The sequence below is a fragment of the Massilia sp. BSC265 genome, assembly GCF_000740675.1.
GTDB lineage: Bacteria > Pseudomonadota > Gammaproteobacteria > Burkholderiales > Burkholderiaceae_D > Telluria.
Map to the genome: position 1 here is coordinate 1 of NZ_JPXI01000026.1, position 57,073 is coordinate 57,073.

Here is a 57,073-nt window from a genome sequence, read left to right on the forward strand (position 1 = left end):
GCGTGAACGCCAGCTCGTGCAGAGCATGTCACGCAAGGGCAACTGCCTCGACAACGCGGCCATGGAGAGTTTCTTCGCAGTCCTCAAGTCCGAGTTCTTCTACCTGAACAAGTTTTCCACCGTCGATGAGTTGCGCGATGGCTTGACTGACTACATCCGCTATTACAATCACGACCGCATCAAGCTCAAACTAAAAGGCCTGAGTCCCGTTCAGTACAGGACTCAGGCCTTGGCCGCTTAGCAAACTAACCGTCCAACTTTATGGGGTCAGTTCACAACGCGGCGTTTTTATTGCCCGTCCCATCCGGTTGCCGCGGCTGTCTGGACGGCAACGGCATATCCCGGTATAAGCTTGCATCCTGTTAAATCAACAATGCCGGAGGTAGCACCTTGAATCGCCCGAACGTCCTGCGCATCCACCCCCTGGTCTCGCGCATTGTCCTGTTCTGCCTGGCCGCCCTGAGCTGGTCCGCACAGGCCGCCGAGGTCACCATTACCGCCGACCGCCTGCTGGACGTGCGCACCGGCCGCATGGTCCAGAACCCCGAGATCCTGGTGCGCGACGGCCGCATCGTCAGCGTCAAGCCGGCGGCCGGCGCTCCGGCAGCCGCAGCCCCCGGCACGGCCGGTGCCCGCATCGCCCTGCCCGGGATGACGCTGGTGCCCGGCCTGATCGACATGCACGTCCACCTCGATTCCGACCCCACCTACGGCGGCTACAGCTACCTCGAGTACAACGACCGCTTCTGGTCGGCGCTGGCTGTCGCCCACGCCTCCAAAACCCTGGACGCGGGCTTCACCACCGTGCGCAACGTCGGTGCCTCCGACTGGAACGACGTCGGCCTGAGCCAGGCCATCGCCGCCGGCAAGGTGCGCGGGCCGCGCATCATTCCCGCCGGGTGGTCCTTCGGCGCGACCGGCGGACACTGCGACAGCACTTACTTCCCGCCATCGATGGAAGAGAAGAACCCGTACAACGCCGACGGCCCCGAGGAAGTGCGCAAGTCGGTGCGCGCGCTGCGCAAGTACGGCGCCCAGGTCATCAAGGTGTGCGCCACCGGCGGCGTGTTCTCGCGCAATACCGAGCCGGGCCAGCAGCAGATGAACTACGCCGAGCTGCGCGCTGCGGTGGAAGAGGCCGCCCAGTGGGGCCTGAAGGTGGCCGCCCATGCGCATGGCGCGGCCGGCATCAAGGACGCGATCCGCGCCGGCATCACCACGGTCGAGCACGCCAGCTTGATCGACGACGAAGGCATCGCGCTCGCCAAGAAGCATGGCACTTTCCTGTCGATGGACATCTACAACGGCGACTACACGGCGCTGGAAGGCAAGAAGAACGGCGTATTGGAGGATAACCTGCGCAAGGACCGCGAAGTGACCGAGATCCAGCGCCAGAATTTCAGGAAGGCCCACGCGGCCGGCGTAAAGATGGTCTACGGCACCGACGCCGGCGTCCATCCGCATGGCGGCAACGGCAGGCAGTTCGCGGTCATGGTCAAGTACGGCATGACGCCGCTGCAGGCGATCCAGGCCGCTACCATCAATTCGGCCGAAGCACTGGGCAGGGCGGACGTCGGCATCGTCGAGCCGGGCCGCTACGCCGACATGGTGGCGGTGCAGGGTGATCCACTGGAGAACGTGCAGCTGCTGGAAGCCCCGGCCGTGGTGATCCAGGGCGGCACCGTGGTCAAGCGCAACGCTCCCTGAGCAGGAAAGCCGGCAGGACCGGCGTCATCCAAAGCGGACCCATGCGTCCGCTGCAGGCCGCCATCGCGCGGCCTTTTTCACGTCCATTCACTTGCTCGAGCTTGTCTGGCGCCTGCCTGTCCAGGTGCCGTCGCTGCGCTCTCGGCGTGCAGTCGATCGACCGCCAGACCCTGAAGAACAACGGTACTGGGCAAGGACAGGCTGGAAGCCTTCAGCGACGGCGTGATCCCGATCATCATCACGATCATGGTGCTGGAACTGGAGCCGCCGCACGGCACGGCCGTAGCAAGCCTGGCGGAGGTGCTGCCGGGCTGGTTGCGCTATGCGCTCAGCTTCGTCTACGTGGGCATCTACTGGGTCAACCACCATGCGCTGCTTGACCGCGTGGCCAAGGTCGACAGCGCCGTCCTGTGGGCCAACCTGCACCTGCTGTTCTGGATGTCGCTGATTCCCTGGGTGACCGCCTGGGCCGGCGAGAACCCGATGGCGCCCGTGCCGGTGGCACTGTATGGCGTCGTGTTGCTGCTGTGCTCGGTCTCGTTCATGCTGCTGTCGTGGCGGCTGGACGTGGAAGCGGAGACGGGCCGCGTGCACTCCTGGGGCAGCCGCAAGAACCGGATGTCGATCGCGCTGTACGCGCTGGCGATCGTGTTGTCGCTCTGGTATGCGCCGCTCGGTGCGGTGATCCATGTGCTGCTGGCGATACTGTGGCTGGCGCCTGAAACGCGTTAATGCGCCGATTTGGCGGGTAATGACGGGCCTGTTCCTGCTGACCTGGCGGGCAATTTCAGGCAAGATTGCGGCAAATCCGTCAATCTATCTTCTGCATGTTTGCCCGACTCGACTCCAGCCTCAAGCTCTTCGGCGCCTTGATCGTCATCATCGTCGCTTGCCTTGCGACCTTGCCCTACATGAGCAGCCACCAGGCCAATCTCACCCTGGACGCGCTCAAGGAAGGCGCTGCCAAGGAGCGTGCCTACAATACGGTGCTGAGTCTCCTCAAGGATGCCGAAACCGGCCAGCGCGGCTACCTGATCGGCAGCGACGAAGCTTTCCTGGCACCTTATAACGCGGGCGTTGCGGGGCTACCCGCCGCCATCGACGACCTCGAACGCCATGCCACGTCGGCACAGGAACAGGCGCTGGTGGCGCGCATTGCCGAGCTGAGCCGTGCCAAGGTACGGGAGATGGACCGCGCCATCCAGGTGAAGAAGCGAGGCGACAACCAGGCGGCGCTCGACATCGTGGCAAGCCAGCGCGGCAGGCAGTTGATGGACCAGCTGCGCGAGCTGCTGGGTCGCCAGTTGCGCGTGCTGGCCGAGCATCGCAATGTGCTGCGCGAGGACATCACGATCGCCCTGCGCTACAACACGGCGCTCGGCATTGGCGCCAGCCTGGCCAGCTTTGTGCTGATCTGCTGCGCCGTCTTCGTTGTCACCAGGAGCTTGAATGAGCGGGCGGAAGCGGCCCGGCAATCCCAGGAGCTCGCCGACAGCAATGCGCGGCTGGCGCAGTTGGCGGCAACCCGGGCCGAGCGGCTGTCGATCACGGCCGACATGCTGCAGGCGCTGGACAGCGTCAAGACGCCGGCCGAACTGGCGCGCGTCCTTCCGGTGTTCCTGCGCAAGCTGATGCCTGCCACGTCCGGTGCGGTCTACATTTATCGCAACTCGCGCGACCTGCTGGAACTCAAGGCCTCATGGGGGACGGTGGGCGAGGTGCCCGACATGGTGTCGCCTGAGGACTGCTGGGGCCTGCGGCTCGGCAAGATGCATGTCGCCAGCCCGGAGCACAGCCTGTGCTGCGATCATGGCGGCGCCTGGCTGGCCGCCCACGACTCGCAAACCTGCGTTCCCATGATTTCCCAGGGAGACGTCATTGGCGTGCTGGTCATCGCGGCGGACAAGCACGACGGCAGCCTGCTCGAAAGCGCGCTGGTCACGACCCTTGCTGAACAGCTCAGCCTGGCGATCAGCAACGTCACGCTCAGGGAAACCCTGCGCCATCAATCGACCATCGATCCGTTGACGGGCCTGTACAACCGGCGCTTCTTCGACGAATCGCTCAAGCGCGAACTGGCGCGTGCACAGCGCAGCCGGAGCGCCTGTTCGGTCATCATGGTGGACCTGGACCACTTCAAGCGGATCAACGACACCTATGGACACGATGGCGGCGACCTGGTGCTGAAAGCCGCCGCGCGGACGATGGTCGACCGGGTGCGTGCGAGCGATGTCGTGTGCCGCTATGGCGGCGAAGAGCTGGTCCTGATGCTGCCGGATTGCAGCGCCGAGGAAGCGGCGAAGTGCGCCGAGTCGATCCGCGTTTCCCTGACCGAGCTCCTGATCCAGCACCAGGGCCAGGTCATCGCGGGCATCTCGGCTTCCTTCGGCATCGCCCAATGGCCGGGCAAGGCGAACGGAGACCAGGAATTGCTGCAGGCAGCCGACCGTGCGCTGTATGCGGCCAAGAAGGGTGGGCGCAACCGTGTTGTGTTGGCAGAGCGCGAACCCGAGGGATTGCCCGCATCCGCCGCCCCGGCAGCGGCATGAGACAGGCGCAGGCGAGGCTCAGCGCGGATAGGTGAAGCCGGTACGGATATCCATCGGCAGCAGCTGGCCGCCTTCGCGCACCATGGAGCGCTGGGGCGGTTCCTCACCCGCCAGCACGCGCCGCGTGATGGGCAGTCCTTCGGCCTTGCGCACCAGTTCGTCGCTGCGCTCGTACACGTTGGGGCAAGCCGTGGCTTTGATGAGCGCCTGCACGACCGGCACTTTCCACAGGTCGACCCCGGCGGCATTGAACTGGCAGACCAGATAACCGATGGCACCGCCATAGCTGTGCACCAGCAGGCCCGGCAAGCCGTCCTTCTCGCCGTCGACCAGCTGGACCAGTGCCTGCGGATCGGCGCCCTGCAGCGCACGGGCGCGCAGCAGCACGGCGGCCTGGACGCGCCGTTTGATCATGGCGTGGTCGACCGGCTCGTCCTCGCGCAAGGTCCAGACCCGGGCGGCGATCTGCGACTTGGCGTTGTAGGCCGCGCGCGCCAGGAACTGGCGCGAGGAGGACTGCACGATGGCCGTGGCGCCCGCTTTGTTGCGCTCCGCGGGCTTGCCCTCGACCCTATCGATGGCCGAGAGATAAATCCAGGGGTCTCCGGCAAGGATGGATTTTTCCTTGCCCTGCTTGATGGTAATGGTGAGCATGCGCGGCTTTCGTTTTCAGGATGCGCATCATACAGCAGCATACCGCGCCCACCGCCGTCATCCGCGCCGCAACGCGGTAAATGCCGCAAACTCCCAGGATCTGAAGCCCACCAGCAGCGTATAGCCATCGCGCTCCTGCGGCGCCAGCCGCCGGTCGTTGCGGTGCAGGCGCGCCAGTTCTCCCGCCAGCTGCTCGATCTTCTGCGCCAGCTCCTGCGCGCTGGCGCTCGACAGCCGCGCTGGCAGGCACATCAGCGCCTCGCCGGGACGGTCGAACCTGCCTGCAAAATAGTCTTCCACCACATGCTCGCGGAAGAAGCGCTGCACCGGGCCGTCCGGCAGCCAGCGGAAGGCGTTCGAAACGCGCAGGCTGTAGCGGTTCAGCGGTTTCAGCTCGATCAGGCCGAGCCGGTCGAGCTCGGCCAGCAGGGTGATGCATTCCGGCTCCGTCAGGCGGTAGGTCTCGGTCACCTGTCCCAGCGACCAGTGTCCGAGGCAGCAGATTGCCATCAGGAGCAGGCGCGGATTGGCGACCAGCGAGGTTTCCTGCGGCAGGGTGAGGAAGTCGGCCTGGGGGCGAGAGTCGGCGGCGCGGCGCAGCACGTCTTCCAGCGCGATGCCGGTCACCTGGCAGATCTGGGCGAGGCGCGACAGCGCCATGTCCTTCTGCCCGAACATGCGCTTGACGCTGGATTCGCTCACGCCGATGCGTCCGGCCAGGTCTTTATAGGTGATGCTGGCGGTGCGCAGTTCGGCGCGCAGGACGTCGAGGACCAATTCCGGTGAACTCATGGTGTTCCTGTGGTCGATATGTCATGTCGACTGAATGTACCTGTGAATGCTGAGTTGAGCAATATATAGGGTGGTGCGGCTCCACCCGGTCATGTGAGCAGCCTGAACGATGGCGCCGCCCACGCGTTCAACAACAGGATGAATGGACGCACGGTAGTTCAACCAGTGTTTGAACGCGTGGGCGGCATCCGCGGCAGCCATATGCATATTGCAAGGTGGCGCCGCGCCACCTTGCGAGAGCGGCATGCCGAGGAAGCGGGCGCAAAAAAGGCGGGCACGCTTGCGCGGCCCGCCAAGGGGAAAGAGCCTGGAAAAGGACCGGCTTACTCGTCTTCGTCCGCGACCAGCTTGGCCTTCTTCAGCATGCGCTTGGCCTCCTGCCGCTCGCTCGAGAGCGGTTTGGCATGTGGCCCGGCGGACCTGGCTTTGGCCAGCGCCGCGGTCGGGTTGCGCGGCTTGCCGAAGTTCTGGGACGGCTCCACCCGCAGCCGCATCTTCTGCCGCGTTGCCAGTGCTTTATTCGCCATCACCAAATCCTCCTCTTCAACATTACAGCACGTACCTCGACAGGTCTTCGTTGACCGACAGCGCATCTAACCGTGCGTTGACATAAGCCGCATCGATGGTGACCGTCTGGTCCTTTTCAAAGCCGGCCGTGAACGAGATTTCCTCGAGCAGCTTTTCCATCACCGTGTACAGCCGGCGCGCGCCGATGTTCTCGGTGCGCTCGTTGACCGAGAACGCGATCTCGGCCAGGCGGTGGATGCCCTCAATCGTGAAGTCGACCTTCACGCCTTCGGTCGCCAGGAGCGCTTCGTACTGCTTGGTCAGGCTGGCGTCGGTCGAGGTCAGGATGCTCTTGAAGTCTTCGATCGACAGCGATTCCAGTTCGACGCGGATCGGGAAGCGGCCCTGCAGCTCCGGGATCAGGTCCGACGGCTTCGACAGGTGGAAGGCGCCCGAAGCAATGAACAGGATGTGGTCGGTCTTGATCATGCCGTACTTGGTATTCACCGTGGTGCCCTCGACCAGCGGCAGCAGGTCGCGCTGCACGCCGGCGCGCGAGACGTCGGCGCCGCCATGCTCGGAGCGGGTGGCGATCTTGTCGATCTCGTCCAGGAACACGATGCCGTTCTGCTCGACGTTGGCGATCGCCTTCTGCTTCAGCTCGTCCTCGTTGACGAGCTTGGCGGCCTCCTCGTCGACCAGGAGCTTCATCGCATCCTTGATCTTCATCTTGCGCGGCTTCTTGCGCGCGTTGCCGACGCCGGCGAACATCGACTTGATCTGCTCGGTCATTTCTTCCATGCCAGGCGGCGCCATGATTTCCATTTGCGGCATGGCGTCGGCCACGTCGATCTCGATCTCGCGGTCGTCCAGCGCGCCTTCGCGCAGGCGCTTGCGGAAGGTCTGGCGGGTGGCGTCGCCTTCCTTGCCGTCGCTGCCATTGCTGACGTTGAAGCCGAAGTCGCGTGCCGGCGGCACCAGGATGTCGATGACGCGGTCTTCGGCCGCATCCTCGGCGCGCTGGCGCACCTTCTTCTGCTCGCTGGCGCGGGTCTGCTTGACGCCGATGTCGATCAGGTCGCGGATGATGGTGTCGACGTCGCGGCCGACATAGCCGACTTCGGTGAACTTGGTCGCTTCGATCTTGATGAAGGGCGCATCGGCCAGCTTGGCCAGGCGGCGCGCGATCTCGGTCTTGCCGACGCCGGTCGGGCCGATCATCAGGATGTTCTTGGGGGTGATCTCGTGCCGCAGCGGCTCGGCGACCTGCTGGCGGCGCCAGCGGTTACGCAGCGCGATCGCGACTGCGCGCTTGGCCTTGCCCTGGCCGACCACGTGCTTGTCCAGTTCCGAGACGATCTCGGGAGGGGTCATGTTCATGATGGGGGACTGGTTCATTCCAGGGTCTCGATGATGTGGTTCAGATTGGTGTAGATGCACAGCTCGCCCGCGATGGTGAGCGATTTCTTGACGACGTCCAGAGGCGACATGTCCGTGTTCTCGTACAGGGCCTTGGCCGCCGAGTGGGCATACACGCCGCCCGAGCCGATGGCGCCCAGGCCGTCCTCCGGTTCGAGCACGTCGCCGTTACCGGTAATGATCAGGGTCGACTCCCGGTCGGCGACCAGCAGCATGGCTTCCAGCTTGCTCAGCATGCGGTCGGTGCGCCAGTCCTTGGCCAGTTCGACCGAGGCGCGCAGCAGGTTGCCCTGGTGTTTTTCCAGCTTGGCTTCGAAGCGGTCGAGGAGGGTAAAGGCGTCGGCGGTGGCGCCGGCGAAACCGCACAGGACCTTGCCCTGGTACAGCTTGCGCACCTTGCGCGCCGAGCCCTTCATGACGACGTTGCCCAGCGTGACCTGTCCATCGCCGCCCAGCGCGACCTGGCTGCCGCGCCGCACACTGACGATGGTGGTGCCGTGAAATTGTTCCATTTTTAGCCTCGTGGTTGTCTAGCCCCCCGCAGATGGGGTGGCTGCATTAAATTGCAAGACGAGCGCGGCTAAAAACTGTCGCGCAGGAAATCAGCTTAGTAGCGGTGCGGATAAAGACGAATCTGCTTACCGCTGCCGGCATCGTCGTGCGTATAGCCAAGCAGGCGCAGCAGGGCGGCAACCAGGTGGTTCAGGTCGCGCAGCTCGACCCGCCGCTGCTGTTCCGTATGTACGCGCAAGCGGCCCTGCAGGGCGGTGGCGCAGGCATAGTCCATGCGCGCCAGGCGCGAGCAGTCCAGCACCAGCACCTCGCGGCCATCGGCATAGGCGTCGATGGCATCGAACAGCGCCGCGCAGTCTCCCAGGGCGAGCGGCGGCAGCAGGAAGCGGTCGCCCGCCACCGGGGCCGGCGCGGCGGTCGAGACATGCGTCAAGGCCTCGAAGGAGGGCGGCGACACCTCGAAGGTAACGCAATAATCCATCGCCGATTCCTCGAAATCCTTTTCGCGGTTGGACAGCAGGAGCAGCTCGAGCAGCAGCAGCCAGGGGGCTTCGCCCGAGCTCCGGTCGCCCACCGCCAGCATGGGGCGCAGGGTCGCCATCAGGGTGTCGGCGCCGGCCAGCACCAGTTGGCGTCCTTCCTTGCGCAGCGTCTGCAGCGCTTTCAATAACAGGGCGCAGCCCTCGGGAACGGCGCTGCGCACCGCGCCGACCTCGACCCGCACCAGGGGAGCCTTGGCGGTGAGCAGACGCTGCAGGCGTGGGGCGATGCCGCTGTCGAGGATGGGGCCGAAGCTTTCGGTGGCGGCCACGCCGGTCAGCTGCGCAACGTCCTGCGCCGGGGGCGGCGGCTGCCAGGCCGGCGGCGAGGTCTCGAAATGGCTGGCGTAGTCGATGGCGATGCTCTCGAACCGGCTTTCCTGGCCGGTAGCCTGGTAGAGGTCGAACAGCATCCACCATGGCAGGCGTTCGTTCCGGCCGAAGTTCGCCAGGCTGTCGCGCAGCAGGCTTTCCGCGGCGGCGGCCTGGCCGTTGGCGTAGAGGATGGCGCCTTCCTCGACGGCCGGGGCGGTGGCCGGCACGGCCGCGGCGTCGGGCAGCTCGTCGACACCGGGTTCAGGGTCGGGAAGGGCGGCGGGTGCGGCGGCCGGGCGGCGCGCCGCGCTGCCCCAGGCCGGCTCGTCGTCGAAGATGGCGGAGGTCATCTCCAGCTCGATCTCGTCGATCTTGGCGGCAGTGGCGCGTGCGATGGCGCGCTGGCGTTCGCGCTCAGCTTCGCTGTCGAGGCGCGAGGGTTCGCCGGCGCGCAGGCGCGTGTCGACGACGACGAATGAAGCAGATGCGTCCTCGGCTGGCGTGTCGCTCTTTTTCTTCAGGAAGGAGAACAGCCCCATGGTCCCCAATGGATAATTGAACAAGCCCCTGCACGAGCATGACGGTAGCACGGCTGAAGGCGGCACGTGCTGCGCGCACGCGTATGCGCCTGCGCAGCACCGCTAGTGTATCCGATGGGAAATAAAACATATGCACGGTAGCTAGCGTGCAAAAGAAAAAGCATGCCTTGCGGGCATGCTTTTTCGGTGGGGTATTGGATGAATCAGTCGCCGTACAGCTTCTGCTTCAGTTCGCGGCGCTGCTGGGCTTCCAGCGACAGGGTTGCCGTAGGACGGGCGATCAGGCGCGGGATGCCGATCGGCTCGCCGGTTTCTTCGCACCAGCCATACTCGCCGTTTTCGATGGCCTGCAGCGATTGCTGGACCTTCTTGAGCAGCTTGCGTTCGCGGTCGCGGGTGCGCAGTTCCAGCGCGTGTTCTTCTTCGATGGTCGCGCGGTCGGCCGGGTCCGGCACCAGCACGGTTTCGCGCAGGTGTTCGGTGGTCTCGCCAGCATTTTTCAGCAGTTCTTTCTCGAGCTCCTGCAGGCGGTTGCGGAAGAACGCGAGCTGTGCCGGATTCATGTAGTCATCGTCGCTCATCGCCCGAATTTCTTCTTCCGTCAGAAGGCGTTCTTCGAGCTGCGCGGCGGTATTCGGTTTCGTTGTTTTAGTCATGATGCCTTCGATACGACAGAGGTTTTCATTTTAGCAGCAAACTCAGCATTGACACCTTTGCAACGGATGCATGTCGCGCTTGCTGCCCCGGACGGCGATCGCCGTCCTTCACTGCCTGTCCCGGCCCGGCATGCAGCTGGCGTGGGACGATGCCCGGATGCGCCGGCGCGCTAGCGCTGGTGCCCGGCCTGCCAACTATCATGGCAGGTCGTCAGCGAGCCCGGACCTGCCCGCAAAACTGATGTAGTTTATACCAAACATTGTTCGAGTCCGCGGATAAATACGTCTTTTAGTAAATTTTTACCAATAAAAACCATTTTACTGCCACGGATTTCTCCTTCGCCCCACTTTGCGCCGAGGTCGCTTCCCATGATTTGATGCACGCCTTGGAACACGACTTTGCGGTCGGCGCCCGCCATCGACAGCACGCCTTTGTAGCGCAGCATCTGCGGGCCGAAGACCTGCACCATGCTGCCCAGGAACTGGTCGAGGCGCTCCGGATCGAAGGCGCGCTCGCTCTTGAAGACGAAGGCGGCGATGTCGTCGGTGTGGTGGCTGCGATGGTGATCGTGTCCATGGTCGTGGTGAGTGCAGGCCTCGCCGTGGGCATGGTCATGGCCACAATGCTCGCCGTGCTCATGATCATGATCTTCCTCCGCGCGCAGGAAGTCCGGGTCCAGTTCCAGCTTGTCGTTCAGGTTGAAGCCGCGCAGGTCCAGCACTTCCGAGATCGGCGCGCGGCCGAAGTCACTGAGCGAGATCGGGGCGCGCGGATTGATGCGGTGCAGGCGGGACGTCAAGGCATCCACGGCGGCGGCATCGACCAGATCTGTTTTCGACAGCAGGATCTTGTCGGCAAAGCCGACCTGGCGCTGGGCTTCCTCGTGGCGGTCCAGCTGGTCCATGGCGTGGCGTGCGTCGACCACGGTCACCACGGCATCGAGCATGTAGTTAGCGCCCACTTCTTCATCGACGAAGAAGGTTTGCGCCACCGGACCCGGGTTGGCCAGGCCGGTGGTCTCGATCACCACGCGATCGAAGGCGATCTCGCCGGCGGCACGCTTCTGGGCCAGGTTGGTCAGGGCCACGATCAGGTCGCCACGCACGGTGCAGCAGATGCAGCCATTGTTCATCTCGACGATCTGCTCGCCGGTATCGCGCACCAGGATCTCGTTGTCGATGTTTTCCTGGCCGAATTCGTTTTCGATGACCGCGATGCGCAGGCCGTGTTCCTCGTGCAGAATGCGGTTGAGGAGGGTGGTCTTGCCTGCGCCGAGGAAGCCGGTGAGGATCGTGCTTGGGATGGGTTCCATCATGTTCGCTTTAGTGTCGGTTGCGTCCGCATCGGGCGGGAGAATCGGGGGATTATGCCGGATTTCGTGCAACATCACCATGAATCAACTGTGCAACGTCTTGACGTAAGTCACAGTTTTGCCAGGTTTTGCTTATTTCGACTTTGCCCGCGGATGGGCCTTGTCATAGACGGCAGCCAGGTGCTGGAAGTCGAGCGCCGTGTAAACCTGGGTCGAGGTGATGCTCGCGTGCCCGAGCAGCTCCTGCACCGCGCGCAGGTCGCCCGATGACTGCAGCACGTGCGAGGCAAAGGAGTGGCGCAGCACGTGCGGATGGACGTGCACCGGCGTTCCGGCGCGCAGCGCGTGCGCTTTCAGGCGGGTCTGCACGACGCGCGGCGTGATGCGCGTGCCGCGGCTTGATAAGAACAGGGCGGCGCTGCCGTCGCGCGCGACAGGGCGCACAGCGAGCCAGGCGATGAGCGCCGAGCGCGCCGGCCCGCCGACGGGCACGCGCCGCATCTTGCCGCCCTTGCCGGTGACGACCACGTCGCCGGCCTGCAAATCGAGCCAACCGAGCGACGAGGCGGGCTTGCCATGCATGCCATTGCCGGCTTCGGTATAGACCATGTCGAGGCTGGCCAGTTCCGACACCCGCAGGCCGCTGGAGTACAGCAGTTCGAACATGGCGCGGTCGCACAGCTCGGCCGGTTCCGGGTGGCCCTTGGCATGGGCCTCCATCAGCTGCACCGCGTCGTCGACCGACAGGGCCTTGGGCAGGGTTTTCGGCCGGCGCGGGGCGCGCACGCCCTCGACCGGGTTGGCGCTCAAGGCGACCTGGCCCGACAGCCACGCATAGAAGCCGCGCCAGCCGGACAGCTTGCGCGCGATCGAGCGTGCCGATTGGCCGCCGGCATGCATTTTCGCGGCGAAGCGGCGGATGTCGTGGTGGGTCAGCCGCGGCCAGTCCTCGTGCCCGGCCAGGGTGGCGAGTTCCTGCAGGTCGCGGCGGTAGGCCGCGACCGTGTGCGGCGACAGCTGGCGCTGGGTGGCCAGTTCGCCTAGGTAGCGGGTCGGCCAGCTCATCTGCCCAGCCTGCGCCGCCGTCATGGGATCAGGCCCGCAGCGGAGCCAGCGCAGTGCTGGCGGTGGCTGCGATGTGGACCAGGAAGTCGGTCGCCATGGTCGAGGTGAAGCGGTCGTCGTTGGGGGCGCCCAGCACCAGCAGGCCGAAGGTCTTGCCGTCGGCGACGAGCGGCATCAGGACGGTCGAGCGTACCGCGGCCGGGTCGTCGAGCCAGCGCACCGCTTCGAAGTCGTTGTTCAGGCCGCAGTAGGGCGCGCGCAGGCTGGCTGCGAACAGTCTGGCATCGTCCGACACGCCATTGGTGAACCAGGTATCGGCATAGTCCGGCTTCAGGTTCCACAGGCGCAGCGTCACCTGCGGCACCATGAATTCGGTGCGCAGTGCGTCGACCAGGTCGCGCGCAATGGCGCTGCCGCCCGTGGATGCCAGCAGGGCCTGGTTCCAGGCGTGGAAGCGGTTGGCGATCGCATGGTTTTCCTCGGCGCGGCGGGTCAGCTCGGCCAGGCGCAGCTCGAGGACGCGGTACTTGTCGCGCATGACCTCCATCTGGCGCTCCTGCAGCGACACGGCGCGGCCGGTCAGCGGGCTCGACAGCTTCACTTCGCCCAGCAGGCCAGCGTGCTCCTCGAAGAATTGCGGGTGGTCGATGAGGTATTGGGCGACGGCCTTGGCGTCGAGCGTATCGGTGGTCATGAAAATACTAGGTGAAAAAGTTCGTCCGTCATTTTACCTGACAGCCATATATCGACGGGACATAAAAAAAGACGCCCCGGAGGGCGTCTCTTGAGAGCGGCAGAAGCTTAGAAGCGGTGGCGGATGCCGACTTGCAGTGCGCGGCCGTCTGCGCCCGGGGTCTCGGTGAAGCCGCCCGGGTTGCCCGCGGTGCCCGGTGCGTACTGCGCCAGGCCCTTGTTCTTGATGAAGGCCGCCACGGTGTACAGGTCGGTGCGCTTCGACAGGAAGTGGTCGTAGCCGATCGCGTACAGGTTGGCGTCGCTGTTGGTCGGGGTACGGTCGTTCTGGTGCGCGTACTGGGCCATGATGCGGCCGCTGCCCACCTTGTAGTGCGCGCCCACCTGGTAGCTGTTGGCGTCCTGCTGGGTGTTGTTGCGCAGCGCGGGCAGGAAGATGTTGTTACGCAGCGCAGCCTGGGTAGCTGCCGGGATGCCCAGTTGCGTCAGGGCTGGCGCGACGCCGGTGTCCCAGCCTGCGGTGTAGTCGGCGATCAGGACCGAGTTGCTGTTGCGCTGGCTGTGGAAGCCGGCGAACAGTTTCCAGGTCTCGTTCAGCTGGTAAGAACCGCCCACGGTGGTGGTACGCAGGCTCGGACGATTCTGCTGGTCGTAGCCGTGGTTGTAGCCGATGCCGACGTCGAAGCCGTTGGCCGCGTAGGTCACGGCGGCGGCGCGGAACTTGTTGTAGCGGCCGAGGTAGCCCGAACCTTTCGGACCGTACATAAGGGAACCGCCGATGCCGTTCGGCAGGGCGATGCGGTACTGGATGGCTTCCTGCGAGCGGATGTCCGCGCCCAGCGCGGTGAAGCCGGCGGTGCCGCCGGTCACGTGGCCCCAGGTACCGCCGGTGCCCGATTCGAAGGTATCGGCCTTGTTGAAGACTTCATAGCCCGGGGTGTACATGCGGCCCAGCAGGATGGCGCCCATCGGGGTGATCAGGCCGACCATCGCGGTGCGGTCGAACAGCGCACGTTCCTGGTTGACGGCCGGACCGTTCGGCGGCTGGATCAGGGACTGCAGGCGAGTCAGGACCGCCGGCGGGATGCCGTTCATGCCGCGCAGCAGGTAGGTGCCCGGATTGTCGTTCATCAGGGTCGGCTGCTGGGTGCCGGTGTCGAGTTCGACGCGCGCTTCGAGATTGAAGATTGCCTTGTAACCGTTGCCGAGATCCTCGGTGCCCTTGAAACCGATGCGCGAACCATCGGCGCCGCCGCTATAGATCTTGGTCGGGCCACCTTTTTGCCACATCACGCCGGCGTCGGCGATACCGTAGATCTGCACGCTGGTCTGCGCGAAGGCCGGGATTGCGAAACAGGTGCCGAGCAGCGCGGCCAGGATACTTTTCTTCATTGGGTCTCCATTAATTTTGCGAACGAGCGTTTTGTTACGCGCCTTGCCAATATGCCATTGCTTCAGTGCACTGTACAGGCCCCCGATGCGGGAGGCCACGGCGTCTTGGCAGACGTTGCTTAAAAACTACAAAAAAAGGGGCAAAAAAGGCGGGCATGGTCGCCCATGCCCGCCCCGTGGAAGGGCAGGCCCGTGGGCCCGCACTCCGGATACGGCTTAGAACGAGTGATTCACACCCACGTCATAATGATTGACGGTCGACTGCAGGGCATTGATGCCCTTCTTGCGCGATGCATCGACGTACAGGTAGGTGCGCTTCGACAGGCTGTATTCGTAGCCGAGCGACAGTTGCTTGACCTTCTGCAGGCCGTCGACGTCCTTGTGGCCATAGCCAGCCAGGAACTTGCCCGGGCCCATGGTGTAGTTCGCACCCAGCACCCATGCCTTGGTATTGGCATTGGCAAAGCGGTTGTGCTCCTGGTCCTGCTTCGAGTACAGGCCCATCAGTTTCAGTTCCGGGGTGGCGGCGAACGATGCGCCGATCGACCAGACCTTCGATTCGACGGCGTTACGCTCGTAGCCGGCCATGAAGGCTGCCGGACCGTTGTTGTAGGTGCCGGTGATCGAGAACGGGTTGGCCGATGCTTCGGCGCCCACCGGGTACTGCGGGGCTGCCGGGGTGCCGCGGCCGATGACGGCCGGGCCGCCGCCGCCTTCCTTGGTGGCGATGGCGGCATTCAGCTGGAAGCCGCTGCTCACCGGCGAGTTGTACCAGATGGCGTTCGAGAAGCGGTTGGCGGTGTAACCCTGCACGTCCAGCGGCTGCGAGCTGTAGCCTGCGACGGCCAGGTCGGTCCAGAAGCCTGCCGGGCTCGGCGAAGCATGGAAGGGTTCGAAGGCGCCCACGGTTTCGTGGAACGGGGTCAGGCCGCGGCCGATGCGAACCATGCCGAAGTCGCCCTGCAGGCCGACGCGGCTCTGGCCCTGGAACAGCGGACGTTGGGTGCCGTTGCTGCCGATTTCATTGGTGCCGGTGTCCGGCTCGTAACGCATTTCGAGTTGGAACAGTGCCTTGAGGCCGTTGCCCAGTTCTTCAGTACCCTTGAAACCGAGGGTGTTCGAGGCACGCTTGCCGATGTTCAGGCTTTCGCCGCTGCGCTTGATGACGCCGGCGTCGATGGTGCCGTAGATCTGGACCGAAGTTTGTGCATGCACGGTGCCGGCAGCGAATGCGCCAAGCAGTGCGGCGGCCAGGAGGGAGTGTTTCATTGTGTTTCCTTTTTTTCTTGAATAAAACTCAGCTATCCTGGCATTGAGACATTGAAGCCGAATGCCGGGATAACTGCACCTTAAATGCTTGACTCGTCAAGATTATCGGTTTTGTCAATTATGAAGGGGGCAGTTGGTCGAAAGCCAATAATTCCAATCGTGCTGTTGTATTTTTGAAACGCGCGGCAGCAAGGTGTAACAAATTGCTTCAAGGACACAAACGAACTCATCTTTTTGATACTTTGCGCGGCCTCAAGGAAGCCGGGAATTCGAGCGGAGCGGCAGCAATGACGCCGTAGACTCTGCGTCAAACCGAAGTGCGTAGCGACGGCAAGTCAGGGATTTCTTATATATTGGCTACTCTTGGCGTGAGGCCGTGGTACTGGCGGCGGCGCCGTTGCCATCGCTCGAGCGCGGTCTTCGAGCGTGATTCCCCGGTGAAGTCCGCTTGGCCGCACTGGCCGATTCCATACCAAGACAAGCAATAATGGCTAACCGTGAAGAACTGGCGATCATCCGCAATGCACGTGCCGGGCAGGCCGCTGCCCAGCTCGAGCTGGGCAAGCTCTACCTGTTCGGCAGTACCGGCTTGCCGCAGAGCCTGCCGACTGCCTTGCACTGGCTCGAGCGCGCTGCGCGGCAGGAATGCCAGCAGGCCTGGCAACTGATCGGCAACCACATTCCGCTCGCGTTGGCCCAGCCCAGCGCCCAGGCGCTCGTGCCCTGGTACGAACGTGCCTATGACGACGGCAGCGTGCATGCAGGCCTCGTGTTTGCGCAGCTCGTACTGGGCGACGGTACAAGCCCTGGCGCCATCGCCGCCCCGGCCGACTCCCCCGGATTTGCCAAGGCCCTGCGTGCGCTCGAAGATGCTGCCCGGGCCGGCTTTCCCGAAGCCCAGTGGCTGCTGGCACGCCGGCGCGATGCCGCACCAGTGCGGCCGGCCGGCGCTGGGGCGGTGCCGGCGCCGGTCTCGACCCAGGGCTGGCTGCGGCGCGCGGCCGACAGCGGCGTGGCCGAAGCCCAGTCAGCCGTGCTCGACCAGGCTTGGGACGCCGGGCACTGGGACGATTACCTGGCGCGCGCGCTGCCGCTGGCACGCGAGCTCGTGCGCACGGCCGCCAGCCAGGATGGCGTGCATCGGCTGGCGCCTGGCGATATCGCCTTGCTGTCGCGCGTCGCGCGCCTGCTCGACGACAGCACATCCCACCCAGGCGGGAAGGGCGAACATGGGCTGGCCCGGCATGGGCTTACGCTTGCACCAGGCGAACCCCTGTGCTTCTGGGAGCTCGCTGCGGCCGAACACGACCGCCATGCCCAGCTGGCAATGGGCTTGCGCTGCGCGCGCATGGATGTCGGCGGCCGCCGCACCGCCGGCGGCGGAGCCGCCAATTTCAAGAAGGCGATCCGCTGGCTGACCCTGGCGGGCGAGCAGGGTCTGGCCCAGGCCTGGTATGCCCTGTCGCGTATCTATATCAAGCCCGAATTCTCGCAACGGAATGTCGCCGATGCCCAGCGCTACCTCGAGCGGGCGGCCGAGATGGGTTACCGCGACGCCCAGCTCGAATGCGGGCACAACGCCTGGCGCGCGCGCCGCGAGAACGAGAACAAGGACGTAGCCGCGGCTTACTGGTTGCAGAAGGCGGCCGGCCAGGGCAGTAGCGAAGCGTCGGCACTGCTGCGCAGGATCGCTCCGCGCCTGGGTACGCCGCCCTATGTCGAGACCGGCAAGCTGCTCGCGGGGCACGAGGAAACGCTGCATGCGCACCCGCTGCTGCACGCGCGGCTGGAACTTGCTTCGCTGTTCAGTCTGTCACGGGCCGAAGCGCTGCTGCTGGACGTGCCCGCCGCCGACCACGGCCACTGCCTAGTGATCGACATCCGCGCCAGTTATGGGCGCAGCAAGCGTCGCCTGGTGCTGGTCGAGACGGCGCAGGAACGCCATGCGCTCGACCGCATCGTGCGCTTGTTCGAAGGAATCGACTGCGGCCCGTCGGGTCCGGAGGGGAATTACCGCCAGCGCTTGTACCGGCTGCGGACGCTGCTGGGGGCGCCGGCGAAAGAAAACGACGAAGGCGATCCGGTATCGCCAATCGGTTTGGCGGCCTGAGCTCGGGCCAGGTTCCCGCATCAGGAACCGTCGCCGAAGTACCGTCAAGGGCAGTTCGCTCGACGAGACAGTGTATTCCGGCCTGAAGTTCGGCAGGCAACCTTGCCTACAGGCCGAGCGCCCCAAGGAACCGATTAAGAGCGTCCAACAAAACCTTCAGGGCAAGGGATGCGGCCCACCGACGCGCCGTCGACGACAGTACGCCTGTACGGCGAGACGGTGCAAAGCAGTCATGGAGTTTTGCCAGGCGCTAAGGCGGGTTCACCCGGTCATTGCGGACGAGATAAGCGGCCCCAAAGCTGACGGGTAAGGGCTTGCCCGACATCGGTTGACGGGCAGACCCCGGCGACTGTGCATGGATATGCAGGTGCGGTTCATCGCTATTGCCCGAATTTCCTACTTCGCCGATGAGCGCGCCGACGTCGACCCGGTCTCCTGCGGCAAGCCGGATACTGCCCGGACGCAAATGGGCAAGCACGACATCGGCTTGTGCGCAACGCAATATCACAGCATTGCCGAGCATGTGGGCGCGATCGGTCTCGGGAACCCGCATATCCGGCACGCCGTCTATGGCGAAAACGACGGTGCCGCTGCAGGGAGCGAACACCTTCGCACCGTATATCCTGTACGCCGTGGGGGCAGAGGGAAGCAGGCCGTCCGCCCGGAACCCGATCGGGTCAACCTGGACAATATCCACGCCGTATGATTGGCCCCGCCATGCCAGGAAGCGCGGTACCGTCGGATCCAGCGTGCGCATGTGTGCATTGATATTGATGCTGGCGCCCCCATTGGCGATCACGTATCTGCCGGCACGAAGAGGGAAAGCCAGGTCCACCACGTCCTCGCGCGGCGGGATACGCCCGTACAGGGCAGTGGCTGCCTGGTACAGCCCGAACCCGCCTGCGCAAACATAGAAAGCGAGTGCTGCCCGGCGGACCAGGCTGGAGCGCGACGCAATGCTTCGAGCCGCGGCCCGCCCCCGGGAAAAAGCGATCGCCAGCACGAGCAGCACCCCATAGGCATAGGGTGTCCACCATGGAATCACCGTCCATAGACCAGCAAGTGCAATGGCGCTCAGTACGGCAGCTGTGGCGGTCGCCTGGATTCCAAAGCCCACGCGGCCCCGTAGTGGAAGGAATGCGATGCAAAAGATGAGCAGCAATGGCGCCGCTAGCTGGAGGGCAAGGATCAAGGCCATGGTTGCCATGGTTGAGAGCGTCTCTGGACGCGCCAGAATGTTGCCGGAGCCGTGACATTCGTCACGCTGCCGAGCTCACGGAAAGGTGATCGATTCGACTCGCGCACGAAAGAAAGGGAAATAGTCGGCGGTTCCCATATGGTTGCCGCCATCGACGCGGGTCGGCAGGGTGAATCCGCCAAAGCTGCGGAACTCGGCAAGCGTCCCGCCAAATGGCTGGAGGCGCCATTCTTTTTCCGGATTCACATTGCTCCATCGCGGAATCAGCACCCGCAGCGGTCGTCCATCGTCTGCAATGTCGATATCGAGCGTCTGCGTCAGCGAACCTCGCCTGACGATGGCGCGCGCCTGGTTTGGCGTGTTCCCCTCGACCCAATCGACGCCCTTGCCGGGCAAGAGCGATGCGGGTGCCCAGAACGCGGCTTCTGCGACGACGCGGCCGAACGATGCACGAAGATGGTTGCTGTCCCCGCCGGCTCGCACGACGGGCAGGATGCCGCCCAACCAGAACCTGGTCCAGGAGCGATCGGCAAGCATGCCGTCGGATCCCACTATGTGCATGATGCCGGTGCCTGCCTCAACGGACCAGATAAAACCATGTGGCGACGCCAGAATCTGGCTTGCCTGCATCGGACGGCAGGCTGGATCAGCCTTGCTGCCAAGGCAAATTTCTCCGCTCATCCGAATTTCGCTGACTTGCCGCAGCGCGGTGCCCTCCGCGATCGTAAAGAGAAAGTAACGGCGCGCGGCATCCGGCAAGTCCTTTACCATCTGCCGTGAAAACAGTTCAGTGGATGCGGATGCCGGGCCCTGGAGCTGCTTCCAGGCAGACGCCATCGTGCGCGCTTCGCTCATACGCCATGCCAGCATCAGCAACGCGATCAGGACCAGGACCGACAAGGCGGCGAGCGATATCAATAGCATTTTCTGTCTCATGCATTTTCCTCGGACCACGCCGCATGGACAGCCTCCGTCCCGGCGGCGTGCTGGATGTGCAACGGCGTCGGCATACAGGCAGTCAGCGATGCAGCAGGGTGGTGCCTTCCTGAACGATGACATCCGATACGGGCCGCCTGGGCACAGGCGGCAGCGCGTTGGCAGGATAACCCAGGCGAAGGAGAACCTGTGGCATTCCGTTGCTGTCAGCGCATGCAGCTTGGTTCGCAAGAAGGCGAGCTGAATCGGTTGATTCAAGTACGAAGCTTGCAATCCATGCTGGCATCCGAGTAGCAAAACGCGTTGCAGCGCCTGCCCGGCAATCAGCCAGTCGCGCACCCCATCGCTGTCCGTTCCCAGCACCGCGAGTAGCGGAGACGCTTCCGCCAGCGCCTTGTCCCTTGCTCCGACTCCTCCTCCCATGTCGAAGGAACGCACGACCAACTGGGCGAGCGGCAAGGCCAGGCACGCCGAATCCATCGCCAAGACGGCGTGGATGCATCCAGGCAGCGAGTTCGCGGCGCCAGCTTGGGTTGGCCCATTGGACGGCATCACCTTCGGAGACCATGGCGGCAGCAATACGAAGATGCATCAGGGCGCAACCACAACTGATCGTCAATTCCCGATCATCGGGGTCGTTGACAGGAAGCGCACGGGTTCGGTCGGCGAAGAGATCGATGGAAGACTCCGCCATCCGGAAGAGCCAGGGCTGGGTGTTGTGGCTCGAGGGCGCGAGCACTGTACGCTCGACGAGGGATTCGAACCATGTGCGACGCGTGTCCCGGCCCAGTGCATCCTGAAGCGAGTCCGTTCTTCCACCTTTAGCGATTTGCCTGCATCAAGCACCCGTGATGTGGTCCTCGCGGTGTGCCGCTTGCCGGCATCCGGACCGACCCCCGGCGTTTCCGGTTCAGTCCTTCAAATCTCGACTTCGCCCTCGAACACCGTCATCGCCGGCCCGCTGAGGTAGACCGGCTGGCCGGGGCCATCCCAGGCAATGCTGAGTTCACCGCCGCGCGCCGACACGCGCACCGGCGAATCGAGCAGGCCGCGCCGGATGCCGGCCACCACGGCCGCGCAGGCGCCGGTACCGCAGGCCAGCGTTTCGCCGGCGCCGCGTTCGAACACGCGCAGGCGGATGTGGCGGCGGTCCACCACCTGCATGAAGCCTGCATTCACCTTCTGCGGGAAGCGCGGGTGCGTTTCGATCGCCGGCCCCATCGTTTCCACGGGTGCGGTGTCGACATCCTCGACCACCTGCACCGCATGCGGGTTGCCCATCGAGACCACCGACACGAACACGGTCTTGCCACCCACCGGCAGCGGCCAGGTGGTGTCTTCGTCCTCGGTCCTGCTTTCCAGGCCGGCGCCGTCGAACGGGATATCGAGCGGGTCGAGGCGCGGCGCGCCCATGTCCACCGTCACGCTGCCGTCGTCCTCGAGACGCGGGGCGATGATGCCCTTCATGGTCTCGACACGGATGCTGCGTTCGTCGGACAGGGCCTTGTCGCTGACGAAGCGGGCAAAGGCGCGCGCGCCGTTGCCGCATTGCTCGACCTCGCCGCCGTCGCTGTTGAAGATGCGGTAGCGGAAATCAACGCCTTCGGTGACCGGACGCTCGACCACCAGGATCTGGTCCGCCCCGATGCCGAAGCGGCGGTCGGCCAAGCGGCGCCATTGTTCCGCGTTCAGGTTCACGTCCTGGTGGATCGCATCGACGACGATGAAGTCGTTGCCCGCGCCGTGCATCTTGGTGAATTTCAGTTTCATGTCTGTTTCAGTTCAACTTAATTAAATCCGAATTGGATTAGCGCGGCTTAATCAGTCGTAGAACGACGGCTCGCCCGGCGGCCGGGTCTTGAAGCGTTTATGGGTCCAGAAGTATTCGGCCGGCGCCTCGCGCACGCGCTCCTCGATGAAGGCATTCATGCGGCGGGTCGCCTCGACCATGTCGTCGCCCGGGTAATTCTCCCACGCCGGATAGAAACGCACACGCCAGCCCTGGTAGTTCGGCAGGTAGGTGGCGACCACCGGGATCACCTTGGCGCCGGTGGCGGCGGCGATGCGGCCCAGCGCCGTGAGGGTGGCGGCCGGGATGCCGAAGAAGGGCACGAACTCGGCATCTTTTTCGCCGAAGTCCATGTCAGGCAGCATGAAGTAGGGCAGGCCGTCGCGCAGCGCGCGCAGGATCGGCTTGATGCCTTCCTTGCGCGTCACCAGGCGCACCGGCCCGTAGCGCTCGCGGCCGTGACGCAGCAGTTTGTCGAAGGCTTCGTTCTTTTGCGGCACGTACATGCTGCACACCGGGATCACGCGTGCTGCGACGCCGGCCACGTCGAGGCAGACGAAGTGCGGACACAGCAGGATGGTCGGGCCCGCCTCCATCGCGGCCTGCGGCACCGCCGGCTCGACCTGGATATAGCGGCGCACGCGCGCCTCCGGCGCCCACCACAGGATCGAACGTTCGACGATGCTGCGCGCGTAGGCGCGGAAGTGCTGCTTCGCGATCGCGTCACGTTCGCTCTCCGATTTTTCGGGCATGCACAGGCGCAGGTTGGTGAGCGTGATGCGGCGGCGCTTGCCCATGATGCGGAACATCAGGCTGCCGACGGCTTCACCCAGGCGTCCCAGGATGGGCAGCGGCAGGAAGTGCAGCAGCCACAGGAGTCCGAGCAGGATCCTCATGCTGCAACCTCGCTTTCCGGGCCGGCCACGCCTTCCGGCTGCTTGTAGCGGTTGTAGCTCCAGAAGTACTGCGCCGGGCAGCGGGCGATCAGTTGCTCCATGGCGCGGTTGATGGACGCCGCCTGGTCCGCCGCGCTGCCTTCCAGGCTGCCCTCGAAGGGCACGAAGCGCACCACGTAGCCGCGGCCGCGCGACAGGCGCTCGGCGTAGACCAGCAGGATGTCGGCCTTGCCCAACTGCGCCAGCTTGGCGGGCAGGGTCATGGTGTAGGCGGTGCGGCCGAACCACGGCGCCCACACGCCTTCGCCTTCCTGTGGCACCTGGTCGGGCAGCAGGCCGATCGGCTCGCCGCCCTTGAGGGTCTTGGCCAGCACGCGCACGCCGGCCAGGGTAGCCGGCGCCAGTTTGAGGTTGTGGCGCGCACGGGCGCCTTCGACCAGGGGTTTCAGGGCGCTCTTGCGCGGCGGGCGGTACATGACGGTCAGTGCGGTCTGCAGCGCGATCTGCTGGGCCGTCATCTCGAAGCAGCCCAGGTGTGGCGTCAGGAACACGATGCCCTTTCCGGCATCCAGGCGCTGCTGCACCAGTTCCCATCCCTCGACACTGGCATGGCGGGCGACGCGCTTGGGATCGGCGCACCAGACGAAGGCCAGTTCGATGATGGCCTTGCCGGCTTCGGCGACGGCGGCATCCAGGTGCCGTTCATAGCCGGCCTGGGCCAGGTTGGCGCGCAGGCGCCGGCGATAGGAGGGCGAAAAGCCATAGACGAGCCAGCCGAGGGCCGCGCCGAGGGCATGCAAAAACGGCAATGGAAATACCGATAGTGCACGAAATAAAAGAACTAACATGCGATTGACCAGGGTTGAAAGAGCGCTGCTCGGTAGAGCAAAATTCTCGAAGGAAGCGTAAAATACCACTTTATGCAGGATCCGCCGAGTTAATAGACAACTTGCGAAGCGGAATATAAATGTCGCTAAAGCGTCGCAGGCAACCGTTTGCTGCGGCACGTACTTAACACAGCAGTAAAATGGAGCCTACATGTCCAACGACTACCTCTTCACTTCCGAATCGGTTTCGGAAGGCCATCCCGACAAGGTCGCCGACCAGATTTCCGACAGCATCCTCGACGCCATCCTGGAACAGGATCCGCGCGCGCGCGTCGCTGCCGAAACCCTGTGCAACACCGGCCTGGTGGTGCTGGCGGGTGAAATCACCACCCACGCCAACGTCGACTACATCCAGGTGGCGCGCAATACCATCAAGCGCATCGGCTACGACAACACCGACTTCGGCATCGACTATCGTGGCTGCGCCGTGATGGTCTGCTACGACAAGCAGTCGCCGGACATCGCCCAGGGCGTGGACGAAGGCGCGGGCCTCGACCTCGACCAGGGCGCGGGCGACCAGGGCCTGATGTTCGGCTATGCCTGCGACGAGACCCCGGAACTGATGCCGGCCGCCATTTACTACTCGCACCGCCTGGTCGAGCGCCAGTCGCAACTGCGCAAGGATGGCCGCCTGCCATGGCTGCGCCCGGACGCCAAGTCGCAGGTCACCCTGCGCTACGTCGACGGCCGCCCGGTGTCGGTCGACACCGTGGTGCTGTCGACCCAGCACGCACCGGAAATCTCGCACTCGCAGATCGAAGAAGCCGTCATCGAAGAGATCATCAAGCCGGTCCTGCCGCGCGAATGGCTGGAAGGCACCAAGTTCCTGGTCAACCCGACCGGCCGCTTCGTCATCGGCGGCCCGCAGGGCGACTGCGGCCTGACCGGCCGCAAGATCATCGTCGACACCTACGGCGGCGCAGCGCCGCACGGCGGCGGCGCGTTCTCGGGCAAGGATCCGTCCAAGGTCGACCGCTCGGCAGCCTACGCCGCACGCTACGTCGCCAAGAACATCGTGGCCGCCGGCCTGGCGCGCCAGTGCCAGGTGCAGGTCAGCTACGCGATCGGCGTGGCCCGTCCGATCAACATCACCGTGTACACCGAAGGCACCGGCGTCATCTCCGACGAGAAGATCGCCCAGCTGGTCATGGAGCACTTCGACCTGCGCCCGAAGGGCATCGTCCAGATGCTCGACCTGCTGCGCCCGATCTACGCCAAGACCGCCGCCTACGGCCACTTCGGCCGCGAAGAGCCGGAGTTCACCTGGGAGCGCACCGACAAGGCGGCGCTGCTGCGCGCCGAAGCCGGCCTGGCCTAAGCCGGCCTGGCCTGCGGCCAGGCCTCTCCGCCCGCGCCTCACGGTTGCGGGTGGGGCAGGTGAACAACAGTGGCGGCCCACAGGCGCCGCCACTCGTGGTAAACTCACCGATTCCGAGGAGCGTTGCGACGAAGATTCCCATCTTCGCCAGGCTCGGATATCAGCAACCGCGCTCACGTTACTTTTTTCAACCATTGAAAGGAGGGCGTGATGAGCGCCGTACTCAAAGAAACTCCCGATTACCTTGTCGCCGACATCTCCCTGGCATCCTGGGGCGAGAAGGAAATCCGCATTGCAGAAACCGAAATGCCGGGCCTGATGGCGATCCGCGAGGAATACGCAGCAAGCCAGCCGCTGAAGGGCGCGCGCATCGCCGGTTCGCTGCACATGACCATCCAGACCGCGGTCCTGATCCGCACCCTGGAAGCCCTCGGCGCGCAAGTGCGCTGGGCATCGTGCAATATCTACTCGACCCAGGACCACGCCGCCGCCGCCATCGCGTCGGTCGGCACCCCGGTGTTCGCCATCAAGGGCGAAACCCTGGACGAGTACTGGGAGTACACCCACCGCATCTTCGAATGGCCGGGTGACAACCACGCCAACATGATCCTGGACGACGGCGGCGACGCCACCCTGCTGCTGCACCTGGGCGTGCGCGCGGAGAAGGACATCTCGGTGCTGGACAAGCCGGGTTCGGAAGAAGAAATCTGCCTGTTCAACGCCATCAAGGGCCGCCTGGCGCGTGACCCGCAGTGGTACTCGAAGCGCCTGCCGGCCATCAAGGGCGTGACCGAAGAGACCACCACCGGCGTGCACCGCCTGTACCAGATGCACCAGGAAGGCAAGCTGGCCTTCCCGGCGATCAACGTCAACGACTCCGTCACCAAGTCGAAGTTCGACAACCTGTATGGCTGCCGCGAATCGCTGGTGGACGGCATCAAGCGCGCCACCGACGTCATGATCGCCGGCAAGATCGCCGTCATCGCCGGCTACGGCGACGTGGGCAAGGGCTCGGCCCAGGCCATGCGCGCGCTGTCGGCGCAGGTGTGGGTCACCGAGATCGACCCGATCTGCGCACTGCAGGCCGCGATGGAAGGCTACCGCGTCGTGACCATGGACTACGCTGCCGAACACGGTGACATTTTTGTTACCTGCACCGGCAACTACCACGTCATCACCGAAGAGCACATGCTCAAGATGAAGGACCAGGCCATCGTCTGCAACATCGGCCACTTCGACAACGAGATCGAAGTCGCCGCGCTCAAGAAGTACGAGTGGGAAAACATCAAGCCGCAGGTCGACCACGTGATCTTCCCGGATGGCAAGCGCATCATCCTGCTGGCCGAAGGCCGCCTGGTGAACCTGGGCTGCGGCACCGGCCACCCGTCGTACGTGATGAGCTCGTCGTTCGCGAACCAGACCATCGCCCAGATCGAACTGTTCGCCAACACCGACAAATACCCGGTCGGCGTGTACACCCTGCCGAAGCATCTGGACGAAAAGGTCGCCCGCCTGCAGCTCAAGAAGCTCAACGCCCAGCTGACCACGCTGACCGACGAGCAGGCCGCCTACATCTCGGTGCAGAAGGAAGGTCCGTACAAGCCGGACCACTACCGTTACTAATCGGTAGGTAGGCAGGCGGGCGCTGCGTTTCATACGAACCAGCGCCCGTTTTTTCAACAGCCGGGCGTTCTTCTCCATGCAAGCGGTGGGAATGCCCGCGTACCACGAAAGTCGATGCGATGCGCTTGCTCATTACCTGGCTGATCAATGCCGTGGCCCTGATGGCCCTGCCGTTCCTGATGTCTTCCGTGGCGGTCTCCAATTTCACGACGGCGCTGATCGCGGCCCTCGTGCTCGGGCTGGTCAATACCCTGATCCGCCCGATCCTGGTGCTCCTCACCCTGCCCGTGACCGTGGTGTCGCTGGGCCTGTTTATCCTCGTCATCAACGCCTTCCTGTTCTGGCTGGTGTCGCGCTGGATCGAGGGTTTCGAAGTGACCGGCTTCTGGTCCGCCTTCCTGGCAGCCATCCTGTACAGCATCATTTCGTGGGCGCTTTCTACCTTGCTCCTCAAGGACAACGATGGAAACTCCTAATTTCAGTATCGAGTTCTTCCCCCCGAAGACCGAGGAAGGCGCCGAGAAGCTGCGCGTCGTGCGCCAGAAGCTGGCCGAGCTGCAGCCCAAGTACTTCTCGGTGACCTTCGGTGCGGGCGGCACCACCCAGCAGGGCACGCTGCAAACCGTGCTCGAGATCAAATCCGCGGGCCACGAAGCTGCCCCGCACCTGTCCTGCGTCGGCGGCAGCCGCGAATCGCTGCGCGCGATCCTGCAGCAGTTCCAGGACAACGGCATCCGCCGCGTGGTGGCGCTGCGCGGCGACCTGCCGAGCGGCTACGGCGGCGGCGGCGAGTTCCGCTATGCCAACGAGCTGGTCGAGTTTATCCGCAAGGAAACCGGCGACTGGTTCCACATCGAAGTGGCGGCCTATCCGGAAATGCACCCGCAAGCCCGTTCTCCCCAGGACGACCTGCAGGCCTTCGCGCGGAAGGTGCAAGCTGGCGCGAATGCCGCGATCACCCAGTATTTCTACAACGCGGACGCCTACTTCGACTTCGTCGATAACGCCCGCAAGCTGGGCGTGGACGTGCCGGTGGTGCCGGGCATCATGCCGATCACCAACTACACGCAGCTGATGCGCTTCTCGGACATGTGCGGCGCCGAGATCCCGCGCTGGGTGCGCAACAAGCTGGCCAGCTTCGGCGACGATACCGCCTCGATCAAGGCTTTCGGCCTGGACGTGGTCACCGGCCTGTGCGAACGCCTGCTGGCCGGCGGCGCGCCGGGGCTGCATTTCTACAGCATGAACCAGGCCGTGGCGACGACCGCGATCTGGCAACGGCTGGTGAAGTAATTGGCATGACGGACGCGGTGCTGGATCGACCGCGCCCCGTAGGGTGGGCGGCATCAAAGTGAAGGCTGCTCGCCCGCTCGGGGGGAGCCGCCCACCCCTACGATTTGGCTGCGCCGAAATTTATTCCAGTTCAGTGACGATCTCATCGAGCGGAATGTCATATTCCCCGATCTCGAATTCCGCCAGTTGGCACGCATATGCGATGCCCAGTGTCCTCGGACGCGGCTCCGCCGCCAGCGTCCTGTCATAAAACCCGCCCCCATACCCCAGCCGGTAGCCGCGCGCATCGAAACCCAGGCAGGGCACCAAGAGCGCATCCGGCCTGTCCACCATCCGCAACGCGGCCGGCACCGCCACGCCCAGGCTGTCCGCTACGGTCGGCTCGCCCGGCACCCACTCGGCCCATCCGAGCGCCGTATCGCGTGCCAGCACGACGGGCAAGGCCAGCCGTACGCCTGCCTCCGCCAATTCCGCGTAGGCTGGACGCAGGTCGGGTTCGCCCGCGAGCGGCCAGTAGACGCCCAGCGCTTTCCCGGGATTGGTCCGCAGCCAAGGCAACACCCGTGCGAGCACGCGCTCCCCGATGCGGTCGTCCCAGGCGCGTTTCGTGTCGTGGTCGATGGCGCGGCGCCGCTCCTTGAGCGTCCGGCGCAACTGTGGCTTATCGGGCATGGCGCTTGCGCCAGCGTCTGGCAGGAGCCCGGGGGCACATGGTATTCTTGATTCGCCGGTCATGGTTTGAATGCAGCGTACATTGAGAGTTGTGGATGTTTCAATTGAGTTTGACAACCGGCTCGCTGCCGGTCGCCCTTGCCCTTGTATTTGCATTATGGACGCTGCCTTCCAGCATAGTCCACGCCGAAACCGCGCCCCAGGCCGCGCCCAGTACCCAGGTCGTTCCGCCGGTGCCGGCCGGCGCGCCGACGGTGCCAAGCGCGCCTGCCGCGCCCGGAGCGCCTGACAACCGGGCCGACGACGACACCTTCATGTTGCTGCGCGAGGCTGCGCGCCAGAACGACGCCGCGCGCACCAATGCCCTGGCATCGCGCCTGCCGCCCAATTATCCGCTGGCGTCCTATGTCGACTATTATCGTCTGAAACCCAGAATAGGCCGCGACGCCACGGCCGAGGAAGTCCGCGAGGTGCTGCGCCGGCACGAGGGCACGGCTGCCGCCGAGCTGATGCGCAGCGAGTGGCTGCTGGACCTGGGCCGGCGGCGCGACTGGGCCACGTTCGAGCGCGAAGTCGGCCAACTGGCCGGCAGCAACCTGCAACTGCGCTGCCATGGCCTGCTGGCGCGGGCCAGCCGCGGCGAAGCGGTGGCGCAGGAAGCGCGCGGGGTCCTGCTCAGTCCAGCCAACTACGGCGAGGCCTGCTCCGCCCTGATCGCCCAGCTGGCGCAAAGCCGCCAGTTCGGCGAGGACGACCTTCTATGGCAGCTGCGCCTGGCCGGGGAGGCCAACGCCACCGGCCCGGCACGGCGTGCCGCCGCGCTGCTCGGCGCCTCCGACGTCCGTGCCGCCCAGGCGGTGGACACCCCGGCGGTGGCGATGGCGCGCGGCATCGGCAAGACCCGCGCCGAGCGCGCCGTCTACCTGATGGCGGTGGGCCGCATGGCGCGCACCAGCCTCAAACTGGCCACGGTCGCGCTGGAGAAGAACAGCCCGCAGCTGAGCGCGGAAGAACGCGCGACCGGCTGGGCCAGCGTCGCACACGCTGCCTCGATCGCCCTGTCGCCCGATGCGGCCACCTATTGGCAGCGCACGGGCGGCATCCGGCTCACCAACGAACAGCTGCAGTGGAAGACCCGCATCGCCCTGCGCCGCGGCGACTGGAAAACCGTGCGTGCCGCCATCGAGGCGATGCCGCCCAGCCTGCGCGCCGACAGCGCCTGGGTCTACTGGCTGGCACGCGCCGACAAGCACGATGGCAAGATGGTGGAGGCGAATGCCGGCTTCGAGCGCATTGCTAGCCAGCACAATTTCTACGGCCAGCTCGCACTGGACGACCTCGGCCGCCAGGTGGTGGCGCCGCCGCCTGCACAGCCGATCAGCAACGAAGAACTGGCATCAAGCAACGCCAACCCGAGCCTGCAGCGCGCCCTGAAGTTCTATGCCCTCGGCCTGCGTGCGGACGGCAATCGCGAATGGAACTGGGCGCTGCGCGGCATGTCTGACCGTCAGTTGCTGGCCGCCGGCGAACTCGCTCGCCGCAACGACCTGCTCGACCGTACCATCGAGACGTCGCTGCGCACGCGTACCGAGCTCGACTACGCACAGCGTTTCCCGGCGCCGCACCTGGACCTCCTGCACCCGACCGCGCAGGGCCTGGGCCTCGACAAGGCCTGGGTCTACGGCCTGATCCGCCAGGAATCGCGCTTCATCCTTGACGCGCGTTCCGGCGTCGGCGCCTCCGGCCTGATGCAGGTGATGCCGGCCACCGGCAAGTGGGTGGCGGCCAAGATCGGGATGAACAACTTCGTGCACAGCATGCTCAACGACCTGCGGACCAATATCACGCTCGGCGCCAATTACATGAACATGGTGCTGGAAAACTTCGACGGCGACGAAATCCTTGCCACGGCGGCCTACAATGCCGGGCCTTCCCGTGCGCGCGCCTGGCGCGGCCTGCTGGACCAGCCGATGGAAGGCGCCATCTTCGTCGAATCGATTCCGTTCTCGGAAACCCGCGGCTATGTGCGCAACGTGCTGGCCAACGCCACCAACTACGCCGCCGTGTTCGAGAACAAGCCGCAGTCGATCCGGACGCGCCTGCGTCCCGTGCAGCCGCGCGAAAGGGCGTCCATCCTTCCCTGAGTTTTCACGGGCCCGGCGAGGCTCATTGAAGGAGAAGGCCATGCGCGACAGGAACGTATTGGTCATCGGCGGGACAGGTTTCATCGGCAGCCACCTGCTGGCGCGCCTGGCGGCGGAGGGCGTCGGCACGACGGTGCCCACCCGGCGCTACGAGACCGCCAAGCAGCTCACCACCTTGCCCTACCTCGACCTGGAGGTCGCCAACATCCACGACGATGCCGCGCTGCGCCGCCTCCTCAGGGGGCGCGACGCCGTCATCAACCTGGTCGGCGTGCTGCACGGTGGCCACGGCGATCCCTACGGCCCCGTGTTCCGGCACCTGCACGTGGAGCTGCCGCGCCGCATCGTCCGTACCTGTGCCGAACTGGGCGTGCCGCGCTACCTGCACATGAGCGCCCTCGGCGCCAGCCACAGCGGCGCGTCGATGTACCAGCGCTCCAAGGCCGACGGCGAACTGGCCGCGCGCAGCGAGCCGCAGGTGGCCGCCACCATCTTCCGCCCCTCGATCGTGTTCGGGCCGGGCGACCATTTCCTGACCGTGTTCGCCAGCCTGCAGCGCCATCTTCCGGTGATGCCGCTCGCCTGTGCGCAGTGGCGCCTGCAGCCGGTCTACGTGAAAGACGTCGCCGCCGCCTGCGCGCTGGCGCTGCGCGAGCCGCGCACGCGCGGCGCCGACATCGAGTTGGGCGGTCCCCGGGTATATACCCTGGCCGAGCTGGTCCACCTGGCCGGGCGCTATGCCGGCCATGAACGCCGCGTGCTGGCGCTGCCCGACTGGGCCGCGCGCCTGGAGGCCCGGCTGTTCGAGATGCTGCCGGGCGACCCGATGATCAGCCGTGACAACCTCGATTCGATGAAGGTGGATAATGTGGTCAGTCCGCAAACACAAGCCTTGACAGCGGACGCGCTCGGAATCAAGCTGACGTCGCTCGAAGCCGCTGCGCCGCACTACCTGGCGACACCCAGGGGCCTGGACGACCACCGCGAGCACGCCGGCCGCTGATTTCTCAGTTTTTGCGCAGTTTTTCGACCACGAATCGACCACAGGACACCATGCAGACCATCGAACTCGACCCGACCCTGTCTTCCACCCTCGAGCAAGCCCGCCAGCCGGGCCTGACCCTCGTCATCGGCAACAAGAACGTGTCGTCGTGGTCGATGCGGCCCTGGGTGGCCGCGGTCGCATTCGGGATTCCGTTTACCGAGATTCGCGTCCTGCTCGACAAGCCCGATAGCGCCGCCAACATCGCCCGCTATTCGCACGCGGGCCGGGTGCCGGTGCTGCTGGCCGGCGAGATGACGATCTGGGACAGCCTGGCCATCGTCGAATATCTGGCCGAGCAGTTTCCGGACAAGCACATGTGGCCGCAGGACGTGGCCGCGCGCGCCATGGCGCGCTCGATCGTGGCCGAGATGCACTCGGGCTTTTCCGAGCTGCGCAGCGCGATGTCGATGAACATCCAGGCGCGCCTGCCGGGCCGCGGCCGCACGCCGGGGGCCCAGGCCGACATCGGCCGCATCTGCGAGATCTGGGAAGACTGCCTGTCGCGCTTCGGCCACCACAGCTTCCTGTTCGGCGACTTCTCCATTGCCGACGCCTTCTATGCCCCGGTGGTGTGCCGCTTCAAGACCTACGGCGTGGCGCTGGCGCCGGCCCTGCAGGCCTACTGCGAGCGCGTGCTGGCCCACCCGGCGGTGGCGCGCTGGGTCGACGAGGCGATGCGCGAGGACGATCCGACCCCGCAACATGACCTGGAGCTGCCTGGGGAATGACGATGCGCAGCTATGTGGTCGGCGGCGCCGTGCGCGACGAGCTGCTGGGGCGCCCCGTCACCGACCGCGACCACGTCGTGGTCGGCGCCACTCCGGAAGACATGCTGGCGCAGGGCTTCCGCCCGGTCGGCAAGGATTTCCCGGTCTTCCTGCATCCCGACACGCACGAGGAATACGCGCTGGCGCGCACCGAGCGCAAGACTGCGCCGGGCTACCACGGCTTCGTGTTCCACACTTCGCCCGACGTCACCCTCGAGGACGACCTGGTGCGGCGCGACCTGACCATCAACGCCATGGCGCGCGCCATGGATGGCAGCATCATCGACCCTTATGACGGGCAGGCCGACCTGAAGAACCGCATCTTCCGCCACGTGTCCGAGGCCTTCGCCGAAGACCCGGTGCGCATCCTGCGCCTGGCGCGCTTTGCCGCGCGCTTCCCGGACTTCCGCGTCCACGAGACCACCAATGCGCTCATGCGCAGCATGGTCGAGGCAGGGGAGGTCGACGCCCTGGTGCCGGAACGGGTCTGGCAGGAGCTGTCGCGCGGGCTGATGGAAGAACGTCCATCGCGCATGTTCGCCGTGCTGCGCGACTGCGGCGCGCTGGCGCGCATCCTGCCCGAGCTCGACGTCCTGTGGGGCGTGCCGCAGCCGCCGCTGCACCATCCGGAAGTCGACACCGGCGTGCACATCATGCTGGTGATCGACTATGCCGCCGAGCAGCGCCATCCGCTCGAGGTGCGCTTCGCTGCCCTGGTGCACGACCTGGGCAAGGGCGTCTCCCCGAGCGAGACCTGGCCGGCCCACCACGGCCACGAATTCACCGGCATGAAGCTGGTAACAGGGGTGTGCAAGCGCCTGAAGGTGCCCAACGAATGCCGCGACCTGGCCCTGATGACGGCGCGCGAGCACGGCAACGTCAGCCGCGCCCTGCAACTGCGGGCCAACACCATCGTCACCCTGTTCGAGCGCTGCGACGCCTTCCGCAAGCCGGAGCGCTTCGCCCAGATGCTGCTTGCCTCCGAATGCGATTCGCGCGGGCGCGGACACGAAGAACATCCGATGCGCTTCCAGGAGTATCCGCAGCGAGCCTGGCTGCTGCGTGCCCTGGATGCGGCGCGCGGCGTGAATGCCGGCGAGATCGCTGCGCGCTACGCCGAGAGGCGAGACAAGATTCCCGAGGCCGTGCACGCGGCGCGGGTGTCGGCCGTCAAGGCGGCGCTGAGGGAGCCGTAGGGTGGGCGGGTCTCCCGCCCACGCGGTGATTGTTGCCGGCTCCACTCTCGTGCACGATGATCTTGCTGCTGGTTGAACGCGCGGTCGGCTTCGCGTGATCTAGTCCACCGGACCGTGATCTAGTCCACCGGACTAGATCACCCCCTACGGTGCACGACTGTTCGGCAAGGTTTTGCTATCCTTCCCTGGATAACGACGGGCAGTTTGTAACAATGTAACGGAGGACAAGATGGTTGCCGTGCTGGCGCAGCGCGTAGCGAGCTTGAAACCGCGTCGCCGCCTGCAACTTGCCGGCCTGGCGGTGCTGGTGCTGGCCTTGCTGCTCGCCTTTTTCTATATCCGCTCGGAAGGGACCGATCCCGAGGTCCGCAACGACGTGATGCTCAACCTGCGCGAGCTCGAAAAGCTCGACGCCGAATGGGATGCGAATATCCTCCGCGCCCACATCGGGCGCGCGCCGGCCACCGCCCAACTGACCACCCAGCTGCCGCGCATGCGCGAGCTGTCGACGCGCCTCGGCGAAGCCGTGCCGGAAACCGCCAGCCCGGCCGTGGCAAGCGCCTATACCCAGCTGCGCGACGCCATGCAGCGCAAGGAGCTGATCACCGCCCAGTTCGCGCGCCACAACCCGCCGCTGCGCGAGGCCCTGGGCTTCCTGCCGCCGGCCGTGGCCGACCTCAAGACCGAGCTGGGCGGCATCGAAGGCGCGCTGGCGCCGGCACGCCTGGTGATTCGTCTGGATGCTTCCCTGAACGACCTCTTGAGCGAGATCCTGCGCTACAACGTCGCGCCCAGCCCGCCGCTGGCGGCGCACATCGACGAGATCCTGGGCGACATCTCGGCCCAGGAAATCGCCTTCTCCCCGGCCGTGGTCGAGAAGATGGACGCGATCATCAAGGCCGCACGCGTGATCCTCGAGAAGCGGCCCCTTGAAAACCGCCTGGAGGCCCAGATTGCCGCCACCGCCCTGGGGACCGCGCTCGACCGCCTGGGCCGCGAGTTCGACCGCTCCTTTGACGCCGCCCTGGCGGTGCGCGAGCGCTACCGCGGCTACCTGTTCGCCTACTCGGCCATCCTCCTGATGCTGCTGGCCTATGCCGGCATGCGGCTGCGGCGCAGCTACCGCATCATCGGCGCGGTCAACCAGCAACTGAAGGCGGCCAACGAGAACCTCGAGCACCGTGTCGCCGAGCGCACCGCAGAGCTGGAGGCCCAGTCGAAGCAGCTCGAACGCCTGGCCCAGCACGACAGCCTCACGGGGCTGATCAACTACCGCCAGCTGACCCGCCTGCTCGAGCGGGCCCTGGCCCGCGCCACGCGCCGCGATTCGGTGGTGGTCGTCATGTTCATCGACCTGGACGGCTTCAAGGCGGTGAACGACACCTACGGCCATGCCACCGGCGACCTGGTGCTGCAGATGGTCGCGCGCCGGGTGCAGGAAAAATTGCGCGCCGAGGATGCGCTGGCACGCCTGGGCGGCGACGAATTCGTCATCATGCTGGAAGAGGTCGCGTCGCGCGAAGGCGCCTTGCGCGTGGCCCAGCTGGCGCTCGACCAGATCAAGTCGGTGACGGAGGCGGACGGCAATCCGGTGCGCATTTCCGCCAGTATCGGCATCTCGAGCGCGCGCGGCTCCGGGGGGGCGGCACGCGGCTCGGCCGCGTTGCTGGCCGAGGCCGACAAGGCCATGTACGAGGCCAAGCAGGCAGGGAAGGGCGTGTTCGTGGTGAGTCCGGCATCGCAGTGGATCGTTCCGGCACACGAAGCGGCGCAACAGCGCACGCAATAACGGAATCCGCTACAATCCGGACTGATGCTGCACTGCACAAAAGAGTGATGACATGACCGAGAATTCCCTGTTCCGCTGGCTGAAGGGCCTCGGCGGCCGCCCCAAGGATGGCCGCCCGACCGTGCTCGTCAAGGAACTGGGCGAGCGCGACCGCCGCCGCATCCTGCGCCACTTCCTGGGGCTGGACGACAACGACCGCCTGCTGCGCTTCGGCAGCGTGATCCCGGACGACGCGATCACCAAGTACGTCAACAAACTCGATTTCCGGCACGACATCGTGTTCGGCGTGGTGAACCGCGTGTTCCAGCTGGTCGGGGTGGGGCACCTGGCCTTCGCCAAGGCCGACAAGGGCAAGCCGACGCAAAAGGAACGGGTGGCGGAGTTCGGCGTATCGGTCTCGAAGTCGGCGCGCGGCCAGGGCATCGGCTCGCGCCTGTTCCAGCGCGCGGCGATCCACTGCCGCAATGCCGACGTCGACACCCTCTACATGCAGTGCCTGACCTCGAACCAGACCATGATGCACATCGCGAAAAAGGCCGGCATGGAGATCAAGCGCGAGTACGGCGAGGCGGACGCCTACCTGCAGCTGCCGCCGCCGAGCCCGGCGAGCGTGATGGCGGAGGCGCTGGAAGAGCAGTGGGCGGTGATCGATTACACCATGAAGGCGAATGCCCGGGCAGCGGTGAAATGGCTGACGCCGAAGAAGTGAGTGCTACCCCGCCACTGGCAACGCTGTCGTCTCCTTGATCCTCTGCAAGGCAAAACTCGACTTCACATCCAGCACCGCCGGATGCTTGAGGAGCGTGCCCATCATGAAGCGCGAGAAGTGGTCCATGTCTTCCACGTGCACGCGCAGCAGGAAATCCATTTCCCCCGTCATCGCGTAGCAGGCCACCACTTCCGGCCACGTGCCCACCGACACCGCGAAGTCGTTGCGCGGCGACGTCGCCGGCAGCCCTGGCGCGCCGCGCGCGCCGCCGGCCACTTCGCTGTGCTTTTCCAGGCGCACGTTCACGTAGGCCAGCAGCCCGAGCCCGATCTTGTCCGGATCGACGAGGGCCACGTACTGGCGGATTACCCCTGCTTCTTCCAGGCGCTTGATGCGGCGCAGGCAGGGGGAAGGGGACAGGTTGACACGCTCGGCAACGTCCTGGTTCGACAGCCTGCCGTCGGTCTGCAGCACGGCCAGGATCTTGCGGTCGGTCTTGTCGAGCTCGATTTTTGACATGTTTTCCTCGGTGGATTCGCGAACCCAGCAATTTTATTGCGCAAATCCTTCGGCGGGGGGAATTGTTTGGAATTTAATGCCGGAGGCCCAGGAATATACTGTGCGCCTGATGGATCAGGCTGGCCCAGCCAAGCCCCGCGCGACCGAATGACCGGCAAGAGTCTGGCGCGCCCCGCATCCTGGCGACAATAACGGTACACAACCCGGAGACACCGCATGAACGCACCCCTCGAGCGCGCCAACCTGGCGCTGCCGCAGCACGACATCACCCTTGACGACAAGTGGACGCTCGAACGCGGCCGTGCCTTCATGACCGGCACGCAGGCCCTGGTCCGTCTGCCGATGCTCCAGCGCGAGCGCGACGTCAAGGCGGGCCTGAACACCGCCGGCTACATCACCGGCTACCGCGGCTCGCCGGTCACCGCCGTCGACCAGACCGCGATGAAGGCGAAGAAGCACCTCGACGCCCATCACGTGAAGTTCCACCCGGGCATGAACGAAGACCTGGCGGCCACCGCCGTCTGGGGCACCCAGCAGACCAACCTGTACAAGGACGCCAAGTACGACGGCGTCTTTGCCATGTGGTACGGCAAGGGGCCGGGCGTGGACCGTTGCGGCGACGTCTTCAAACACGGTAACAATGCGGGCTCCTCGAAGCACGGCGGCGTCTTGGTGCTGGCCGGCGACGACCATGCGGCCAAGTCCTCCTCGACGGCCCACCAGTCCGACCACATCCTGACCCACTGCGGCATTCCGGTGCTGTATCCCTCGTCCGTGCAGGAATACCTCGACTACGGCCTGCACGCCTGGGCCATGAGCCGCTACACCGGCCTGTGGGTGTCGATGAAGTGCGTTACCGACATCATCGAATCCGGCGCCGTGGTCGATCTCGACCCGGACCGCGTGCAAATTGCGCTCCCGACCGACTTCGAACTGCCGCCGGGTGGCCTGAACATCCGCTGGCCGGACGCCGTGCTGGACCAGGAAGTCCGCATGAGCAACTTCAAGTGGTATGCCGCGCTGGCCTATGCGCGCGCTAACAAGCTCAACCGCATCATCTGGGACAGCCCGCGGCCGAAGATCGGCATCATCACGGCCGGCAAGAGCTATCTCGACACCCGCCAGGCCCTGGCCGACCTCGGCATCGACGAAAAGGCGGCCGCCGACATCGGGCTGCGCCTGTACAAGGTCGGCATGACCTGGCCGCTCGAATCCGAAGGCGTGCACGAGTTCGCGCGCGGCCTGGACGAGATCCTGGTGGTCGAAGAGAAGCGCCAGGTGATGGAATACGCGCTCAAGGAAGCCCTGTACAACCTGCCGGACGGCGAGCGTCCGCGCGTGGTCGGCAAGTTCGACGATACCGGCGAGTGGAGCAACAAGGACCGAATGGGCCACGGCGACTGGCTGCTGCCGGCCACCTACGAGCTGAACCCGGCCCAGATCGCGCGCGCCATCGCTTCGCGCATCTCGCACTACTGCGCCGGCCATCCGGTCGAGCAGCGCGTGAAGGAGCGCATCGCCTACCTCGAGCAGAAAGAGCTGGTGCTGAAGAACATCCCGGCCAAGGCGAACCCGGAAACCGACCGCATCCCCTACTTCTGCTCGGGTTGCCCACACAACAGTTCCACGAAAGTGCCGGAAGGCTCGCGCGCCATGGCCGGCATCGGCTGCCACTACATGGTGCTGTGGATGGACCGCGAGACCTCCACCTTCACCCACATGGGGGCGGAGGGCACGACCTGGATCGGCCAGTCGCCGTTCACCGACGAGAAGCACGTGTTCGTGAACCTGGGCGACGGCACCTATTTCCATTCGGGCATCCTGGCGATCCGCGCGGCCGTGGCCGCGAAGGTCAACATCACTTACAAGATTCTCTATAACGACGCGGTCGCGATGACCGGCGGCCAGAACGTCGACGGCCCGCTCGACCCGGGCATGATCACCCGCCAGATCGCCGCCGAAGGCGTGCGCCCGATCATCGTCGTCACCGACGAACCGGAAAAATACCCGGACGACTATGCCTGGGCCGAAGGCGTCACCGTGCGCCACCGCTCCGAGCTGATGGACGTGCAGAAGGAACTGCGCGAGATGCCGGGCGTCTCCGCCGTGATCTACGACCAGACCTGTGCCTCGGAAAAACGCCGCCGCAGGAAGAAAGGCGAATTCCCCGACCCGGCCAAGCGCGCCGTCATCAATGAAGCCGTCTGCGAAGGCTGCGGCGACTGCTCGGTGCAGTCGAACTGCCTGTCGGTCGAGCCGCTGGAAACGGAACTGGGCCGCAAGCGCCAGATCAACCAGTCCTCGTGCAACAAGGATTTCTCCTGCGTCTCCGGCTTCTGCCCGAGCTTCGTCACCGTCGAAGGCGGCGGCCTGAAGAAGCCCAAGAAAGCAGCAACGTCTGAAGCAGCCCCGCCGGCACTGCCGATGCCGAGCATCCCCTCGGTAGAATCGCCCTTCGGCATCCTGATCGCCGGTGTCGGCGGCACCGGTGTCGTCACTGTCGGCCAGATCCTGGCGATGGCGGCCCACGTCGAAGGCAAGGGTGCCCTCGTGCTCGACCAATCCGGCCTGGCCCAGAAGGGCGGCCCGGTGATGTCGCACGTGCGCCTGGCCGAGCACCAGGCCGACCTGCACTCGACCCGCGTCGGCACCGGCAGCGCCGACCTGGTGATCGGTTGCGACCAGATCGTCACTGCCAGCCGCGATGCGCTCTCGCGCATGGGCGAGGGCCGCACCTGGGCCGCGGTGAACTCCACCGGCGCCACCACTGCGGCCTTCGTGAAGAACCCCGACTGGCAGTTCCCGGCCGAAGGCTCGCGCGGCGCGATTGTCCAGGCCTGCGGCCAGGAGAACGTCGAGTTCGTCGATGCCGGGAAGATTGCCACCGCCCTGATGGGCGACGCGATCGCGACCAATATGTTCATGCTGGGCTATGCCTTCCAGAAGGGTCATGTGCCGCTGCAGGAAGCCTCGCTGCTGAAGGCGATCGAACTGAATGGCGTATCGGTGGCTTTCAACAAGGCGGCCTTCGGTTGGGGGCGCAGCGCCGCCCACGACCTGGCCGCCGTGAAGAAGCTGGCCATCCCGGCCCAGGTGATCGAGTTCAAGCGCATCGAGACGCTCGACGATATCATCGCCCGCCGGGTCGAACTGCTCACCGCCTACCAGGACGCCGCCTATGCCGCGAAGTACAAGGCCTTCGTGGACCAGGTGCGCGCGGCGGAAGCGAAACTGGAAGGTGGCAACCGCGGCACCCGCCTGACCGAAGCCGTGGCGCGCTACTTCTACAAGCTGATGGCCTACAAGGACGAGTACGAAGTCGCCCGCCTGCATACCGATCCGGCGTTCAAGGCCAAGATCGCGGGCATGTTCGAAGGCGACATCAAGCTGAAGTTCCACCTGGCGCCGCCGCTGCTGGCCAAGCACGACAAGGAAGGCCGCGCGCTGAAGAAGGAATACGGTTCCTGGATGATGGGCGCCTTCGGCGTGCTGGCAAAACTCAAACGCCTGCGCGGCACCCCGTTCGACGTGTTCGGCTACACCGCCGAGCGCCGCACCGAGCGTGCCTTGATCGGCCAGTACCGCCAGACCGTGGAAGCGCTGCTGCCGAAACTATCGCCTGAGAATCTTCCCCAGGCCGTGGCGATCGCCAGCATCCCGGAAGACATCCGCGGCTACGGCCACGTGAAGGAGCGCCACCTGAAGGCGGCCAAGCAGAAGGAAGCGGCCCTGGTCGCCGCCTTCCATGCGCCGGCCGCGGGCACCCCGCGCGCTGCATAAACGCGCAACGCTCGACAGGAGGGAACAAGGCCGGGCAAACCTAATGCCGGTTACTTAAGAGGCGCCGCTCATCCGTAGGGTGGGCGGGTCTCCCGCCCACGCGGTCAAATCACAGTACTGCAGCCCGTACGATTTTTCGTATCTTAACTATCACCGCGTGGGCGTTTGTAATTCCGGGCATTGCCCGGCATTACCCCGCCCACCCTACAGTTCTTCCTGACTGACAGGCATTGCGGGCAACCGGCCTTGCTCTTTTAAAATTCTCCCTAGCATTTCTTGTTGTCCATCAGATCCAACTGTTACAGTTGGTTGCACTTCGGCCCGATAGGCGCGTCTATAATCGATCGCATGAGACCGTCATATGCACATGGTCGTTTGACGACCGCCCCCCGCCTGATCGCGTCGCTGTGCGCCGCAGCCTTCGTCCTCGCCGGATGCGGCGGTGGTGGCGGTTCGCCCGGTATCGGCACCCGCCCGGACCAGACCTCGCAGCAGCCGCCCACGCCGACCCCGCCGACCAACCCGACCCCGCCGACGGGCACGGCCTCGCCGGAGGACCTCAATCCAAATTTGCTGGGCGAGGCCTTCAGCACCTATTGGAACCTGTGCGCCAAGCCGCGCACCGGCGTGGACATCAATGGCAAGCCCTTCCCGGACAAGCAGGGCACGCTGCTCGACGAGCTGAAGTTCCTGCGCGCCTGGTCGAACCAGTACTACCTCTGGTACAACGAGATCCCCAACACCTACAGGATGGCGGATTTCAGCAACCCGATCGACTATTTCAACGTGCTCAAGACCTCGGCCCTGACCCCGTCGGGCCAGCCGAAGGACAAGTACCACTTCACCTACGCCACCGAGGAGTGGGAGAAGCTGCAGAGCTCCGGGATCAACCTGGGCTATGGCGTGACCTGGAAACGCAACAGCGCCACCGTGCCGCGCACCTGGCTGGTCACCCTGGTGGAACCGGGCTCTCCGGCTGATGCCGCCGGCCTGCGCCGCGGCGACATGCTGCTCAAGGTAGACGGCGTCGACTTCGTCAACGGCGGCAGCGCCGACCAGGTCAATCGAATCAACGCCGGCCTGTTCCCCGAGACGGCCGGTGTGGCGCACCAGTTCACCCTGCAGCGCGGCAGCACCACCTTCGACGTGTCGATGACGGGCGCGGAAGTGCGCGTCGATCCGGTCAAGAACGTGCAGGTGCTCGACACCCCGAGCGGCAAGGTCGGCTACCTGAGCTTCGAGACCCACAACCAGGTGTCGGAAAAGGAACTGGTGGATGCCTTTACCACCTTCAAGCAAGCCGCGGTGAGCGACCTGGTGCTCGACATGCGCTACAACGGCGGCGGCCTGCTGTACATCGCTAGCCAGCTGTCTTACATGGTCGCCGGGCCGGAGCAGACCAACGGCAAGATCTTCGAGCGCCCGCAGTACAACGACAAGACCCCGCAACAGCCGGCCATCCCGTTCCGGAACACGGCTTACGGCTTCAACTCGCCCAATCCGGTGCGTGCGGGCACGCCGCTGCCTTACCTGGGCCTGAAGCGGGTCACCGTGCTCACCACCGCGGGCACCTGCTCGGCCAGCGAGGCGGTGATCAACGGCCTGCGCGGCGCCGACGTCCAGGTCGATGTGATCGGCAGCCAGACCTGCGGCAAGCCCTATGGCTTCACGCCGGTGCCGAACTGCGGTACCACCTACTTCTCGATCGAGTTCAAGGGCGTGAACAACAAGGGCTTCGGCGACTTCTCGGACGGCCTGGCGCCGACCTGCCAGGTCGCCGACGACCTCTCGCGCCCGCTCGGCGACCGCAGCGAAGGCCTGCTGGCCGCGGCGCTGGCCTACCGCGAAACCGGCACCTGCCCGCCTGCCACCCGTGCACGCCAGCTACCGATGGAAATCGTGCGCCACCCGGCCAGGGAGATCTCGATCTACACGAAACCGCAACCGTAAGCTTTCGCGGAAAAAGAGCCCGGCCAGCACTGCTGCCGGGCTCTTTTCATTATGGAAACGGGTCTATAATCCTCGGCTTTGCCATCCGATCGATTGCTGGAGTTGTCCAATGATGCGTTCCGCCCTGCTGCTGGCCCTGCTGGCTGCCGTTCCACTCGCCCATGCCGCCCCCGACCTGACGACCGTCTCTGAACGCTCGGGCTTCCAGACCACCGGCCGCTACGATGAAGTCATGGCGTTATGCGCTGGCTTCCAGAAAGCCTATCCGAAGCAGGTGAAGTGCATCGATTTCGGCCGCACGCCGGAAGGCCGCCCGATGAAGGCACTGATCGTCTCGAACACCGGCGCCTTCACGCCCCAGGCGGCCAGGAAGCAGGGCCTGCCGGTGACCCTGATCCAGGGCGGCATCCACGCCGGCGAGATCGACGGCAAGGACGCCGGTTTCCTGGCGCTGCGCGAAACCCTGAACGGCAAGCTGGCCAAAGGCGCACTGGACAAGCAGGTACTGATCTTCGTTCCGGTGTTCAATGTCGACGGCCACGAGCGCTTCGGCAAGTGGAACCGCCCCAACCAGCGCGGGCCGGTCGAGATGGGCTGGCGCACCACCGCCCAGAACTACAACCTCAACCGCGATTACGTGAAGGCCGACGCGCCCGAGATGCAGGCCATGCTCGCCCTCGTCAACGCCTGGGACCCGCTGACCTACGTCGACCTGCACGTCACCGACGGCGCCAAGTTCCAGCACGACGTCTCGATCCAGGTCGAGCCGGTGTACTCGGGCGACCCGGAGTTCCGCAAGGCCGGCCTGGACCTGCGCAGCAAGGTGATCGCCGACATCGCCAAGCAGGGCTCGATGCCGCAGTCCTACTACATGTCCTTCGCCAAGACCGACGACCCGCAATCGGGTTTCATCGACAGCGTCTCGGACCCGCGCTTCTCGACCGGCTACTTCCCGCTGCGTAACCGCATGGCGGTGCTGGTCGAGACCCATTCCTGGAAGGACTACCCGACCCGCGTGCGCGTCACCCACAACACCGTGATCTCGGTGCTCGAGCAGGTCGCGCAGAACGGCAAGGCCTGGCAGCAGGCCGCACTGGCCGCGGACGCCCGCGCCGCCCAGCTGGCAGGCAGCCCGGTCCCCCTGACCTACCGCACCACCGACAAGACCGAGATGGTCGACTTCCAGGGCTACGCGTACACCCGCACCCAGTCCGAAGTATCGGGCATGCTGATGACCCGCTACGATGAGAGCAAGCCGCAGGTGTGGCGCGTGCCGCTGCGCGAGGAAGTGGTGCCTGACCGCGTGGTGACGGCGCCGCGCGCAGGCTACATCGTGCCGGCCGCCTGGGCCGATATCGTGGCGAAGAAGCTGGCGCAGCACGGCATCAGCTTCCGCAAGCTGGACAAGTCGATCGCGCAGGCGCCTGTCGAAACCTTCCGCGCCGACAAGGCCACCTTCGGCGCCACTTCGCTGGAGTCGCACCAGCGCCTGACGGTGGATGGCGCTTGGCAAGCGGAGCCGCGTGCCGTGCTGCCGGGTTCGCTGTACGTGCCGGTGAACCAACCGAAGGCGCGCCTGGTAGTGGCCATGCTGGAGCCGCAGGCGCCGGACTCGCTGCTGGCCTGGGGCTATTTCAACAACGCCTACGAGCGCAAGGAGTACATGGAGGAATATGTGGCCGAGGACGTGGCGCGCGAGCAGATGGCGGCCGATCCGGCGCTGGCTGCGGAATTCAAGCGCCGCGTCGAGACCGATCCGGCCTTCGCCAAGAACCCGCACGCGCGCCTGGACTTCTTCTACCAGCGCCACGCCTCGTGGGACGAGCGTTACAAGCTGTACCCGGTCTACCGCACCGCCACCGCTCCCTGAGCTTTTCCGCCTGCACCTGATCCGCGAATGCGATGCGGATCAAGTGCAGGGCGTGCGCCGTCCCGCGGGCGGCGGCGATCCACTAGACTGCCAGGATCGCCGTCAATCTTCGCCCTGCAATGCGTGCCTGCCGTGTTTCCCTCCAGCCCGGCATCCGCGCCTCGATCGCGACGCTGCCCGTCTTTTTCCTCCTGTCCAGCCTGGTCACCGGCTTCGGTATCGGCCTGGCCGGCTTCCTGTTCCTCGGCATTGCGTTCTGGCACTGGCATGCCAGCCGCGAGGTCCTGGTGCGCGACTGGCCGGACCTCCGTCCGGTGGTGCTCGCCTTTGCCGCCTACGCCGGCTATGTACTGTTCCTGCACCTGGCGCGCGCGACCGGTTGGCACACGGTCGATGCGCCCTTGCGGATGCTGCTCGCCCTGGCTGTCGTGCCCGTCTTGCGGATGGCCGCGCTGGACGCGCGGCCGTGGTGGCATGGCGCCTGCGCCGGCGCACTGGCTGCGGCCGGGCTCGCCGCCTGGGAACGCTGGGGCGCCGGGTTCGAACGTGCCGGCGGCTTCCTGAACCCCATCGTATTCGGCAACCTGGCGCTGCTGCTGGCACTGGTGGCGCTGGCCGGCTTGCCGGACCGGCGCGTGCGCCGGCACTGGTGGTGGGTGGCGGCCGCCGTGCTGGCGGGAGCGTTCGCCTCGCTGCTGTCCGGCAGCCGGGGCGGCTGGCTGGCCCTGCCGCCGGCCTTCCTGCTGCTGTGGACCCAGCGCCGCCACATGCCGCGTGGCTTGCCGGGCGGCCTCGCCTTGGCCATCGCCGCGCTGGTCGTGCTGGCGTATGCGGTGCCGGCCAGCGGAGTGCGGGCGCGGGTCGAGGTCGGCCTCAGCGACCTGGCGCTGTACCTGGACGGCAATCCCCTGCCGACCTCGCTGAGCATACGCCTCGAGTTGTGGAAGGCGGCAGGCATGCTGGCAAGCGAACACCCGCTGGCCGGCATCGACACGGCGGCCTACAAGGCGCAGATGCGGGCCTGGATTGCCGAGGGCAGGCTCAGCCCGGCCGTTTTCGCTCCACCGGAGCCGCCGCACCTGCACAACGACGCCCTGCAGGCGCTGGTAACGCGGGGCCTGCCCGGACTGGCCTGCTGGCTGGCGATCATGCTGGCGCCGCTGTGCTGGTTCGGGCGGCGCCTGCGCCATGCCGCCACCGGGGAAGAGGCGGCACCGGCGCTTGCCGGCCTGCTGGTCGTGGTCACCTATGTCATGGCAGGGCTGAGCGAAGTGATGTTCTGGTCGATGAAGGCGAGCCTGCTGTATGCCACGCTGGTGTTCGCCTTCATGGCCTGCTGCATGGAGGCTGCAGGCTCCGCGGGGGCGGACCGCGCTCCCGACCGCACGTCATGAGCAGCCCTGATGTTCGCTATCGCGTCCTGCGCCAGTCGTCCTTCAAGGTCCGCTCGCGGCTTGCCGCCGGCACCGGCGCCGGCGCAGTGCCCACCGGACCTTCGTCGAGCACCACGGGGCAAGGCCCCAGCCGCCCGATCCAGCCGTCGGCCAGCGCCTGCCTGACGATGCGCCAGGCGCCTTTCCGGAAGCGTCCCCGGCAGCCCAGCCACAGTCCTACCCCGGTCAGGGTCGCGACGGTTCCCGCGAGTAGCGGCAGCCGTGCGTGCCGGCGCGCCACCACCACCCGGTTGCGCAGGTTGTAGTAGTGCCGGGAGCCGATCGGTCCGGCGCGCATCCTGCCGGCGGGCGAGCGCAGGTGATCGATGATGCTGCCGGGCACCAGCCACAGCGGCCAGCCGGCGCGCCGCAGGCGCAGGCAGTACTCGGTGTCGTCGTAGGACAGGAACAAGGCCGCATCGGGCAGTCCGCAGGCCGCGGCGGCGCGGGCCGACACCAGCAGGCCGACGAAGGAGGCGGTATCGACCGGCACCGCGGCGCGGCAGTAGTGGGCGGGCGCGATCATGCGTTCGATGCCGCTGAACAGGTTGTAGCGGCGCCGGTGAGCCAGCGCCAGCCCGCCGAATTCGAAGACGGCCGGCGCCACCGCCCCTGGCGCCATCCCGGCGCCGGCCTGCAAAAGGAGTGCCTTTGCCAGCCGGGCCAGCGCATCGGCGCGCGGCACCGCGTCGTCATCCAGCAGCCAGATCCAGTCGCAGCCGCCGGCAAGGGCGTGGCGCATGCCGAGCGCGAAGCCGCCGGCGCCGCCCAGGTTGCCGCCCGGCCGCAATACTTCCAGGCGGGGCCAGCATGCCAGCACGGCGCCGGTCTCCGGCCCGCTGCCGTTGTCGACCACGATGACGTGTTCCGGCGGACGGTGCTGGGACTGCAGCGCCGCCAGCACCTGCTGCAATAGCTTGGGGCGGTCGCGGGTGACGACGACGGCGACGATGCGCATGAGCGGCTACAGGTGGCGCGCCAGCCGGCTCACCATGCGGCGTACCGGCTCGTTGCTGCGCTGCGGATCGAACAGCAGCGAATGCAGCATGCGGCTGTGGCGGAAGGCGAGGGCGTTCAGGCGCTTGCTGCGCTCCCGTTCCCGGATCAGGCGGCGCACGCCGGCCGAATCCTGGAAGCCGGCCAGCTCCGGTCCCTGCAGCGCGAGCCAGTCCAGGTGCATCAGGTTGTTCATGCACTGGAAGCGCGAGGCGCCCACCCAGGCATACTTGGGAAAGACCAGGCCGATCTGCCAGGGATCGAGCAGCATCACTTCGTTGGCCATGAAGCGTGCGTGGTCGCGCAGCACCGGTTCGGATGTGTCGTTCAGCACCCGCGGGCAGGTGTAGCCGCGCGCGGCGGCGAACTGGATGCACAGGTGCTGCTCGACGGCGAAGCGGGCACGGAAGCGGCGCTCGAAGATCGACGAGCCGGGCGGATGCGCACGGTGTTCGTAATGGCGCGCGTCAATCGGGTCCATGGGCGCGGCCGACCAGTATTCCTGCAGCAGCTCGGTGGGACCGAAATGGAACCAGTCGCTCAGGTGGTAGGGCAGGCGCTCGAACATGGCCGGGTCGAGGGTGAAGAACCCGCAGGCCAGCAGCCGTTCGCGGCCTCCGTCGCGCCGGCGCTGCTCGGCGGCGAAATCGAGGAAACCCGCATGTTCCAGGAAGCAGTCGGTGCGAAGCTTGGCGGCGTAGGGCGTGCGCACGGCTGCCAGGCCGGCGCGGGTACTGGCCAGTTGCCGGTTGGCGTTGTTGGCCTTGTCGTCGTCGAGCTTGAGCGGCGCCAGCGGGCCCGGATCCGGGCTCAGCACCACGGTGTCGACCCCCAGGTTGCGCGGCAGGTCCGAGCCTTCCCAGGTCGACAGGACGATGCGCGCGCCGGGCAGCACCTGGCGCGTCATGCGGATGTTGCGCAGGAAGGCGTCGCGCTCGCGCGTAACGTAAGGCTTGAACGCGCCCTGGAACACGAGGGTGATATCGGAAGTCTTCATGGGGCGACTGGCGGATTGTGGGATGCGGGCTCCGGCTCGGGCTGCGGCCCCGGGGCCAGCATGTCGATGTAGCGGCGCAGCGGGTGGTCCGGACGACGCGGCACCCGCTTGACCCCGAACAGGCCGTGGCGGTCGAACAGGCGCCAGGTGTTGTTCCCGTCCGACATCCACTCATCGCGCGCCAGCGCCTCGGCATCGTCGGCCGCGATGCGGTCGACCAGGCGCCGTCCGATCCGGTGGAAGCCGCTGTGGATCATCAGGTATTCGATGAGGCGTCGTGGAAAGTGCAGGGGATCGCCCGGCCGGCCGATCAGCGGATCGGCATAGCGCAGCACACCCCAGAAGGCGCGGTCGAAACGGTGCACTTCGGACAGCACGTAGGGACGGCCTCCGATGGGCGCACCCAGCGCATGGGCCGCGGTGGCCAGCCAGACTTCCTCGCGTGGATAGGCGGTGGCGCTGTCGTCGAGGTGGCGCTCGAGGAGGGCGGCTACCTCGAACAGCAGCGCCGCCTCGTAACTGGCGCCCTCGACCTGGGACCCCACCAGGCTGGCGCTGCCGAGTTTCCGGCACAGGCTTGCGAGCTGCTGGTCGGCCAGCGCCGGCGCGGCGAAACGCCAGCGACTGCCGGCGCGGATGGGCCGCGTATGGAGGAAGTTGCCGCCACCGTTGCCGCCGCAGTTGCCACCACCGCCGAGCCAACCGGCCAGGCCCGAACGCACCAGCATGTCGTTCGAAGCGTGCAGGCAGATGCGGCTGGCGCCGCCGGCCCGGCGGATCCAGGCGATATTGGCCAGGTGGGCGTGCAGGATGCCGCCCCAGCGCGTCGCATGGCGCGCGGGATTGAGCACGACGTTGCGGCAGCCGGCGTCCTGCAGCGCCGTTTCCAGCTCGGGCAGGCTGAAGCGGGCGTTGGCCGAGACGTGCAGCACCAGGCGCGCCTCGGGAAAGAAGGCGGCGAAATTCCTGGCCTGTCCTGCGACTACCCGCGCCTGCGTGTGCACGGGGAGCGATATGTAGATCAAAACAGGCTCCGTGCGCTGTCCTGCAAGGCGCGGTACTCCTGCGGCGTGCCGGCGAAGTGCACCTCGTTTGCGCCGACCTGGTGGTACATGACGCGCTTGCCGGCCGGGATCAGGTGGTTGTACAGGGGCGCGACATACAGTTCTCCCCATTGGCGCAGGTAGTGGCCGCCATCGGCGAGCGCATGCTCGCAGCTGGCGCCGAAGTCGGCTGCGCGCGCGAAGTAGTACAGCCCGGTACTGCACAGCGGAGAAACGCGGCGCTTCTCCGTGGTCTCGGCGACCAGGGGGCAGAGCGAAGTGGCGGGACGCACGAAGGACCAGTGTTCGCCCTCTCCTGCGAACACTTCCAGGTAGCCGTCGCAGGACTGCATGCCTTCGGGAAAGCGGTAATGCGGACGGATGGTGTCGATGTTGAAGATGAGCAGGGCCTCGTTGCCGCCGGCGCCGGCCCCTTCCAGGCCGCGCAGCACGGTTTCGGCCTGGCCGCGCGTGGTCTCGCCGAGGCCGACGGTGACGTAGTCTTCCAGGCCCAGCATGTCGCACTCGCGTGCAATGAAGTCGTCGGCGCCGAAGGCATGGCGGTGGACGAACACGAAGCGCTCGCTGCCGAAATAGTGCTCGAACGAGCGCACACAGCAGGCAAACAGGGTCTGCCCGTCAAGCGGCAGTTCGTACTTGGGCCGGGAGTAGCCGGCATCAAAGAAGCGGCGGCTCATTCCCGCCATCGGAATCACGATCATGCGCTCTCCATTCGAGGTAAACGCGGATGGCATTGGCCAGCAGGGCGCGCTGGCGTTGCGGGGCGTCGGCGTGCAGCGGCAACATCGACAGGAACAGCAGCACCATGACGGGGTAGCAGTCCCAGGCGGTAGGAAGGCGGCCGGCGAAAGGCGTGGACAGGAACAGCTCGCGGATCGGCCCGGTGCGCTGGGCCAGCACACGGAAGCGCAACGCGTGGCCGGGACGCAGCCGTCCGGATGGCGTCGCGCCCTGCCATGGAAGCTCCGTCTGCCCGTCGAGGCCCCCGCTCAGCTGCATGTTGCCCTGTTCACTGAACTGTGCGCTTCCCGGACTGCTCATCTGCATGCCCAGCCGTTCGCCGGAAGGCCCCCCCATTCGGCAGCCTGGTCGTTGGAGCGCTTGTTCGTGCAGGCGCTTGTGCAGTTGGTTATGCAGCTGCTCGTCCTCGAGGGGGTCTTCTTCCTCTTCCAGCATGAAGTGGCCGGCCACGATGTGGTCGTACAGCCCCAGCACCGAATGGGCGAGCTTGCCGATGTCGTAGCGCAGGTCGCCGAAGCGGGACGGGCGGCCGCTGGCGTCGGTGCCGCGCGGGTCGATGGTCTTGACGCGCCCGGCGCGGAAGTCGAACAGGATGTTGCTGAAGCAGAAGTCGCCGTGCAGGAAGCTCGGTTCGGGCGTGCCGGCTTCGACCGCGGCGCTGGCCTGTTCGGCAATGACGCGTAGCGACGGCGTGCGTACGCCGTTGAGGGCCCAGTCGGCGTCGAGGTCGCACCCGGTCGCCGCCGAGTACGCCTCCAGCCGGGACAGGGTCTTGTCGCGGTAGGCCTGGCGGATGGCGTCGAGGGGGGGCGGCTGGTCCAGCGGGACCGCATGCTCGGTTCGCAGGAAGGCGTCGGCGGCACGGAAGATGCGTGCCCAGACCCGCTCGGGCAGGCGCCCGAAGACGTACAGCTCGTTCAGGGTCACCAGGTGCAGGTATTCGAGCTGGTAGCCACAAGCACCCGCTTCATCCGTGCGCCCGATGTAGGGGGCCAGGAAAGGCTTGATGGCGGGCGGCGCCCGTTCGAACCATTCCGCCTCGGCCGCGATCTTGCCGGTGTCATCCCCGGTCTTGGTGACCACGCCGTCGGACACGCGCAGCTGGTTGAAGTGGCGCTGGGTGGTGACGGTGCGCTTGGAGTCGAAATAGGTGTGCACGTGGCCGAAATCCAGCCAGTGCGCGACCGGCCAGTGGGCCAGGCCGACCTGGCGCTCGTAGGCGACGACCGAGGCGATGAAATCGCCGCCTTCGGCCAGCAGTTCGCGCAGCCGCGCGGCATCGGAGAAGGCGAACATCCCGGTCCAGATGCCGCCCGGCTGCCCATGCCTGGGTACCTCGTGGTACCAGTCGTAGTATTCGTCGGTCTGGCCCACCGCCAGCCAGTCGCTGCCCGCGCGCGGCGGGTCGTCGATCAGGGTGTCGCCGTACAGGATCTCGATCGGCCCGGTCACGCCGTGCGTGGACAGGAAGTCGTGCACCGCCCAGCCCAGCGACGCGCCGGTTTCAGTACGGTACAGGGTGATGCCGCTTGCCTGCAGGCAGGCGGCGTCTGCTTCGTCGAGCGCAAAGTCGCCAGGGACCGTCATGACCACCTGCGCATGGCGGGCGCCATGGCGCCTGGCCTGGTAGGTGAACAGGCGCCGGTTGCCTACCGGGAGAAAGGCGGGAGGAATTCGGCCGAACTCGGCGTACAGCTCGCTGTCGACGTAGGCGCCGGAAGTGATGAGCAGCATTTAGGCCTCGCGCCGCTCGTCCGCCAGCAGGGCCGAGATGTCGGCAAGGGAATAACGCAGGAACTCCGACGGCCGCACGGCCCTGTCGTCGACATAGAAGCCCTGCGTGCCGCACCATGGCTTGCCGACATGGAGTTCGTCGCAGGGCACGTCGTGCCGGGACAGCCATTCGACGATGAGGGGCAGCGTGTGCAGGTTGATCTTGCCGATGTTGCCGCTGTAGGTGCGCACGTTGCGGCTGGTGCTGATGACGATTTCGTAGCCGTCGCGCTGGTAGTCCCGCAGGCGGGCAATCAGGGCCAGGTTGGGCAACGCATGGGCATAGCCTGCTTCCGCGCGGAAGGCGATGGTGTCGTCGAGGTCGATGATCAGGCGTTTCATGCGACCAGAATAGGCGGCGCCTGGAGAGGATTCATGATCCATGTCTATCGTGCTCACGGTGTCACAAGAGGCTGGGGTCGACTTCGCACAACAGCCCGTGTTCGAGCCGGAAGAAGCGGCGGCAGTGGCGCTTGAGGGCCGCGATGTCGTGCGAGGCGAAGACGAAGATGCGTACCGAGGAGATCAGCTCTTCCATGCGGCTGGCGGCCTTCTGCTGGAACTCGGCGTCGCCGGCGCCGAAGATTTCGTCGACCAGCAGGATGTCCGGCCTGGTCGAGGTGGCCACCGCGAACATGAGGCGCGTGGCCATGCCGGCGGAATAGGTGCGGACCGGCAGGTGCAGGAAGGGGCCGAGCTGGGTGAATTCCTCGATGTCGGGCATGCGCGCGCTGATTTCGCGCTTGCCGATCCCGAGCAGCATCGCCATGCGCCGGATGTTCTCGTAGCCGCTCAGTTCGCTTTCCATGCCGGCGCCCAGCTCGAACACCGTGGCTACCCGACCCTCGCGCACCACGGTGCCGGCCGACGGGGAGTACACCCCGGCCATGGTGCGCAGCAGGGTGCTCTTGCCTGCGCCGTTGTGCCCCAGCAGCCCGACGCGGTCGCCATCGCGCAGCCTGAAGCTGGCGTCGCGCAAGGCGGTGATGAGCTGGATGCCGCCTCCGTCGGACTCGATGCGCCCGCCCGTCGACACCCGCACCAGGTGCCGGCGCAGGGACTTGGCGCGTACGTCATAGACCGGATACTGGACCGTCACGCGGTCGAATTCGAGGCGGGCCATGGTCAGACCCAGTAGGCGATGCGGTTGCGCTTGGCGTTGAACAGCCACAGGGTGCCCATCCAGCCGCCCACGCACATGAGGGCATTGGTCAGCACCACGAAGCCGGGCGGCGCCGTGCCGAGCATCGGATAACGCACCAGCTCGATCAGGTGGCTGAACGGGTTCAGCCAGATGAACTCCGCGCTGAACGGCAGGTAGTCGGGGCGGTAGAACACCGGGCTGAGGAACATCAGCAGCGGCATGGCGGCGCCGAGCACGTACTCGAGGTCGCGGAAGCGCGCGCCGAGCATGCTGAGCAGGAGGGCCAGCCACAGCAGGTTGGCCGCCACCAGCAGCAGGCAGGGCAGGGCCAGCAGGGTGTCGCGCGTGACGGGCACGCCGAACATCAGCACCACCGCGACCAGCACCGGCAGGTTGTGCGCGAAGTTGATCAGGTGCTTGAGCACCATCTGGATGGGCGGCATCGACAGCGGCATGCTGAGGTTGCGGATCAGCGCCGCCTGCCGCCAATAGGTGGTGGTGGACTCGAGAATGCAGCCGCTGAGCAATTGCCACAGGATCAGGCCGCAGGTGAGCGAAGGCACGAAGCTGGAACGCTCCATGCGCAGCAGCTCGCTCCATACGAGGCCGAGGCCGAGCGTGCCCGCTGCGGTGCCGAGCGTCATCCAGAATGGGCCGAGCACGCTGCGCCGGTAGCGTGCGCGCAGGTCGCTGGCCGCGATGAAGGCGATCACGTGCAGCAATCCCCAGGCATGGCGCAGGTCGGTCAGGGCAGGTCCGCCCAGGACCTTACGCACGCTGCCATTCACGGTGGTGGTGGCGGTGGTTGTCATGAGGGGCGATTCTGGCCTGTCGTCGCTGCGTGCGCCTGATCTTGCGCAATCGAGCGCCATCCCGATGCAACTGCATCTCCTGTCGTGCCGTCTGAGTCTGCATGCGGCCGCGGGCCGGTGCCGGAGACGTCGATGGACAATTTCCTCAAGCAAAATGCGCGCATGCAGAAGGCTTTCTATGATGACTCGCCTGCGAACGTCGAGGAGATCGTCGGCAATGTCGATTACCACGAGAACTTCCCGTACGAGACTCACCTGCTTCACCTGTACGGGGACATCCGCAAGCCGGTGCTGCCCGACCCATCATCGGCGCGCGGCTTCGAGATCGGTTGCGGCGAAGGCCGCATGGTGCGGCGCATGTCGCGCATCCTGCGTTCCGACGGCTGCGCCACGCTGCAGCTCCTCTTCTCGCGCCGCTACCCGTACTGCCGCACTGCACCGCCGCCCGCCAACGAGGCCTTCCTGGCCGACATCCACCATATCGACCGCTTGCACGCACGCTGGACCGAGAACCGCTGGGACGCGGCCGGCACCGACAGCGCCTGCGATGTTGCCTTCGGCACCGACGACATCCCGCGCGTGCTGGAAGACTTCGGCCGCTGGTTCCGCCAGGCCGACGTCTGGTTCCACGACATCTCGCTGGGGCGGCCGGACGGGCGTGGCGGCGGCCGCCAGCGCGTCCTGCCCGAAGTCCATTCCAACTGCCATTGCGGGGACGACGCCTGGTTCGCGCACATGGCCTTCTTCCACCTGCGCGGGCCGAAGAAATGACGCGGGCACCGGTCCTGGCCAGCTGTTCGGTGGTGGCGTACGCCAATCCCCCGGAGCAGATCGAGCGCCTGCTGCGCGGGGTGAGCGGCAGCTGGCCGCGGCTGCTGACCTACCTGATCGAGAACTCCCCCGACGACAGCCTGCGCAGCCTGGCGCCGCGCTACCAGACCCTGTATTGGCACCAGCCGGACAATCCGGGCTTCGGCCGTGCGCACAACCGGGCCATGCGTGCCGCGATGGAAGCCGGCAGCCGCTACCATTTCGTGCTCAATCCCGATATATATTTTCCTGACGATACCTTTGCCCGCCTGCTGGCCTATATGGAAAGCCAGCCCGATGTGGCGGTGCTGGCCCCGCGCATCTGCTTTCCCGACGGTCGCCTGCAGCCGCTATGCAAGCTGCTGCCCGCACCGGCCGGCCTGGCGATGCGGCGTTTCCTGCCGTGGCTGCACCGGCGTACAGGACACCAGCGCGACTACGAGATGCATGCGAGCGGCTACGACCGCATTATGGACGTGCCGGTCCTGTCCGGCAGTTTCATGCTGATCCGCATGGATGCGCTGGCCAAGGCCGGGCTGTTCGACGAGCGCTTCTTCCTGTATTTCGAGGACGTCGACCTGTCGCGGCGGCTGGCCCGGATCGGCCGCACGGTGTTCTATCCGCATGTGACGGTGGTGCACGAATATGGCCGCGGCTCGTACCATGACTGGCGGCTGCTGTGCCATCACACCGCTTCCGCGGTGCGTTACTTCAACAAGTGGGGCTGGTGGTTCGACGAGGAGCGCGAACGCATCAATGCCCGGGCGCTAGGCAGCCTCCCGCCCACGAAAGAAGGAGTGGCGATCGACGTCGCCAGTCGCAATCCGCCGGTGACATGATCTAGCAAAGCTGTCCGCCGAAAGGATCGCTGATGGTCTGCCTGGCGTAGTCGATGCCGCTCAGCTCGGCGTACTGCGCCATGCTGCGCGCCGTGCCCAGGCCATAGGCGCCGGGCAGGCCGTCTCCCATCAGCAGGCGGTTCAGGCGCCGCTTGGCGCGCTCGGTGAGGTAGGTCGACTGGAAGGCGCGCCGCGCGTCGCTTGCACCGTGCCAGTGATGGGTCTCGTAGGGCGTGCCCTCGGTCTTGTACAGGTGGTAGACCGGCGTCGTGAGCGGATGGAAGATGTCCCAGCCGCGCGTGAAGGCGCGCACCGCCAGGCTTTGCTCCTCGCCATGGAAGTACAGGTAGGGATCGTAGGGAACTTCTTCCACGAAGCTGCCGGCCGCGAACAGGAAGCCGGCCGACACATGGCAGCCCATCACCGGCTCGTTGGTGACCAGGTGGCGCGCCATGAAGCGCAGTACGGCGTCGTCCGGCGCCAGGTTCTTTTCCGGATGCGGACGCAGCACCAGTGCGGTGCGGCCTTCGCCGGGGGTGTACCGGGGCTTGCCGTCGACCATGTCGAAGCGGTAGGGATAGGTGCTGATGATCGGCTTGGCCGAGCGCTCGCGCAGGTTCGCGTGCAGGTTGCACAGCTGCTCGTCCCAGTCCGGCTCGAACAGGGTGTGCGAATCGACCTGCAGCAGGAAGTCTTCGCCGTCGTACAGCGAAAAGGCGGTACTGCGCGCCCAGCTCACGCCCAGCGTGTCCTGCGGGTGCAGGTGGACGTAGCGCACCTGGCGCGCGAAGGGCAGGGCGGCGATCGCCGCGCGCTGGTCGTCCACGTGCTGGTCGACCACGCCCAGCGACAGCAGTTCCGGGCGGGCCGCTTTCGCCACCGCGTCGTTCAGGGTGAAGAACAGCATCGGGTCGAGGTAGGACGCGATGCTGATGAAAATGGTCGGGGAAGTGGTCGGCATGGTGCGGCACATCCTTAGAGTGCCTTGCCGTCGGCCTTGATGGCACGCTGCACGGCCGAGGCAGGGAGGTTCATCAGGAGCCGCACCAGTTCCGGCTGGCGGTTGGTCGCGGTCTTCTGGTAAATCGACAACAGCTGCTTGCGCACCGTGTCGTACTGCACCCCCAATGCTTCGGCGATGCTCTTGAGCGGCATGCCGTCTGCCAGGAGCGAGGCGACGCGGCATTCGGCATGCGACAGGCCGAAGGCCGCCGTCAGCAGCGCCGAATCGATTTCCTGGGCCGAGGTCGGGTGGTAGAAGAACAGCATGACCAGGGGCCGCAGGCCGAAGCTCCCCATGGTGCGCTCCGGCGCCAGCATCGTGAAGAAGCCGTACAAGGTGTCGGGGGCGGCGCCCGGTCCGCTGCGCATGTGCAGCGAACGGAAATCCTTGTCCACCGGCGTGCCATGCTCCGCCGCGGTGCGCACCTGGTGCTCCAGGTCGGCGCACTGGTCGAGGAAGCCGCGCTGGTAGGTTTCGGGCAGCACGATGCGCCCGTCCGTCACCTGCACCAGGCTGGTCGAGACGAGCAGGCCGCGTGCCGCTTCGTTCGCCAGCACCAGCTCGCCGCCCGTGGTCAGCAGCATCACGGGCTGGCGCAGCTTGTCGACCAGCGCATGGCCGACCAGCGCCTGCGCCGAATAGACGAACTGCGCCTGGCTCAGGCGCACCGCGCGCTGCAGGTGCGGCCGCAGGCGATCGAGGAAGACCAGTGCCTCGGGCGGAAGCGGGCCATCGGCGGGACGGCGCAGGCAGCCGAGGATCACGGTCGCGTCTTCGCTCTCGGCCAGCTTGCAGGCCGACACGTAGCGCGCCCCGTGCGGGATCAGGAACTCCTGGTAGAACGGGTCGGTGGAGACGAAGCGATCGTCGAGGTGCTCGTGGCAGTGCAGCCAACTGTCCAGCGTCTGCGAGGACATCAAACCCACGCGCGGATCGATGAACTGGTACTTCTGGATGTATTCCAGATCGATCTGCGGCGCCATGTCGGCGCCCTCGCTGTACGACAGGGCACCGCGCCTGCTGTCATACGCGGTCAGGTGGATCGCCC

The 57,073-nt window shown here is 66.0% G+C and carries 51 protein-coding genes and 1 riboswitch (1 of these 52 cut by a window edge); of the genes, 21 read left to right on the forward strand and 30 right to left on the reverse strand.

Annotated features, from left to right (window positions below; genetic code table 11):
- The 4 genes from MA09_RS06570 to MA09_RS06585 all read left to right on the forward strand — a co-directional run.
- A partial coding sequence (locus MA09_RS06570; RefSeq protein ID WP_036246372.1) for an IS3 family transposase occupies window positions 1-241 on the forward strand: 241 nt, incomplete at its 5' end.
- Between the two features lie 149 nt (window positions 242-390).
- Window positions 391-1,707, forward strand: a complete 1,317-nt coding sequence (locus MA09_RS06575) for an amidohydrolase family protein (RefSeq protein WP_307183328.1) — start codon at window positions 391-393, stop codon at window positions 1,705-1,707.
- Between the two features lie 201 nt (window positions 1,708-1,908).
- Window positions 1,909-2,439 carry a TMEM175 family protein gene (locus MA09_RS06580; protein WP_373887838.1) on the forward strand — a complete coding sequence of 177 codons (531 nt, stop codon included), beginning with the start codon at window positions 1,909-1,911 and terminating at the stop codon, window positions 2,437-2,439.
- A gap of 95 nt (window positions 2,440-2,534) precedes the next feature.
- Window positions 2,535-4,256 (forward strand): diguanylate cyclase, encoded by a 1,722-nt coding sequence (locus MA09_RS06585; RefSeq protein WP_036246375.1) that lies wholly within the window; start codon window positions 2,535-2,537, stop codon window positions 4,254-4,256.
- An 18-nt stretch (window positions 4,257-4,274) separates the two neighbouring features.
- On the opposite strand, the gene MA09_RS06590 is transcribed toward MA09_RS06585, so the two are convergent.
- The 12 genes from MA09_RS06590 to MA09_RS06650 form a co-directional block, all read right to left on the reverse strand.
- The gene (locus MA09_RS06590) at window positions 4,275-4,910 is read right to left on the reverse strand and encodes an SAM-dependent methyltransferase (protein WP_036246376.1); all 636 of its coding nucleotides are present in this window, start codon (window positions 4,908-4,910) and stop codon (window positions 4,275-4,277) included.
- 57 nt (window positions 4,911-4,967) lie between these two features.
- Complete coding sequence (locus MA09_RS06595; RefSeq protein ID WP_036246377.1) at window positions 4,968-5,702, reverse strand: helix-turn-helix transcriptional regulator; 735 nt, start codon at window positions 5,700-5,702, stop codon at window positions 4,968-4,970.
- 323 nt (window positions 5,703-6,025) lie between these two features.
- On the reverse strand, window positions 6,026-6,229 hold the full coding sequence (locus tag MA09_RS06605) for a hypothetical protein (RefSeq protein ID WP_036246381.1): 204 nt from the start codon (window positions 6,227-6,229) through the stop codon (window positions 6,026-6,028).
- A 22-nt stretch (window positions 6,230-6,251) separates the two neighbouring features.
- Window positions 6,252-7,589, reverse strand: coding sequence for an ATP-dependent protease ATPase subunit HslU (gene hslU, locus MA09_RS06610; protein ID WP_200883039.1), 1,338 nt, complete (start codon window positions 7,587-7,589; stop codon window positions 6,252-6,254).
- A gap of 14 nt (window positions 7,590-7,603) precedes the next feature.
- Window positions 7,604-8,140 carry an ATP-dependent protease subunit HslV gene (hslV, locus tag MA09_RS06615; RefSeq protein WP_036246383.1) on the reverse strand — a complete coding sequence of 179 codons (537 nt, stop codon included), beginning with the start codon at window positions 8,138-8,140 and terminating at the stop codon, window positions 7,604-7,606.
- Window positions 8,141-8,235: 95 nt separating this feature from the next.
- Window positions 8,236-9,534 (reverse strand): STAS domain-containing protein, encoded by a 1,299-nt coding sequence (locus tag MA09_RS06620; protein WP_036246385.1) that lies wholly within the window; start codon window positions 9,532-9,534, stop codon window positions 8,236-8,238.
- Window positions 9,535-9,737: 203 nt separating this feature from the next.
- Window positions 9,738-10,190: an RNA polymerase-binding protein DksA gene (dksA, locus tag MA09_RS06625; RefSeq protein WP_036246387.1), complete on the reverse strand. Its 453-nt coding sequence runs from the start codon at window positions 10,188-10,190 to the stop codon at window positions 9,738-9,740.
- 248 nt (window positions 10,191-10,438) lie between these two features.
- On the reverse strand, window positions 10,439-11,503 hold the full coding sequence (locus MA09_RS06630; RefSeq protein ID WP_036246388.1) for a GTP-binding protein: 1,065 nt from the start codon (window positions 11,501-11,503) through the stop codon (window positions 10,439-10,441).
- A gap of 132 nt (window positions 11,504-11,635) precedes the next feature.
- Window positions 11,636-12,568, reverse strand: coding sequence for a tyrosine recombinase XerC (gene xerC / locus MA09_RS06635; protein WP_229440578.1), 933 nt, complete (start codon window positions 12,566-12,568; stop codon window positions 11,636-11,638).
- Window positions 12,569-12,596: 28 nt separating this feature from the next.
- Window positions 12,597-13,262 carry a DUF484 family protein gene (locus MA09_RS06640; protein WP_036246390.1) on the reverse strand — a complete coding sequence of 222 codons (666 nt, stop codon included), beginning with the start codon at window positions 13,260-13,262 and terminating at the stop codon, window positions 12,597-12,599.
- Window positions 13,263-13,369: 107 nt separating this feature from the next.
- Window positions 13,370-14,653: a porin gene (locus tag MA09_RS06645; RefSeq protein ID WP_036246391.1), complete on the reverse strand. Its 1,284-nt coding sequence runs from the start codon at window positions 14,651-14,653 to the stop codon at window positions 13,370-13,372.
- Between the two features lie 216 nt (window positions 14,654-14,869).
- Window positions 14,870-15,922 carry a porin gene (locus tag MA09_RS06650; protein ID WP_036246392.1) on the reverse strand — a complete coding sequence of 351 codons (1,053 nt, stop codon included), beginning with the start codon at window positions 15,920-15,922 and terminating at the stop codon, window positions 14,870-14,872.
- A gap of 487 nt (window positions 15,923-16,409) precedes the next feature.
- On the opposite strand from MA09_RS06650, the gene MA09_RS06655 reads away from it, so the two are divergent.
- Window positions 16,410-18,032 (forward strand): SEL1-like repeat protein, encoded by a 1,623-nt coding sequence (locus MA09_RS06655; protein WP_036246393.1) that lies wholly within the window; start codon window positions 16,410-16,412, stop codon window positions 18,030-18,032.
- 250 nt (window positions 18,033-18,282) lie between these two features.
- Here MA09_RS06655 and MA09_RS06660 read toward each other — a convergent pair whose 3' ends face one another.
- The 6 genes from MA09_RS06660 to MA09_RS06680 form a co-directional block, all read right to left on the reverse strand.
- The gene (locus tag MA09_RS06660; RefSeq protein WP_081897450.1) at window positions 18,283-19,239 is read right to left on the reverse strand and encodes a M23 family metallopeptidase; all 957 of its coding nucleotides are present in this window, start codon (window positions 19,237-19,239) and stop codon (window positions 18,283-18,285) included.
- A gap of 66 nt (window positions 19,240-19,305) precedes the next feature.
- Window positions 19,306-20,166 carry a DUF6544 family protein gene (locus tag MA09_RS06665; protein ID WP_200883038.1) on the reverse strand — a complete coding sequence of 287 codons (861 nt, stop codon included), beginning with the start codon at window positions 20,164-20,166 and terminating at the stop codon, window positions 19,306-19,308.
- 82 nt (window positions 20,167-20,248) lie between these two features.
- Entirely contained in the window at window positions 20,249-20,905 is a 657-nt protein-coding gene (locus MA09_RS24035) for a hypothetical protein (RefSeq protein WP_229440580.1), read from the reverse strand.
- A gap of 179 nt (window positions 20,906-21,084) precedes the next feature.
- Window positions 21,085-21,936, reverse strand: a complete 852-nt coding sequence (gene dapF, locus MA09_RS06670; RefSeq protein WP_036246395.1) for a diaminopimelate epimerase — start codon at window positions 21,934-21,936, stop codon at window positions 21,085-21,087.
- Window positions 21,937-21,987: 51 nt separating this feature from the next.
- Complete coding sequence (locus MA09_RS06675) at window positions 21,988-22,851, reverse strand: lipid A biosynthesis acyltransferase (protein WP_036246396.1); 864 nt, start codon at window positions 22,849-22,851, stop codon at window positions 21,988-21,990.
- Window positions 22,848-23,711, reverse strand: coding sequence for a lysophospholipid acyltransferase family protein (locus MA09_RS06680; RefSeq protein WP_267872577.1), 864 nt, complete (start codon window positions 23,709-23,711; stop codon window positions 22,848-22,850). Before MA09_RS06680 ends, MA09_RS06675 begins: the two co-directional genes overlap by 4 nt.
- Window positions 23,712-23,889: 178 nt before the next feature.
- Between MA09_RS06680 and metK the strand changes: the two genes are divergently transcribed.
- The 4 genes from metK to metF all read left to right on the forward strand — a co-directional run bounded on the left by metK (window position 23,890) and on the right by metF (window position 27,972).
- Window positions 23,890-25,056: a methionine adenosyltransferase gene (gene metK, locus MA09_RS06685; protein ID WP_036246398.1), complete on the forward strand. Its 1,167-nt coding sequence runs from the start codon at window positions 23,890-23,892 to the stop codon at window positions 25,054-25,056.
- Window positions 25,057-25,165: 109 nt separating this feature from the next.
- A riboswitch (S-adenosyl-L-homocysteine riboswitch) is annotated at window positions 25,166-25,238 on the forward strand.
- A gap of 28 nt (window positions 25,239-25,266) precedes the next feature.
- Complete coding sequence (gene ahcY / locus MA09_RS06690; protein ID WP_036246399.1) at window positions 25,267-26,679, forward strand: adenosylhomocysteinase; 1,413 nt, start codon at window positions 25,267-25,269, stop codon at window positions 26,677-26,679.
- Window positions 26,680-26,798: 119 nt separating this feature from the next.
- A complete protein-coding gene (locus tag MA09_RS06695; RefSeq protein ID WP_036246400.1) occupies window positions 26,799-27,155 on the forward strand; it encodes a phage holin family protein in 357 nt (118 codons plus the stop codon).
- Window positions 27,142-27,972: a methylenetetrahydrofolate reductase [NAD(P)H] gene (metF, locus tag MA09_RS06700; RefSeq protein WP_036246401.1), complete on the forward strand. Its 831-nt coding sequence runs from the start codon at window positions 27,142-27,144 to the stop codon at window positions 27,970-27,972. The genes MA09_RS06695 and metF overlap by 14 nt, the downstream gene beginning before the upstream one ends.
- Window positions 27,973-28,092: 120 nt before the next feature.
- On the opposite strand, the gene MA09_RS06705 is transcribed toward metF, so the two are convergent.
- Window positions 28,093-28,644, reverse strand: coding sequence for a 5-formyltetrahydrofolate cyclo-ligase (locus MA09_RS06705; protein ID WP_036246402.1), 552 nt, complete (start codon window positions 28,642-28,644; stop codon window positions 28,093-28,095).
- A gap of 104 nt (window positions 28,645-28,748) precedes the next feature.
- On the opposite strand from MA09_RS06705, the gene MA09_RS06710 reads away from it, so the two are divergent.
- From MA09_RS06710 to MA09_RS06735, 6 genes are all read left to right on the forward strand, one after another.
- Complete coding sequence (locus MA09_RS06710) at window positions 28,749-30,788, forward strand: lytic transglycosylase domain-containing protein (RefSeq protein WP_229440582.1); 2,040 nt, start codon at window positions 28,749-28,751, stop codon at window positions 30,786-30,788.
- 40 nt (window positions 30,789-30,828) lie between these two features.
- Window positions 30,829-31,791 (forward strand): complex I NDUFA9 subunit family protein, encoded by a 963-nt coding sequence (locus MA09_RS06715; protein WP_036246403.1) that lies wholly within the window; start codon window positions 30,829-30,831, stop codon window positions 31,789-31,791.
- Between the two features lie 50 nt (window positions 31,792-31,841).
- A complete protein-coding gene (locus MA09_RS06720; protein WP_036246404.1) occupies window positions 31,842-32,561 on the forward strand; it encodes a glutathione S-transferase family protein in 720 nt (239 codons plus the stop codon).
- Window positions 32,562-32,563: 2 nt separating this feature from the next.
- Window positions 32,564-33,796 carry a multifunctional CCA addition/repair protein gene (locus MA09_RS06725; RefSeq protein ID WP_036246440.1) on the forward strand — a complete coding sequence of 411 codons (1,233 nt, stop codon included), beginning with the start codon at window positions 32,564-32,566 and terminating at the stop codon, window positions 33,794-33,796.
- A 229-nt stretch (window positions 33,797-34,025) separates the two neighbouring features.
- Window positions 34,026-35,585, forward strand: a complete 1,560-nt coding sequence (locus MA09_RS06730) for a diguanylate cyclase (RefSeq protein ID WP_051933223.1) — start codon at window positions 34,026-34,028, stop codon at window positions 35,583-35,585.
- Window positions 35,586-35,637: 52 nt separating this feature from the next.
- Window positions 35,638-36,294: a GNAT family N-acetyltransferase gene (locus MA09_RS06735; protein ID WP_036246405.1), complete on the forward strand. Its 657-nt coding sequence runs from the start codon at window positions 35,638-35,640 to the stop codon at window positions 36,292-36,294.
- Window positions 36,295-36,297: 3 nt separating this feature from the next.
- Here the strand turns inward: MA09_RS06735 and MA09_RS06740 are convergent, their stop codons facing one another.
- Complete coding sequence (locus tag MA09_RS06740; protein WP_036246406.1) at window positions 36,298-36,813, reverse strand: Lrp/AsnC family transcriptional regulator; 516 nt, start codon at window positions 36,811-36,813, stop codon at window positions 36,298-36,300.
- A 216-nt stretch (window positions 36,814-37,029) separates the two neighbouring features.
- On the opposite strand from MA09_RS06740, the gene MA09_RS06745 reads away from it, so the two are divergent.
- From MA09_RS06745 to MA09_RS06760, 4 genes are all read left to right on the forward strand, one after another.
- Window positions 37,030-40,593, forward strand: a complete 3,564-nt coding sequence (locus MA09_RS06745) for an indolepyruvate ferredoxin oxidoreductase family protein (protein WP_036246407.1) — start codon at window positions 37,030-37,032, stop codon at window positions 40,591-40,593.
- Window positions 40,594-40,968: 375 nt separating this feature from the next.
- The gene (locus tag MA09_RS06750; RefSeq protein WP_229440584.1) at window positions 40,969-42,543 is read left to right on the forward strand and encodes a S41 family peptidase; all 1,575 of its coding nucleotides are present in this window, start codon (window positions 40,969-40,971) and stop codon (window positions 42,541-42,543) included.
- 109 nt (window positions 42,544-42,652) lie between these two features.
- Window positions 42,653-44,413, forward strand: a complete 1,761-nt coding sequence (locus MA09_RS06755; RefSeq protein ID WP_036246408.1) for a M14 family metallopeptidase — start codon at window positions 42,653-42,655, stop codon at window positions 44,411-44,413.
- Between the two features lie 119 nt (window positions 44,414-44,532).
- On the forward strand, window positions 44,533-45,807 hold the full coding sequence (locus tag MA09_RS06760) for an O-antigen ligase (RefSeq protein ID WP_051933224.1): 1,275 nt from the start codon (window positions 44,533-44,535) through the stop codon (window positions 45,805-45,807).
- Window positions 45,808-45,823: 16 nt separating this feature from the next.
- Here MA09_RS06760 and MA09_RS06765 read toward each other — a convergent pair whose 3' ends face one another.
- The 8 genes from MA09_RS06765 to MA09_RS06800 form a co-directional block, all read right to left on the reverse strand.
- On the reverse strand, window positions 45,824-46,804 hold the full coding sequence (locus MA09_RS06765; RefSeq protein ID WP_051933225.1) for a glycosyltransferase: 981 nt from the start codon (window positions 46,802-46,804) through the stop codon (window positions 45,824-45,826).
- A 6-nt stretch (window positions 46,805-46,810) separates the two neighbouring features.
- A complete protein-coding gene (locus tag MA09_RS23630) occupies window positions 46,811-47,839 on the reverse strand; it encodes a WavE lipopolysaccharide synthesis family protein (RefSeq protein WP_051933226.1) in 1,029 nt (342 codons plus the stop codon).
- Complete coding sequence (locus MA09_RS06775; RefSeq protein WP_036246409.1) at window positions 47,836-48,864, reverse strand: hypothetical protein; 1,029 nt, start codon at window positions 48,862-48,864, stop codon at window positions 47,836-47,838. Before MA09_RS06775 ends, MA09_RS23630 begins: the two co-directional genes overlap by 4 nt.
- On the reverse strand, window positions 48,861-49,604 hold the full coding sequence (locus tag MA09_RS06780; protein ID WP_036246412.1) for an NTP transferase domain-containing protein: 744 nt from the start codon (window positions 49,602-49,604) through the stop codon (window positions 48,861-48,863). Before MA09_RS06780 ends, MA09_RS06775 begins: the two co-directional genes overlap by 4 nt.
- A complete protein-coding gene (locus MA09_RS23635; RefSeq protein WP_051933227.1) occupies window positions 49,561-51,378 on the reverse strand; it encodes a phosphotransferase in 1,818 nt (605 codons plus the stop codon). Before MA09_RS23635 ends, MA09_RS06780 begins: the two co-directional genes overlap by 44 nt.
- Complete coding sequence (locus MA09_RS06790) at window positions 51,379-51,759, reverse strand: capsular biosynthesis protein (protein ID WP_036246414.1); 381 nt, start codon at window positions 51,757-51,759, stop codon at window positions 51,379-51,381.
- Window positions 51,760-51,820: 61 nt separating this feature from the next.
- On the reverse strand, window positions 51,821-52,540 hold the full coding sequence (locus MA09_RS06795; protein WP_036246416.1) for an ABC transporter ATP-binding protein: 720 nt from the start codon (window positions 52,538-52,540) through the stop codon (window positions 51,821-51,823).
- A gap of 2 nt (window positions 52,541-52,542) precedes the next feature.
- Window positions 52,543-53,373: an ABC transporter permease gene (locus MA09_RS06800; protein ID WP_051933228.1), complete on the reverse strand. Its 831-nt coding sequence runs from the start codon at window positions 53,371-53,373 to the stop codon at window positions 52,543-52,545.
- A gap of 132 nt (window positions 53,374-53,505) precedes the next feature.
- Between MA09_RS06800 and MA09_RS06805 the strand changes: the two genes are divergently transcribed.
- Both MA09_RS06805 and MA09_RS06810 read left to right on the forward strand, forming a co-directional pair.
- Window positions 53,506-54,144 carry a hypothetical protein gene (locus MA09_RS06805; RefSeq protein ID WP_036246418.1) on the forward strand — a complete coding sequence of 213 codons (639 nt, stop codon included), beginning with the start codon at window positions 53,506-53,508 and terminating at the stop codon, window positions 54,142-54,144.
- Window positions 54,141-55,022, forward strand: coding sequence for a glycosyltransferase (locus MA09_RS06810; protein WP_051933229.1), 882 nt, complete (start codon window positions 54,141-54,143; stop codon window positions 55,020-55,022). Before MA09_RS06805 ends, MA09_RS06810 begins: the two co-directional genes overlap by 4 nt.
- Before the next feature lies 1 nt (window position 55,023).
- Here MA09_RS06810 and MA09_RS06815 read toward each other — a convergent pair whose 3' ends face one another.
- Together MA09_RS06815 and MA09_RS06820 are read right to left on the reverse strand one after the other, a co-directional pair.
- Window positions 55,024-55,983, reverse strand: coding sequence for a GlcNAc-transferase family protein (locus MA09_RS06815; protein ID WP_161783200.1), 960 nt, complete (start codon window positions 55,981-55,983; stop codon window positions 55,024-55,026).
- Between the two features lie 14 nt (window positions 55,984-55,997).
- Window positions 55,998-57,073, reverse strand: the 3' portion of a protein-coding gene (locus MA09_RS06820; RefSeq protein ID WP_152594578.1) for a helix-turn-helix transcriptional regulator. Its footprint extends 118 nt past the window's final position; the window shows 1,076 of its 1,194 coding nt (coding positions 119-1,194); the start codon falls outside the window, past its right edge; the stop codon is at window positions 55,998-56,000.

Excerpts from the sequence above, each read along its gene's own strand:
- MA09_RS06745 (WP_036246407.1), top strand. The coding sequence starts at position 37,030 with ATGAACGCACCCCTCGAGCGCGCCAACCTGGCGCTGCCGCAGCACGAC.
- xerC (WP_229440578.1), bottom strand. The coding sequence starts at position 12,568 with ATGAGCTGGCCGACCCGCTACCTAGGCGAACTGGCCACCCAGCGCCAG.
- MA09_RS06590 (WP_036246376.1), bottom strand. The coding sequence starts at position 4,910 with ATGCTCACCATTACCATCAAGCAGGGCAAGGAAAAATCCATCCTTGCC.
- MA09_RS06740 (WP_036246406.1), bottom strand. The coding sequence starts at position 36,813 with ATGTCAAAAATCGAGCTCGACAAGACCGACCGCAAGATCCTGGCCGTG.
- MA09_RS06735 (WP_036246405.1), top strand. The coding sequence starts at position 35,638 with ATGACCGAGAATTCCCTGTTCCGCTGGCTGAAGGGCCTCGGCGGCCGC.
- MA09_RS06790 (WP_036246414.1), bottom strand. The coding sequence starts at position 51,759 with ATGAAACGCCTGATCATCGACCTCGACGACACCATCGCCTTCCGCGCG.
- ahcY (WP_036246399.1), top strand. The coding sequence starts at position 25,267 with ATGAGCGCCGTACTCAAAGAAACTCCCGATTACCTTGTCGCCGACATC.
- dksA (WP_036246387.1), bottom strand. The coding sequence starts at position 10,190 with ATGACTAAAACAACGAAACCGAATACCGCCGCGCAGCTCGAAGAACGC.
- MA09_RS06650 (WP_036246392.1), bottom strand. The coding sequence starts at position 15,922 with ATGAAACACTCCCTCCTGGCCGCCGCACTGCTTGGCGCATTCGCTGCC.
- MA09_RS06620 (WP_036246385.1), bottom strand. The coding sequence starts at position 9,534 with ATGGGGCTGTTCTCCTTCCTGAAGAAAAAGAGCGACACGCCAGCCGAG.
- MA09_RS06810 (WP_051933229.1), top strand. The coding sequence starts at position 54,141 with ATGACGCGGGCACCGGTCCTGGCCAGCTGTTCGGTGGTGGCGTACGCC.
- MA09_RS06730 (WP_051933223.1), top strand. The coding sequence starts at position 34,026 with ATGGTTGCCGTGCTGGCGCAGCGCGTAGCGAGCTTGAAACCGCGTCGC.
- MA09_RS06755 (WP_036246408.1), top strand. The coding sequence starts at position 42,653 with ATGATGCGTTCCGCCCTGCTGCTGGCCCTGCTGGCTGCCGTTCCACTC.
- MA09_RS06660 (WP_081897450.1), bottom strand. The coding sequence starts at position 19,239 with ATGGCAACCATGGCCTTGATCCTTGCCCTCCAGCTAGCGGCGCCATTG.
- MA09_RS06640 (WP_036246390.1), bottom strand. The coding sequence starts at position 13,262 with ATGACCACCGATACGCTCGACGCCAAGGCCGTCGCCCAATACCTCATC.
- MA09_RS06655 (WP_036246393.1), top strand. The coding sequence starts at position 16,410 with ATGGCTAACCGTGAAGAACTGGCGATCATCCGCAATGCACGTGCCGGG.
- MA09_RS06665 (WP_200883038.1), bottom strand. The coding sequence starts at position 20,166 with ATGAGACAGAAAATGCTATTGATATCGCTCGCCGCCTTGTCGGTCCTG.
- hslV (WP_036246383.1), bottom strand. The coding sequence starts at position 8,140 with ATGGAACAATTTCACGGCACCACCATCGTCAGTGTGCGGCGCGGCAGC.
- MA09_RS06645 (WP_036246391.1), bottom strand. The coding sequence starts at position 14,653 with ATGAAGAAAAGTATCCTGGCCGCGCTGCTCGGCACCTGTTTCGCAATC.
- MA09_RS06585 (WP_036246375.1), top strand. The coding sequence starts at position 2,535 with ATGTTTGCCCGACTCGACTCCAGCCTCAAGCTCTTCGGCGCCTTGATC.
- MA09_RS06765 (WP_051933225.1), bottom strand. The coding sequence starts at position 46,804 with ATGCGCATCGTCGCCGTCGTCGTCACCCGCGACCGCCCCAAGCTATTG.
- MA09_RS23635 (WP_051933227.1), bottom strand. The coding sequence starts at position 51,378 with ATGCTGCTCATCACTTCCGGCGCCTACGTCGACAGCGAGCTGTACGCC.
- MA09_RS06795 (WP_036246416.1), bottom strand. The coding sequence starts at position 52,540 with ATGGCCCGCCTCGAATTCGACCGCGTGACGGTCCAGTATCCGGTCTAT.
- MA09_RS06800 (WP_051933228.1), bottom strand. The coding sequence starts at position 53,373 with ATGACAACCACCGCCACCACCACCGTGAATGGCAGCGTGCGTAAGGTC.
- MA09_RS06715 (WP_036246403.1), top strand. The coding sequence starts at position 30,829 with ATGCGCGACAGGAACGTATTGGTCATCGGCGGGACAGGTTTCATCGGC.
- MA09_RS06805 (WP_036246418.1), top strand. The coding sequence starts at position 53,506 with ATGGACAATTTCCTCAAGCAAAATGCGCGCATGCAGAAGGCTTTCTAT.
- MA09_RS06695 (WP_036246400.1), top strand. The coding sequence starts at position 26,799 with ATGCGCTTGCTCATTACCTGGCTGATCAATGCCGTGGCCCTGATGGCC.
- MA09_RS06630 (WP_036246388.1), bottom strand. The coding sequence starts at position 11,503 with ATGGAACCCATCCCAAGCACGATCCTCACCGGCTTCCTCGGCGCAGGC.
- MA09_RS06605 (WP_036246381.1), bottom strand. The coding sequence starts at position 6,229 with ATGGCGAATAAAGCACTGGCAACGCGGCAGAAGATGCGGCTGCGGGTG.
- MA09_RS06815 (WP_161783200.1), bottom strand. The coding sequence starts at position 55,983 with ATGCCGACCACTTCCCCGACCATTTTCATCAGCATCGCGTCCTACCTC.
- hslU (WP_200883039.1), bottom strand. The coding sequence starts at position 7,589 with ATGAACATGACCCCTCCCGAGATCGTCTCGGAACTGGACAAGCACGTG.
- MA09_RS06780 (WP_036246412.1), bottom strand. The coding sequence starts at position 49,604 with ATGATCGTGATTCCGATGGCGGGAATGAGCCGCCGCTTCTTTGATGCC.
- MA09_RS06595 (WP_036246377.1), bottom strand. The coding sequence starts at position 5,702 with ATGAGTTCACCGGAATTGGTCCTCGACGTCCTGCGCGCCGAACTGCGC.
- metK (WP_036246398.1), top strand. The coding sequence starts at position 23,890 with ATGTCCAACGACTACCTCTTCACTTCCGAATCGGTTTCGGAAGGCCAT.
- metF (WP_036246401.1), top strand. The coding sequence starts at position 27,142 with ATGGAAACTCCTAATTTCAGTATCGAGTTCTTCCCCCCGAAGACCGAG.
- MA09_RS06720 (WP_036246404.1), top strand. The coding sequence starts at position 31,842 with ATGCAGACCATCGAACTCGACCCGACCCTGTCTTCCACCCTCGAGCAA.
- MA09_RS06760 (WP_051933224.1), top strand. The coding sequence starts at position 44,533 with ATGCGTGCCTGCCGTGTTTCCCTCCAGCCCGGCATCCGCGCCTCGATC.
- MA09_RS23630 (WP_051933226.1), bottom strand. The coding sequence starts at position 47,839 with ATGAAGACTTCCGATATCACCCTCGTGTTCCAGGGCGCGTTCAAGCCT.
- dapF (WP_036246395.1), bottom strand. The coding sequence starts at position 21,936 with ATGAAACTGAAATTCACCAAGATGCACGGCGCGGGCAACGACTTCATC.
- MA09_RS06725 (WP_036246440.1), top strand. The coding sequence starts at position 32,564 with ATGCGCAGCTATGTGGTCGGCGGCGCCGTGCGCGACGAGCTGCTGGGG.
- MA09_RS06675 (WP_036246396.1), bottom strand. The coding sequence starts at position 22,851 with ATGAGGATCCTGCTCGGACTCCTGTGGCTGCTGCACTTCCTGCCGCTG.
- MA09_RS06705 (WP_036246402.1), bottom strand. The coding sequence starts at position 28,644 with ATGCCCGATAAGCCACAGTTGCGCCGGACGCTCAAGGAGCGGCGCCGC.